Source organism: Glycomyces terrestris, assembly GCF_003933745.1.
GTDB lineage: Bacteria > Actinomycetota > Actinomycetes > Mycobacteriales > Micromonosporaceae > Glycomyces > Glycomyces terrestris.
Genome location: NZ_RSEB01000004.1, coordinates 229,328 through 285,438 on the forward strand (window position 1 = coordinate 229,328; position 56,111 = coordinate 285,438).

General features: G+C 72.8%; 48 protein-coding genes (1 of these 48 cut by a window edge). 29 read left to right on the forward strand and 19 right to left on the reverse strand.

Annotation, left to right across the window (positions count from 1 at the left end; all coding sequences use genetic code 11):
• Nucleotides 1-467: the end of a glucose 1-dehydrogenase gene (locus tag EIW28_RS15140; RefSeq protein WP_125248555.1), read on the forward strand. 592 nt of this gene lie to the left of the window's left edge; 467 of the gene's 1,059 nt are visible here — the last part of the coding sequence; its start codon lies beyond the left edge, outside the window; its stop codon occupies nt 465-467.
• 52 nt (nt 468-519) lie between these two features.
• Nucleotides 520-2,379, forward strand: a complete 1,860-nt coding sequence (locus EIW28_RS15145) for an ABC transporter ATP-binding protein (RefSeq protein WP_125248556.1) — start codon at nt 520-522, stop codon at nt 2,377-2,379.
• Between the two features lie 52 nt (nt 2,380-2,431).
• On the opposite strand, the gene EIW28_RS15150 is transcribed toward EIW28_RS15145, so the two are convergent.
• Complete coding sequence (locus EIW28_RS15150; protein WP_125248557.1) at nt 2,432-4,099, reverse strand: sialidase family protein; 1,668 nt, start codon at nt 4,097-4,099, stop codon at nt 2,432-2,434.
• A gap of 144 nt (nt 4,100-4,243) precedes the next feature.
• Nucleotides 4,244-5,254 carry a LacI family DNA-binding transcriptional regulator gene (locus EIW28_RS15155; RefSeq protein ID WP_125248558.1) on the reverse strand — a complete coding sequence of 337 codons (1,011 nt, stop codon included), beginning with the start codon at nt 5,252-5,254 and terminating at the stop codon, nt 4,244-4,246.
• Between the two features lie 82 nt (nt 5,255-5,336).
• Between EIW28_RS15155 and EIW28_RS15160 the strand changes: the two genes are divergently transcribed.
• From EIW28_RS15160 to EIW28_RS15180, 5 genes are all read left to right on the forward strand, one after another.
• On the forward strand, nt 5,337-6,692 hold the full coding sequence (locus EIW28_RS15160; RefSeq protein ID WP_125248559.1) for an ABC transporter substrate-binding protein: 1,356 nt from the start codon (nt 5,337-5,339) through the stop codon (nt 6,690-6,692).
• Complete coding sequence (locus EIW28_RS15165) at nt 6,689-7,603, forward strand: carbohydrate ABC transporter permease (RefSeq protein WP_125248560.1); 915 nt, start codon at nt 6,689-6,691, stop codon at nt 7,601-7,603. Before EIW28_RS15160 ends, EIW28_RS15165 begins: the two co-directional genes overlap by 4 nt.
• Nucleotides 7,604-7,605: 2 nt before the next feature.
• Nucleotides 7,606-8,466, forward strand: a complete 861-nt coding sequence (locus tag EIW28_RS15170) for a carbohydrate ABC transporter permease (RefSeq protein WP_125248561.1) — start codon at nt 7,606-7,608, stop codon at nt 8,464-8,466.
• Between the two features lie 3 nt (nt 8,467-8,469).
• Complete coding sequence (locus EIW28_RS15175; protein WP_125248562.1) at nt 8,470-10,557, forward strand: glycoside hydrolase family 2 TIM barrel-domain containing protein; 2,088 nt, start codon at nt 8,470-8,472, stop codon at nt 10,555-10,557.
• Between the two features lie 128 nt (nt 10,558-10,685).
• Nucleotides 10,686-12,722: a beta-galactosidase gene (locus tag EIW28_RS15180; RefSeq protein WP_125248563.1), complete on the forward strand. Its 2,037-nt coding sequence runs from the start codon at nt 10,686-10,688 to the stop codon at nt 12,720-12,722.
• A 54-nt stretch (nt 12,723-12,776) separates the two neighbouring features.
• Here the strand turns inward: EIW28_RS15180 and EIW28_RS15185 are convergent, their stop codons facing one another.
• From EIW28_RS15185 to EIW28_RS15215, 7 genes are all read right to left on the reverse strand, one after another.
• Nucleotides 12,777-16,100, reverse strand: coding sequence for a discoidin domain-containing protein (locus EIW28_RS15185; protein WP_197717286.1), 3,324 nt, complete (start codon nt 16,098-16,100; stop codon nt 12,777-12,779).
• A 332-nt stretch (nt 16,101-16,432) separates the two neighbouring features.
• Entirely contained in the window at nt 16,433-18,493 is a 2,061-nt protein-coding gene (locus EIW28_RS15190) for a hypothetical protein (RefSeq protein WP_125248565.1), read from the reverse strand.
• Nucleotides 18,490-19,236, reverse strand: a complete 747-nt coding sequence (locus EIW28_RS15195) for a hypothetical protein (protein ID WP_125248566.1) — start codon at nt 19,234-19,236, stop codon at nt 18,490-18,492. The genes EIW28_RS15190 and EIW28_RS15195 overlap by 4 nt, the downstream gene beginning before the upstream one ends.
• 1 nt (nt 19,237) lies before the next feature.
• Entirely contained in the window at nt 19,238-19,561 is a 324-nt protein-coding gene (locus tag EIW28_RS15200; protein ID WP_125248567.1) for a hypothetical protein, read from the reverse strand.
• Between the two features lie 138 nt (nt 19,562-19,699).
• On the reverse strand, nt 19,700-20,725 hold the full coding sequence (locus EIW28_RS15205; RefSeq protein ID WP_125248568.1) for a hypothetical protein: 1,026 nt from the start codon (nt 20,723-20,725) through the stop codon (nt 19,700-19,702).
• 43 nt (nt 20,726-20,768) lie between these two features.
• Nucleotides 20,769-21,062, reverse strand: a complete 294-nt coding sequence (locus EIW28_RS15210) for a hypothetical protein (protein ID WP_125248569.1) — start codon at nt 21,060-21,062, stop codon at nt 20,769-20,771.
• Nucleotides 21,055-21,846 carry a hypothetical protein gene (locus EIW28_RS15215; protein ID WP_125248570.1) on the reverse strand — a complete coding sequence of 264 codons (792 nt, stop codon included), beginning with the start codon at nt 21,844-21,846 and terminating at the stop codon, nt 21,055-21,057. The genes EIW28_RS15210 and EIW28_RS15215 overlap by 8 nt, the downstream gene beginning before the upstream one ends.
• 372 nt (nt 21,847-22,218) lie before the next feature.
• Here EIW28_RS15215 and EIW28_RS15220 point away from each other — a divergent pair, with 372 nt between their 5' ends.
• The 6 genes from EIW28_RS15220 (at nt 22,219) to EIW28_RS15245 (ending at nt 28,731) form a co-directional block, all read left to right on the forward strand.
• Nucleotides 22,219-23,022 (forward strand): protein phosphatase 2C domain-containing protein, encoded by an 804-nt coding sequence (locus tag EIW28_RS15220; RefSeq protein ID WP_125248571.1) that lies wholly within the window; start codon nt 22,219-22,221, stop codon nt 23,020-23,022.
• A 40-nt stretch (nt 23,023-23,062) separates the two neighbouring features.
• On the forward strand, nt 23,063-24,076 hold the full coding sequence (locus tag EIW28_RS15225; RefSeq protein ID WP_125248572.1) for a LacI family DNA-binding transcriptional regulator: 1,014 nt from the start codon (nt 23,063-23,065) through the stop codon (nt 24,074-24,076).
• 271 nt (nt 24,077-24,347) lie between these two features.
• Nucleotides 24,348-25,601: an ABC transporter substrate-binding protein gene (locus EIW28_RS15230; protein WP_125248573.1), complete on the forward strand. Its 1,254-nt coding sequence runs from the start codon at nt 24,348-24,350 to the stop codon at nt 25,599-25,601.
• A 72-nt stretch (nt 25,602-25,673) separates the two neighbouring features.
• Nucleotides 25,674-26,627, forward strand: a complete 954-nt coding sequence (locus tag EIW28_RS15235; RefSeq protein WP_125248574.1) for a carbohydrate ABC transporter permease — start codon at nt 25,674-25,676, stop codon at nt 26,625-26,627.
• Nucleotides 26,624-27,475, forward strand: coding sequence for a carbohydrate ABC transporter permease (locus EIW28_RS15240; RefSeq protein ID WP_125248575.1), 852 nt, complete (start codon nt 26,624-26,626; stop codon nt 27,473-27,475). The genes EIW28_RS15235 and EIW28_RS15240 overlap by 4 nt, the downstream gene beginning before the upstream one ends.
• Complete coding sequence (locus tag EIW28_RS15245; protein WP_125248576.1) at nt 27,472-28,731, forward strand: family 1 glycosylhydrolase; 1,260 nt, start codon at nt 27,472-27,474, stop codon at nt 28,729-28,731. The genes EIW28_RS15240 and EIW28_RS15245 overlap by 4 nt, the downstream gene beginning before the upstream one ends.
• A gap of 157 nt (nt 28,732-28,888) precedes the next feature.
• Here the strand turns inward: EIW28_RS15245 and EIW28_RS15250 are convergent, their stop codons facing one another.
• From EIW28_RS15250 to EIW28_RS15260, 3 genes are read right to left on the reverse strand one after another with little or no spacing between them, the layout of a single operon-like run.
• A complete protein-coding gene (locus EIW28_RS15250) occupies nt 28,889-29,869 on the reverse strand; it encodes a glycosyltransferase family 9 protein (RefSeq protein WP_125248577.1) in 981 nt (326 codons plus the stop codon).
• Between the two features lie 13 nt (nt 29,870-29,882).
• Nucleotides 29,883-30,854, reverse strand: a complete 972-nt coding sequence (locus EIW28_RS15255) for a glycosyltransferase family protein (RefSeq protein ID WP_125248578.1) — start codon at nt 30,852-30,854, stop codon at nt 29,883-29,885.
• Nucleotides 30,855-30,902: 48 nt separating this feature from the next.
• Nucleotides 30,903-31,739 carry an EamA family transporter gene (locus EIW28_RS15260; RefSeq protein ID WP_125248579.1) on the reverse strand — a complete coding sequence of 279 codons (837 nt, stop codon included), beginning with the start codon at nt 31,737-31,739 and terminating at the stop codon, nt 30,903-30,905.
• Between the two features lie 126 nt (nt 31,740-31,865).
• Here EIW28_RS15260 and clpS point away from each other — a divergent pair, with 126 nt between their 5' ends.
• Together clpS and EIW28_RS15270 are read left to right on the forward strand one after the other, a co-directional pair.
• Nucleotides 31,866-32,162, forward strand: coding sequence for an ATP-dependent Clp protease adapter ClpS (clpS, locus tag EIW28_RS24700; protein ID WP_408612223.1), 297 nt, complete (start codon nt 31,866-31,868; stop codon nt 32,160-32,162).
• Entirely contained in the window at nt 32,162-32,737 is a 576-nt protein-coding gene (locus tag EIW28_RS15270; RefSeq protein WP_125248580.1) for a DUF2017 domain-containing protein, read from the forward strand. The genes clpS and EIW28_RS15270 overlap by 1 nt, the downstream gene beginning before the upstream one ends.
• Nucleotides 32,738-32,858: 121 nt before the next feature.
• Here the strand turns inward: EIW28_RS15270 and EIW28_RS15275 are convergent, their stop codons facing one another.
• Nucleotides 32,859-33,764, reverse strand: a complete 906-nt coding sequence (locus EIW28_RS15275) for a LysR family transcriptional regulator (RefSeq protein WP_125248581.1) — start codon at nt 33,762-33,764, stop codon at nt 32,859-32,861.
• Between the two features lie 71 nt (nt 33,765-33,835).
• On the opposite strand from EIW28_RS15275, the gene EIW28_RS15280 reads away from it, so the two are divergent.
• From EIW28_RS15280 to EIW28_RS15290, 3 genes are all read left to right on the forward strand, one after another.
• Nucleotides 33,836-34,750, forward strand: coding sequence for an EamA family transporter (locus EIW28_RS15280; RefSeq protein WP_125248582.1), 915 nt, complete (start codon nt 33,836-33,838; stop codon nt 34,748-34,750).
• A gap of 92 nt (nt 34,751-34,842) precedes the next feature.
• Nucleotides 34,843-35,361: a DUF4395 domain-containing protein gene (locus tag EIW28_RS15285; protein ID WP_125248583.1), complete on the forward strand. Its 519-nt coding sequence runs from the start codon at nt 34,843-34,845 to the stop codon at nt 35,359-35,361.
• A 76-nt stretch (nt 35,362-35,437) separates the two neighbouring features.
• Nucleotides 35,438-35,824: a hypothetical protein gene (locus EIW28_RS15290; protein ID WP_125248584.1), complete on the forward strand. Its 387-nt coding sequence runs from the start codon at nt 35,438-35,440 to the stop codon at nt 35,822-35,824.
• A 48-nt stretch (nt 35,825-35,872) separates the two neighbouring features.
• Here the strand turns inward: EIW28_RS15290 and EIW28_RS15295 are convergent, their stop codons facing one another.
• Nucleotides 35,873-37,513, reverse strand: a complete 1,641-nt coding sequence (locus tag EIW28_RS15295; protein WP_187350614.1) for an acyl-CoA dehydrogenase family protein — start codon at nt 37,511-37,513, stop codon at nt 35,873-35,875.
• 56 nt (nt 37,514-37,569) lie between these two features.
• Nucleotides 37,570-39,099, reverse strand: coding sequence for an alpha/beta hydrolase (locus tag EIW28_RS15300; protein WP_158630416.1), 1,530 nt, complete (start codon nt 39,097-39,099; stop codon nt 37,570-37,572).
• 664 nt (nt 39,100-39,763) lie between these two features.
• Here EIW28_RS15300 and EIW28_RS15305 point away from each other — a divergent pair.
• Both EIW28_RS15305 and EIW28_RS15310 read left to right on the forward strand, forming a co-directional pair.
• The gene (locus EIW28_RS15305) at nt 39,764-40,849 is read left to right on the forward strand and encodes a 3-deoxy-7-phosphoheptulonate synthase (protein ID WP_125248587.1); all 1,086 of its coding nucleotides are present in this window, start codon (nt 39,764-39,766) and stop codon (nt 40,847-40,849) included.
• Nucleotides 40,850-40,938: 89 nt separating this feature from the next.
• Nucleotides 40,939-42,087: a GyrI-like domain-containing protein gene (locus EIW28_RS15310; RefSeq protein ID WP_125248588.1), complete on the forward strand. Its 1,149-nt coding sequence runs from the start codon at nt 40,939-40,941 to the stop codon at nt 42,085-42,087.
• 10 nt (nt 42,088-42,097) lie between these two features.
• Here EIW28_RS15310 and EIW28_RS15315 read toward each other — a convergent pair whose 3' ends face one another.
• The gene (locus EIW28_RS15315; RefSeq protein ID WP_125248589.1) at nt 42,098-42,610 is read right to left on the reverse strand and encodes a GNAT family N-acetyltransferase; all 513 of its coding nucleotides are present in this window, start codon (nt 42,608-42,610) and stop codon (nt 42,098-42,100) included.
• Nucleotides 42,611-42,663: 53 nt separating this feature from the next.
• Here EIW28_RS15315 and EIW28_RS15320 point away from each other — a divergent pair, with 53 nt between their 5' ends.
• A complete protein-coding gene (locus EIW28_RS15320) occupies nt 42,664-43,425 on the forward strand; it encodes a sulfite exporter TauE/SafE family protein (RefSeq protein WP_125248590.1) in 762 nt (253 codons plus the stop codon).
• On the opposite strand, the gene EIW28_RS15325 is transcribed toward EIW28_RS15320, so the two are convergent.
• Entirely contained in the window at nt 43,422-43,739 is a 318-nt protein-coding gene (locus EIW28_RS15325) for a DUF2218 domain-containing protein (RefSeq protein ID WP_158630417.1), read from the reverse strand. The two genes, EIW28_RS15320 and EIW28_RS15325, sit on opposite strands and share 4 nt — an antisense overlap.
• Nucleotides 43,740-43,935: 196 nt before the next feature.
• Between EIW28_RS15325 and EIW28_RS15330 the strand changes: the two genes are divergently transcribed.
• From EIW28_RS15330 to EIW28_RS15355, 6 genes are all read left to right on the forward strand, one after another.
• Complete coding sequence (locus EIW28_RS15330; protein WP_125248592.1) at nt 43,936-46,665, forward strand: beta-L-arabinofuranosidase domain-containing protein; 2,730 nt, start codon at nt 43,936-43,938, stop codon at nt 46,663-46,665.
• Nucleotides 46,666-46,933: 268 nt separating this feature from the next.
• Entirely contained in the window at nt 46,934-48,115 is a 1,182-nt protein-coding gene (locus EIW28_RS15335) for an FG-GAP repeat domain-containing protein (protein WP_197717288.1), read from the forward strand.
• Nucleotides 48,116-48,151: 36 nt separating this feature from the next.
• The gene (locus tag EIW28_RS15340; protein ID WP_125248594.1) at nt 48,152-48,811 is read left to right on the forward strand and encodes a ThuA domain-containing protein; all 660 of its coding nucleotides are present in this window, start codon (nt 48,152-48,154) and stop codon (nt 48,809-48,811) included.
• A 144-nt stretch (nt 48,812-48,955) separates the two neighbouring features.
• Nucleotides 48,956-50,113, forward strand: coding sequence for a class II D-tagatose-bisphosphate aldolase non-catalytic subunit (locus EIW28_RS15345; RefSeq protein WP_197717289.1), 1,158 nt, complete (start codon nt 48,956-48,958; stop codon nt 50,111-50,113).
• A gap of 12 nt (nt 50,114-50,125) precedes the next feature.
• Nucleotides 50,126-51,370, forward strand: coding sequence for an aminoglycoside phosphotransferase family protein (locus EIW28_RS15350; protein ID WP_125248595.1), 1,245 nt, complete (start codon nt 50,126-50,128; stop codon nt 51,368-51,370).
• A gap of 95 nt (nt 51,371-51,465) precedes the next feature.
• Nucleotides 51,466-52,125, forward strand: a complete 660-nt coding sequence (locus EIW28_RS15355) for an HAD-IA family hydrolase (protein WP_125248596.1) — start codon at nt 51,466-51,468, stop codon at nt 52,123-52,125.
• Here the strand turns inward: EIW28_RS15355 and EIW28_RS15360 are convergent.
• A complete protein-coding gene (locus EIW28_RS15360; RefSeq protein ID WP_125248597.1) occupies nt 52,122-52,598 on the reverse strand; it encodes a MarR family winged helix-turn-helix transcriptional regulator in 477 nt (158 codons plus the stop codon). The two genes, EIW28_RS15355 and EIW28_RS15360, sit on opposite strands and share 4 nt — an antisense overlap.
• Nucleotides 52,599-52,808: 210 nt before the next feature.
• Here EIW28_RS15360 and EIW28_RS15365 point away from each other — a divergent pair, with 210 nt between their 5' ends.
• Nucleotides 52,809-53,999, forward strand: a complete 1,191-nt coding sequence (locus tag EIW28_RS15365) for an MFS transporter (RefSeq protein WP_125248598.1) — start codon at nt 52,809-52,811, stop codon at nt 53,997-53,999.
• Between the two features lie 153 nt (nt 54,000-54,152).
• The gene (locus tag EIW28_RS15370; RefSeq protein ID WP_125248599.1) at nt 54,153-55,133 is read left to right on the forward strand and encodes a tetratricopeptide repeat protein; all 981 of its coding nucleotides are present in this window, start codon (nt 54,153-54,155) and stop codon (nt 55,131-55,133) included.
• A 65-nt stretch (nt 55,134-55,198) separates the two neighbouring features.
• Here EIW28_RS15370 and EIW28_RS15375 read toward each other — a convergent pair whose 3' ends face one another.
• Nucleotides 55,199-55,957 carry an SIR2 family NAD-dependent protein deacylase gene (locus tag EIW28_RS15375; protein WP_125248600.1) on the reverse strand — a complete coding sequence of 253 codons (759 nt, stop codon included), beginning with the start codon at nt 55,955-55,957 and terminating at the stop codon, nt 55,199-55,201.
• Between the last annotated feature and the right edge of the window lie 154 nt (nt 55,958-56,111).

Here is a 56,111-nt window from a genome sequence, read left to right on the forward strand (position 1 = left end):
TCGAGGTCCACGTCCTCGACCGCGCCGAGGACGGCCACAAGCCCGAGCTCGTGCACGCGCTCGGCGCGACCTACCACTACGAGGGCTTCGCGAAGGCGCTCGAGTCGGTCGTGCCCGACATCGTCGTGGAGGCCACCGGGGCCGAGGCGCTCGTGTTCGACGCGATGGCCGCGACCGGCGCGTTCGGCGTCACCTGCCTGACCGGGGTCTCGCCCGCGGGGCGGCGCGTCACGGTCGACGCCGGGAGCCTGAACCGCGACATCGTCCTGGAGAACGACGTCGTCGTCGGCTCGGTCAACGCCAACCTGGAGCACTGCACGCGGGCCGCGCAGGTCCTCGCCGAGTCCGATCAGGACTTCCTCAAGGGGCTCATCACCAAGCGCGTCCCGCTCGCGGAGTACCAGGAGGCGTTCCACGCCGGCTCCGGCGAGGTCAAGGTCGTGATCGACATCGAAGGCGCCGCGTGACTGTGGCCTGACCCGATTGCCGGCCGGCCGGCCGGTCCGTACGATCGGAGCCATGCACAAGAAAGCGCTTACTCAAAGCGCGAATAGCGCGACCAGCGCGACTGCTCCCAGCGCGGCATCGCCCGGCCCCACCCATCACGGCCACCACCAGCTCGGACACCACCACGCCCCCCTCGACGGCGACCGCCCGGCGCGCTCGGTCCTGCGCCTCCTCGCGCGCCGCCCGTGGCGGCTCACCGCGGCCTTCGCCGCCTTCGCCGCCAAGGAGGTCCCGCTGTGGTTCCTCCCGGTCGTCACCGCCGCGATCATCGACCTCGTCTCCGCGGACGGCTCGGTCAGCGCCGTCCTCGGCTGGCTCGCGCTCGCCGTCCTCCTGCTGGTCCAGAACTACCCGAACCACATCGTCTACACCCGCAACTTCATGACCGTCGTGCGCGACACCGGCGCCGAGCTGCGCAACGCGCTCGCCTCGCGCCTCCAGTCGCTCTCGATCGGCTACTACGCCCGCACCAGCGCCTCGATCGTCCAGAACAAGGTGGTGCGCGACGTCGAGAACGTCGAGCAGATGCTCCAGCAGATGACGCACCCGCTGCTGTCCTCGGTCATGGTCCTCACCGGCGCGATCACCATGTCCGCCATCGCCGTCCCGCAGTTCCTGCCGGTCTACGCCCTCACCGTCCCCATCGCCATCGGCCTGCGCGCGGCCCTGCGGCGGCGCTCGCGCGCCCGCAACGAGCGGTTCCGCCGCGAGATGGAGGGCTTCGCCGCCCGCGTCGGCGAGATGGCCTCCCTCATCCCCGTCACCCGCGCCCACGGCCTGGAGCAGACCGCGGTCTCGCGCGTCGCCAGCGGCGCCGACGGCGTGCGCCGCGCCGGCCTCCACCTCGACATGCTCAACGGCCACGTCGCCTCGATCTCCTGGGTCACCATGCAGGTCCTCGGCGTCGCCTGCCTCGGGCTCGCCGCCGTCTTCGCCATCACCGGGTTCCTGCCGATCAGCCCCGGCGAGGTCGTGCTCCTGTCGACCTACTTCGCGCTCCTGACGCAGGGCCTGACGAACCTGCTCATGCTCATCCCCATCGGCGCGCGCGGCATGGAGTCGGTGCGGTCCATCGCCGAGGTCCTCCAGGACCCCGACATCGAGCAGAACGAGGGCAAGCGCGCCGTCGCGGCCGTCGAGGGCCGCCTCGTCCTCGAACGCGTCTCGCACCGCTACCCCGGCGCCGAGGCCCAAGCGGTGCAGGACGTCTCGCTCGACATCGCGGCCGGCACCACCACCGCGTTCGTCGGCTCCTCCGGCTCGGGCAAGTCCACCCTGCTCAACCTGGTGCTCGGCTTCGTGCGGCCCACCTCGGGCCGCATCCTCCTCGACGGCGTCGACATGCAGGAGCTCGACCTGCGCACCGCCCGCCGCTTCGCCTCCGTCGTGCCGCAGGAGTCCGTCCTGTTCGAGGGGACGATCCGCGAGAACGTCGGCTACGGCATGCCCGAGGCCGGCGAGGACCGCATCGTCGCGGCGCTGAAGGACGCCAACGCCTGGGAGTTCGTCACCCATCTCCCCGACGGCCTCGACACCGTCGTCGGCGAGCGCGGCGCGCGCCTCTCGGGCGGCCAGCGCCAGCGCCTCGCCATCGCCCGCGCCCTCGTGCGCGACCCGCGCATCCTCCTCCTCGACGAGGCCACCTCCGCGCTCGACCCCGAGGCCGAGGAGCTCGTCAAGGAGGCCCTCGGCCGCCTCATGCGCGGGCGCACCACCCTCGTGGTCGCCCACCGCCTCTCCACCATCCGCCAGGCCGACCGCATCGTCGTCCTCGAACGGGGCCGCATCGTCGAGCAGGGCTCCCACCCCGACCTCCTCGCCGCCGGGGGCCGCTACGCCCGCATGCACCTGACCCAGACCGGCGCCCGCTGAACAGCAGCGAGGGCGGGCCGCGACCGCGGCCCGCCCTCGCTCGTTCTCCTTGCTACGCGGGCAGGTTCCAGACCTGGGTCCAGAGGCCGTTGCAGTCGTAGATCTGGAGCCTCGTGCCGTCGGCGGTGCCGCCGGCCGAGATGTCGAGGCAGCGGCCCGACTGCGGGTTGAGCAGGGAGCCGTTCGCCTGCGGAGTCCAGACCTGGGCCCCCGACCCGTTGCACTCCCACAGCTGCACGGGGGTGCCGTTGGCGGTGCCCTGGGCGTCGACGTCGAGGCACTTGCCGAAGGCGCGCAGCGACCCGTCGGCGTAGCGCGACCAGTCCTGGCCCGAGGCGATGCCGCAGGCGTAGATCTGGGCGCGGTTGCCGTTCGCGGCGGTGTTCGTGTCCACGTCGAGGCACTTGCCGGTCTGCGGGTTCACGATCGCGCCGGTGGCGCCGGGGACGGCGCCGATGCCGAAGCGGACCTCGCACTGGTTGTTCTGGCCCAGCCAGGTCGCGGCCAGGTAGAGGTAGCTCGTGCCGTTCTCGCGCGGGATCGCCGGCGTCGAGTAGCCCGGGCAGGAGGGGACCCCAGTGGCGTAGCCGCCAGTCGGGTTCACCGTGACCGGGGTGGTGGCCTCGAACCAGTCGCCGGCGCCGAGGTTCCGGTTCGCGAACAGGACGGTGCCGGACTCGGCCAGGACGGTCTTGTTCCCGGTCGGCCCGGCGACGACGCGCTGGCCCGAGAGCAGGAGCGTCCCGTTCGGACCGCCCGCGGGCGTCCAGGAGATGTACGGGGTGTGCAGGAGCTCGCGGTCGTCCGAGGTCTGCACGAGGGTGCCGCGGTCGCCCGCCGCGCCCCAGTTCAGGCCGTCGTGGCTGTACTTGATGTAGACCTCGCAGGCGTGGTCGGCGTTCGTGGCGTCGCGGCACAGCTCGTAGGCCATGACGAAGCGCCCGTCGGGGAGCTCGGCGAAGGTCTGCATGCCCGGGCGCAGCAGGTTGTCGGCCGGGAAGACCACGTCGTCCTGGATGCCCGAGCTCCAGCTCTGGCCGCCGTTGGTCGAGGTGTAGTGCGCGATCTTCTGGTTGTTGGTGGCGCTGTTGGAGGGCCGCTCGTCGGAGATGAAGCAGGCGAGGGTGCCGTTGTCGGCCACCAGGAACGTCGGCTCCCAGATGCCGTGGCCCCACGAGTTCGGCTGGCCCGAGGTCTGGGTGCAGTTCGACAGGAACGTCCAGGTGACGCCGCCGTCGGTGCTCTTGAAGACCTCGACCTTCTGCGCGGTGTAGTTCCCGACGTCCCAGGCGGTGCCGGCGGCGAGGAGGTCCCCGGCGTTGAGCCCGGTGATGGTGCGCGGCACCTCGAACAGCGTCGGCGCCTCCAGGTCCCAGCCGGGCGTGTTCGAGGTGATGGTGCTGATCTGGGTCCAGCTGGCGCCGCCGTTGGTGGAGCGGTAGATCGGGAGGTTCGTGGGGGCGTCGTGCCCGCCCTTGGCGAACGTGGCGAGCATCGTCTCGGCGGCGGTGCCGTCGTGCTTCAGGCCGATGGCCCGCGGGTAGCCCGCGGTGCCGCTCGGGAACGCGGCGAGGTTCGGGGAGTAGAGCACCGTGCCCGGGTAGGCGGCCTGGGCCGGGGTCGCGACGAGCGCCTGCGCGCCGGCGGCCGCGAGGACCGCGGCCGCCAGCAGCACGGCGCAGCGCCGCGCGGCGGCGGCCAACCGTCTTGTCACCGTCATGGGGGTTGCCTCCTGTGGAGTGAAGCGCCTGCGGCTTTGCAGACGTTGCAAACACCATGCCAGGAATTTGCCTACGTTGCAAGAGGCGGTTTCCATGACAAAACGCCCCCGGCCCAGGCGGCCGGGGGCGCAGCTCGGCCGGGTTCAGCCCGCAGTGCTCTCGCGGACCACGAGCCGGTGCGGGGCCACGACCTCCTCGGCCGGGGTGTCCGGGGCCTCAATGCGCGCGGCGATCCGGCGCACCGCCTCGCGCGCGATGAACGGCGTGTCCAGGGAGACCGTCGAGAGCGAGGGCCGCGCGAACCGGCCCTCCTCGATGTCGTCGATCCCGATCACCGCCACGTCCTCGGGCACGCTGAGCCCGGCGTCGAAGACCGCGCGCATCGCGCCGACCGCGAGCAGGTCCGAGAAGCAGAAGATCGCGTCGGGCCGCGGCGAGAGCGCCATGAGCGCCGTCGCCGCCTCGTACCCGTCGGTGCGGCTGTAGTGCGGCGCCGGCGTCGCGTACTCCGGCCGCGCCTCCAGGCCCGCTTCCTCAAGGGCCGCTTCGTATCCCGCGGTGCGCAGCAGCGGCGTGGCGTACTCCTCCAGCGGCTGCGCCCCGATCGCGGCGATCCGGGTCCGCCCGCTTGCCACCAGGTGCGCCACCGCGTCCCGCGCCGCCTGCACGTTGTCGATCGCCACGTGGTCGAAGCGGCCGTCGAACTCGTGCTCGCCCAGCAGCACCAGCGGCATGTGCTCGGAGCGGTGCATGTCGAGCAGCTCGGCCTTGGTGACGAGCGGGCTGAACAGGATGCCGTCGAACAGCATCGTGCGGTCGTCGCCCATGAGCAGGCGCCGCTCGCGCTCGTGGTCGTGCCCGGTCTGGTCGATCATCACGCGGTAGCCGAACTCGGCGGCCGCGTCGATCACGTCCCGGGCCAGCTCGCTGAAGTACGGTACGTCGATCTCGGGCACCACGAGCGCGAGCATCCCCGTGCGGCCGGTGCGGAGGGTGCGCGCGACGGGGTTGGCGCGGTAGTCGAGCTCTTCGATGGCGGCCAGCACGCGCTGGCGCATCCGCTCGCTGACGTGGGCGTACCCGCTCACGACATTGGACACGGTGCGGACGGAGACCTGCGCCAGTTCGGCGACGTCGCGAAGTGTTGCCGGCATACGGCCCATCCTACCGTTTGCAACGTCGGCAAAGGGGTGCTAGGTTTTGCACACGTTGGAAAATCACACAAGGGAGTGTTCCATGCACCGCCATCTCCTCCGGAGACGCGCCCTCATCGCGTCCGCCGGGCTCGCCGCCGCGGCGCCCGCCCTCGCCGCGTGCGGCCCCGACATCGCCTCGGAAGACGACGCCGGCCCGTCGAGCCGCCTCCAGGCCCCCGACCGCACCGAAGGCGAGATCACGATCTGGGACCGCTCCGGCGACCTCTTCGAGATCTTCGAAGGCGCCATCGCCGAGTTCAACGCCGCCTATCCGGGCATCAAGGTGAACCACGTCGCCGTCGACATCGACGCGAAGCTCCAGAACACGCTCATCACCGGCGCCGACGTGCCCGACGGCGTCTTCCTCGACGACGCCAAGGTCGGCGGCTTCACCGACTACCTGTGGGACCTCGGCGACGTGCTCGCCCCCTACACCGCCGACATCGCCCAGCAGAAGCTCGACGTCAACACCGTGAACGGCGGCGTCTACGGCGTCCCCTTCGACCTCGACCCCGGCCTGCTGTTCTACAACGCGACCGCGCTCGAGGCCGCCGGGATCGACATCGCCGCCGTCGCGACCTACGACGACCTCCTCCAGGCCGCCCGCGACTACCGGGCCGCCGTACCCGGCTCCGCGCCCATCCACCTGGAGCAGTCCGCGTTCCTCGGCCAGCTCCAGCTGGAGATGTACGCGAGCCAGCTCGGCACCTCCATCGCCGACGCCGACGGGAACCTCCGCCTCGACACCCCCGAGTTCGAGCGCGTCCTCACGTTCCTCGACACCGTCCGCCAGGAGGGCCTCGGCACCCGCGCCGAGTACCTCACGCCCACCGACATCGCCGAACTCGACAACGGCAACCAGGTCTTCTACCCCTGGGCCATCTGGTTCTCCTTCGCGCCCCAGCAGGTCCTCACCGCCACCAGCGGCGACTGGCGCGCCACCCAGCTGCCCGCCTGGGACGCCGGCGGCGCCCGCTCCGGCGCCATGGGCGGCTCCTCGTTCGTGCTCCCCAAGGACGGCCCCAACGCCGACCTCGCCTGGCTGTTCTACGAGTTCCTCATGTTCACCGAGGCCGGCTACACCGCCGTGTGGGGCCCCGGCGAGGTCTACCCCGAGGGCCTGGCCACCTCGATCCCCAGCTACACGCCCGCGGCCGACCCCGCCAAGCCCCTCTACAGCGGGATCACCGCGCTCGGCGGCCAGGACCTGTGGACCGTCGCCACCGAGGCCGGGGCCCAGATCCCCGGCGGCACCCCCACCCCCGCGTGGTGGGCCGGCGCCGTCGACTACCTCGGCAACAACCTCCAGCGGATGCTCGACGGCGACATGACCCCGCAGGAGGTCCTCGCCCAGTCCACCGAGGACATCCAGGTGAACCTGGTGGACCGCCAGTGACGGCCCTCCCCGTCCCCGCGGCCCGGCGCGCCCCTCGCGCCGGGCGCGGCCCCCGCCTGCGCCGCCGCCTCGCGCCGTACGTGTTCGTCCTGCCCTTCGCCGCGGTCTTCGCCGCCTTCAGCGTCTACCCGCTGTTCTTCACCGCCCGCCTGTCCTTCACCGACTGGCGCGGCACCGGCGCCGCCACCTGGGTCGGCTGGGACAACTACGCGTACCTGCTCACCAACCCCGCGTTCTGGTCCTCCCTGGGCAACTCCGCGGTCCTGTGGCTGCTCATCGTCCCCGTCCAGATGGCCGTCGGCGTCCTCGTGGCCGTCCTGCTCAACGACGCGAAGCTGCGGCTCCGCGGCCTCTACCGGGTCGCCTTCATCGTCCCGTTCGTGACCCCGCTCGTGGCCGTCGCCCAGATCTGGGTGGTCCTGTTCGACCAGCGGTACGGCGCCGTCAACGCCTTCCTCGGCCTCTTCGGACTCCCCGAGACCGGCTGGCTCACCACCAGCGCCTGGGCCAAGCCCACGCTCGCGCTGTTGTTCCTGTGGAAGACCACCGGGTTCATCGTGATCATCCTGCTCTCGGGCCTCCAGTCGATCAACGCCTCGATCTACGAGGCCGCCGACCTCGACGGGGCCTCCAAGGCCCGGCGGCTGTGGAGCATCACCGTCCCGCTCCTGCGCCGCACCCTCGGATTCGCCGTGGTCCTCCAGACCCTCGCGGTCTTCCAGATGTTCGCCGAGCCGTTCGTGGTCACCCAGGGCGGCCCGTACAACTCGACCACCACCGCGGGCTACTACCTCTACAACCACATCACCCGGGCGGACCTGGGCACCGGCGCGGCCAACTCCTTCCTCCTGGTCGTCCTCGTCATGGCGCTCTCGCTCCTGTTCGTCCGCCTGCTGCGAGCGAAGGACTAGCCATGGCCGCCACCACCGAACGCACCCGGCCCCGCATCGGCTCGCACCTGTTCCTGACGCTCCTGCTCGTCGCGTTCCTGTTCCCCGTCGCCTGGGCGCTGCTCTCGGCGTTCAAACCCGCCGACGCGATCATCCGGTCCCCGCTCACCTTCGACCCGACGACCTTCACCCTCGACAACTACACCGCGATGTTCCAGGACGTTCCCATCGGACAGGGATTCCTCAACACCGCCGTCGTGCTCCTCTGCAAGGGCGCCGCCACGATGTTCTTCGCCCCGCTCGCGGCCTTCGCCTTCGCGAAGTACCAGTGGGCCGGCAAGAACCTCGTCTTCGGGGCCGTCCTCATCACCCTCATGCTGCCGACGATCGTGCTCATCATCCCGCTGCTGCTGGAGATGAAGGCCCTCGGCTGGGTCAACACCTACCAGGCGCTCATCCTCCCCGGCGCGGTCGACGCGTTCGCGATCTTCTGGATGCGCCAGGTCATCACCGCCGTCCCCGACGAGCTCCTCGACGCCGCCCGCGTCGACGGCTGCGGCGAGTTCGCCCTCTTCTGGCGCGTCGTCGTCCCCGTCATCCGCCCCGGCCTCGCCGGCCTCGGCGTCCTCACCGTCATGAACATCTACAACGACTTCGTCTGGCCCGTGGTGGCCGCGAGCTCCGAGCGCATGGCGACCCTCCAGGTCGTGCTCTCCACCCTCGCGCAGAACATCACCGGCAACCGGATCGGCGCCGACTACGCCACCGTCACAGGCGAACTGCTCGCGGCGAGCTCCGTCGCACTCGTCCCGCTGCTGGTGCTGTTCATCCTGCTCCAGCGGCACTTCATCAACGGCATCCTCGCCGGCAGCGTGAAAGGCTGACGCATGACCCTCCCGCCCAAGCCCTCGACCCCGCGACCGGAATACCCCCGGCCCGACCGCGACCGGTCGGCGCGCTGGCTGAACCTCAACGGCGCCTGGGACTTCGCCGCCGACGGCTACGAGGGGCCCATCACCGTCCCGTTCGCGTGGGAGAGCCGCGCCTCGGGGGTGCGGCGGACCTGGCTCGAGCGCGGCACGTACCGCCGCACCGTCACCGCCCCCGCCGCCTGGGCCGGCGCCCGCGTCGTCCTCAGCTTCGGGGCCGTCCACCACCGCGCGGTCGTCCGCGTCGACGGCGTCACGGTCGGCGAGCACACCGGCGGCTACGAGTCCTTCGACTTCGACGTCACCGGCCTCCTCGCCCCCGGCGTCCCCGCCCTCCTGGAGGTCGAGGTCCACGCCCCCGCCGACAAGCGCGCCATCGCCCACGGCAAGCAGCGCTCGATCCCGCGCGACGACTACGACGGCGTCTCCTTCACGCCCACCTCCGGGATCTGGCAGACGGTGTGGCTGGAGGCGCGCGGCCGCACCTACGCCGAGTCGGTGGTCCTGCGCGGCGACTCGCTCACCGGCATCGACGTCACCGTCGTCCTCGCCGGCGACGCCCCCGCCGGCGCGGCCGTCACCGCCGCCGCCGACACCGGCGAGTCCATCGCGCTCACCGCCGACGACCGCGGCGTCGCCAAGGGCCGCATCGAGATCCGCGACCCGCGCCGGTGGAGCCCGGCCGACCCGCACCTGTACCGCGTCGAGGTCCGCACCGGCGAGGGGGACGCCGCCGACGCCGTCACCGCCACGACCGGCCTGCGCCGCTTCGAGGCCCGCGGCGAAGCGCTCTACCTCAACGGCGAGCGGATCTACCTGCGCGGCGTCCTCGACCAGGGCTACTGGCCCGACACCGGCCTGACCGCCCCCGACGCCGCCGCGCTCCTGCGCGACCTCGAACTCGCCCGCGGCCTCGGCTACAACCTCGTCCGCAAGCACCTGAAGTTCGAGGAGCCCCTGTGGCTCCACGAGGCCGACCGCACCGGCATGCTCGTATGGGCCGAGCCGGCCTGCCCGAGCCGCTACTCGCCCGAAGCCGCCGCCGCCTTCGAAGCCCAGCTCCCCGCGATGGTCGAACGCGACGGCAACCACCCGAGCATCGTCATCTGGGGCCTGTACAACGAGGAGTGGGGCCTCGACTGGGACATCCCCGGCAGCGCCGCCCGCGCCGAGGCCGCCGCGCACGCCTACGAGCGCCTGCGCGAACTCGACGCCACCCGCCCCATCGTGGAGAACTCCGGCTGGTCCCACGTGCGCACCGACCTCCTCGACTGGCACTACTACGAACCCGACCTGGGGGAGTGGGCGGCCGCGGTCGCCCGCCTCGCCTCGGGCGAGCAGGAGGCGTTCCCGGTGCGCCTCGGACCGGACTTCACCGTCGACAAGTCCCTCTACGGCGACCCCGCCTTCCCGCGCTCCGGCGTGCCGATCGTCAACAGCGAGTACGGCGAGGGCTTCACCAGCCTCGAACGCGCCTGGCACCTGCGCTGGGAGACCCAGGAGCTGCGCCGCCACGACCGCTTCGCCGGGTACGTCTACACCGAGTTCGCCGACGTCGAGCACGAGGCCGCCGGGCTCCTCGACGCCGACCGCCGCCCCAAGGACTGGGGCGGCGCGGTGCCCGCCGACGTCAACGCCGACACCGTGCTCGTCCTCGACCTCGTCCCGCTCGCCGCGGGCGCCGACATCGCGCCGCCCGCGGCGCCGTTCGGCCTCGACGTGCACGTCTCCCACCACGGGCCCGAGTCCGCCGCCGGCACCGTCCAGGCCGCCTGGGTCCCCGCCGGGACCCCGGTCGGCACCGCCGTCCCGCCGGCCCAGGCCGCCACCGAGCCGGTCAAGGCCGAGCCGTTCCGGCTCTCGCCCGCCGCCCGGCTCACCGTCCCCGCCCACGCCGGGCCCGGCCGCCTCCTCGTCTGGCTCGCCGACGACGAGGGCCGCGTCCTCGCCCGCGCCTTCCTCGACGCCGCCGAGGTCGAGCCGCCGAACCGCCGCGGCGCGCGCCCCGGCGAGTTCGCGGACGCGCCCCGGCCCGGCCTCGACTAGCAGGGCCGCGGCTCCGCGGTCGGCGCCTCGATTCGAATCGAGGCGCCGACCGCATCCGCATTGACACGCCGTCCACCGACCCCTAGGTTTGTACCGGTAAAGCAAACCAGGTCAAGGAGCACCCAACCGTGAATCGACCGATCGTCCGCCACGCGCCCGTCGTCGGACGCGTCCCCCACCTGCTGCACGGCGGCGACTACAACCCCGACCAGTGGCGCTCCACCAAGGAGACGACCTGGAGGGAGGACATGCGCCTCGCCCGCCTCGCCGGGATCAACACCCTCTCGGTCGGCATCTTCGCCTGGGCCGCACTCGAACCCGAAGAGGGCCGCTACGACTTCGGCTGGCTCGACGAGATCCTCGACCTCATGGCCGAGCACGACATCACCGCCGTCCTCGCCACCCCCACCGGCGCCCGCCCCGGCTGGATGAGCCGCGCGTACCCCGAGGTCCTGCGCGTCAACCGGGACCGCACCAGGAACCGCCACGGCGGCCGCCACAACCACTGCCTCACCTCGCCGGTCTACCGCGAGAAGACCACCGCGATCAACACCGCGCTCGCCGAGCGCTACAAGGACCACCCGGCCCTCGGGGTGTGGCACCTGTCGAACGAGTACGGCGGCGAATGCCACTGCGACCTGTGCCAGGAGCGCTTCCGCGCCTACCTCCAGGACCGCTTCGACTCCCTCGACGACCTCAACGAGGCCTGGTGGTCCGCGTTCTGGGCCAAGACCTACGCGGACTGGTCGCACATCGAGTCGCCCTCCGAGCACGGCCGCGGCGAGCAGGACATCCACGGCCTCGAACTCGAGTGGCGGCGCTTCACCACCGAGCAGTTCGTGGACTTCTACCTCCACGAGACCGCCCCGCTCAAGGCGATCACGCCCGACGTCCCGTGCACGACGAACCTCATGGGCACCTACCCGGGCATCGACTACTTCCGCCTCGCGCAGGTCCTCGACGTCGTCTCCTGGGACTCCTACCCCGAGTGGACCGGCACCGCGAAGGACGCCGACCGCGGCGCCCGCGCCTCCTTCCTCCACGACCTGACCCGCAGCCTCAAGGGCAAGCCGTTCATGCTCATGGAGTCCTCGCCCTCGGCCACGAACTGGCGGCCCGTCGCCAAGCTCCACCGCCCCGGCGTCCACCTGCTCCAGTCCCTCCAGGCCGTCGCGCACGGCTCGGACACCGTGCAGTACTTCCAGTTCCGCAAGGGCCGCGGCGGCTCCGAGAAGTTCCACGGCGCCGTCGTCGACCACCAGGGCACCGAGCACACCCGCGTCTTCAAGGACGTCGCCGAGGTCGGCGCCCGCCTGGCGCAGCTCGACGGCGTCGTCGGCACCGACACCCCCGCCGACGTCGCCGTGGTCTACGACTGGCACCTGCGCTGGGCCCTGGACGAGCAGAAGGGCCTGCTCCAGCAGCGCACGGACTACGAGGGCGCCGTCATCGCGCACTACCGCGCGTTCTGGGAGCAGGGCGTCCCCACCGACGTCATCGACTCCTCGCTCATCGCCCGGCCCGGGCACCTCGACCGCTACAAGGTCCTGGTCGCCCCCATGCTCTACATGCTCCGCCCCGGCGTGGCCGAGGCGATCGACGCGTTCGTCCAGCGCGGCGGCACCTTCGTCGCCACCTACGCCACCGGCTACGTCGACGAGCACGACCGCACCTTCCTCGGCGGCTTCCCCGGCCCGCTCCGCGAGACCCTCGGCATCTGGGCCGAGGAGATCGACGCGCTCTACCCCGAGGACCGCAACGCGATCGAGTGGAACGGGACCTCCTACGAGGCCGTCGAGCTGTGCGAGCTCATCCACGCCGAGACCGCCGAGGCCGTCGGCGCGTACGGCGCGGACTTCTACGCCGGCCGCCCGGCCCTGACGGTCAACCGCCGCGGCGAGGGGAAGGCGTACTTCATCGCCGCCCGCACCGGCGCCGACTTCCTCGCCGACTTCTACGGCGCGCTCGTCGCCGAGGCCGGTGTGGAGCGCGCCGTCGACGCCGACCTCCCGGCCGGCGTGACCGCCCAGGTCCGCACCGACGGGACCACCGACCACGTGTTCCTGCTCAACTTCACCCCGGCCCCCGCCGCGGTCGAGGTCGGCGGAGCGCCGGTCGAGCTCGGCCCCTTCGGCACCGCCGTCGTGGAGCGCCCGCGCGCCTAGCGAACGCCGAAGGCCCCGCCGATCCCTCTCGGCGGGGCCTTCGGTGTCCTTCCGCTAGTTGATGATCAGCTCGAACGTCGTGGTGTCGTTCCGGATGTCCTCGTGGTTGCCGCTGAGTTCGAGGCCGTTGAAGACCGCCTCGCCGACCGCCGGGCCCTGGCCGGCCTCGGGCATCTCGTTCACCCAGACGCCGATGCCGGACTTGGCCTGGAACTCGTCGCCGCTCAGCCGCGCTCCCGTGACCGACACGTCGGTGAAGACCGTGTCCGCGACCGGGAACTCCGCCTGGCCGCCGGTGTACTTGGTCTGGAACATGATCCCCGAGTACGTCGGGTCCACGATGTCCACATCAGAGATTCGGATGCCCTGGAACACCTTGTCCGCCGAGAAGATCCAGATCCCCGGGAACGTCTGCGGGCCCCAGAAGTGCCCGCCGGCCCTGACCACCGAGATGTTCTCGAAGTCGGTCGTCGGGCTGGACCCGAACCCGTCCATCGGGTAGCCGAAGTCCAGCGAGCTGACCGTGATCCCCGAGTACACGAGCGTGTCGGCGATGTGGATGTCGCGGAACGTGTTCCCGGTGCCGCCGTAGACCGCCAGCCCGGCGGCCCGCCAGGTGAGGATCGACGTCAGGTTCTCGTACACGTTCCCCGACTGGAGCCCGCCGCCCGCGTCGGTGGCGGCGAACAGCGCGAAGCTGTCGTCGCCCGAGGCGCGCGACTCCACGTTCCGCACCAGGTTGTCCGTGCTCCCGTTCGTCATGTTGACCGCGTCGGCGAACAGGTTCCGCGCCCGCGAGTCCGTGATCCGCACGCCGTCCATGTTGGAGCCCCAGAACATGCACACCTGGTGCTCGGTCCACGTGTTGTCGATCGTCATGTCCGAGACGTTCTGCCAGTCGAAGACCTTCCCGGGGCCGTCGATGCGGGTGGTGTAGTTCCCGAAGTAGGCGAACCCGGAGAACACCGAGCCGTTCGCGCTCGCCTCCGCCCGGAAGCCCACGTCGGTGTTCTCCTGGTTCTGCGGCGCGTAGAACCGCGTGTACCAGGGCCCGGCGCCGATGATCTCGACGGCCTTGCCGTACACCTGGAACTTCTGCGCCGTCGCGTAGTCGCCCGCGGGCAGGTACACGCCCTTGAGGTTCCCGGTGGCGTCCATGCGCACCCGGTCGAGCGCGTTCTGGACGTCCTGGTGCGTGAACCCGGCCGGCTGCACGTACCGCGACGGGTCGGGGTTCGCGATCGGCGCGACCTCCTCGAGGCTGATGAAGTCGATCGCGTAGTAGGCCGCGGTGTTCGCCGCGTCCTTCTGCAACCGGATCGTGCTCCCGGCCGGGATCACCTGGTCCAGCAGCACGTTCGCCTCGTCGTAGACGTGGCGCGCCGGCCCCGAGCTCGGCGAGTTGTTCGGGCTCGCCTCGGCCCCGTACAGCCACGCGTACTTCGAGGTGAGCGTGATCTGGCGCAGGTATCGGCCGTCCACGTACAGGTTCAGCGTCGCGGTGGTGCCCCCGCCGCCCGCGGCGTCGGGGATCGCGAACCGGGTCACCAGCGTGTTCGTGTCGGTCCCGGTGGTGAACTCGACGTACTCGCCGGTGCCGTCGAGGACCACGGCCTGGCGGCCGCTCGCCTCGCCGGCGAGGTCGCCGATCTCGCGGTTCGGGGCCAGGATCTGCGCCCCGCCGCCGGTTGCGGCGTGTTCGGCCTCGTCGAGCGTGAACGGCAGGTCCGCGCCGCGGCCCACCGAGAGCGTCCGCGTCGCGGTGTTGTTGCCCTGCTTGACGGCGTGTTCGTTGCCGTCCACGGCGACCGCGACCTGGAGCTCGTACTGGCCGTCGGCCGCGGTCCACGATCCGAGGCCGATCGGACCGGAGTCGCCGCCCGCGGAAATGACGCCGCTGTAGGAGCCGGTGAAGGTCCGCACCACCGCGCCGGTCTCGCTGTTCACCAGCGTCGCCGTGACGCCGTGCGCGCCGCTCGCCGAGGCCAGGCTGCCCTGGTTCCCGATCGTCACCGCGAACGCGACCTCGTCGCCCGCCGAGGGGCTGCTCGGCGTCCACGTGACCGCGGCGGCCACCAGGTCCGAGGTGGTGATCGCCCCGACCGCCAGCGGCTCGGCGTGCGTGTACTCGTTGTTCGACTCGTCGCTTTCGACGACGGCCGCGTTCGGGTCGACGGCGGCCGCCACCTCGTGGTCGCCCGCGGTGAGGGATCCGATCGGGACGTTCACCGTCGCCGCCGCGCCGGCGGCCAGGCCGCCCACGGCCGCGCTGCCGGCGAGTTCGCCGTCGAGGTATAGGTCCACGGCGCTGGCGGGGGAGGCGACCTCGCCGGTGTTCTCGACGCGCGCCGAGAGGGTCACCGCGTCGGTCTCGACCGGCGCGGCCGGGCTCCACGACAGGTCGGTCACCTGGAGGTCGGGCGCGGGCGCGGCCTCGCCGAACACCTGGAACTCCGCGACCTGCCCGTTGGGGGCGCCGGTGTTCCCGGTGAACTGCAACCGGATCTCGCCGTAGGTGCCCGAGACGGGGATCGTGACGGTGTTGCCGGAGGCCGGATCGAAGGCGTACGCCGCCGACGCCTTGATCTCGGTGAAGGCCCCGCCGCCCGCGTCGCGCGCCAGCACCGCGAACGTCTGCGTCCGCGGCGACCACACCGGGTCGGGGTTGAGCTTGACGACGACGCGGTCGAGTTCGGCGTTCGCGCCGAGGGCGACGGTGAGCGTGCTCGGGTAGGCGCCGTTCGCGCCCTCCCAGTACGTCGTCACGTCGCCGTCGTTGGCGTTCGCGGCCGCGTAGGTGTGCACGGTGGACGAGGCGGTGATCGGCTTGCCCACGGCCAGCTCGCCCGTCTGGGACGGCGCGCCGGCCTCGCCGTAGACCTCGAACTCGGCGACCTGCGCGGCGGGCCAGCCGGTGTTGGCGGTGACGACCAGCCGCACGTACCGCACGTCCGTCTCGGGGACCGCGATCGTGACCGTGTTGCCGCTGTCGGGGTTGAAGGTGTAGCCCTGGGAGGCTTTGAGGACGGTGAAGTCCGACCCGTCGGCGCTGCCGCGCACCTCGAGGGTCTGGGTCCGGGTCTGCCAGGCCGGGAGGGCCGGCAGTTCGAGGACGATCTCGCTCACCTCGGCGGTGGCGCCGAGGTCGACCTGGAGCCACTGGGGGAAGGCGCCGTTGGCGCTCTCCCAGTAGGTGCCCTGGTTCCCGTCGGCCGCGCTGCCCGCGGTGTAGCCCTGGACGTGGCTGCTGGCGGTCATCGTCTTGCCCGCCGCCAGGTTGGTGCCGTCCGCCGCGTGCACCGCGGCGGCCGGCACGAGCGCTGCCGCCACGGCGGCGACCGCAGTCGCCGCCGCGAGGGCGAGGCGCGTGAGTCTCATGATGGCTCCTTGCTCGGGGAGACGCATTCCCGATCCATTGGGGGCGGTTTCGCGCACGACCCAGTAGATCGACAAGCGTCGATCTGTAAGGGATTTTGGGGACGTGAAGAGGCTGGATGACATAGGTTTAGCGCTATACCTATGGTGATTCTAATCCTGCCAAATCACACCTGTCAATACATCACTGCCAAAGGCCCCGGTCCGGTCCCCATGGGAGCGATCGGCATGACCGGGTCGCGAATCGCGGGCGCACGGGCGCGCGGCGCAGACGAAGACCGGGGCCCCGGTCCGCCTGCACGGTGGCGGTCCGCGACCCCGGTCTGCTCCAGGGGCTACGCGTACGGGTCGTCGTCCTCGTCCTCGGGGCCGCCGCCCCAGGTGTCCTCTTCCTCCGCGAGCCAGTACTTCATCTCGTGGTCCTGCTCGTCGCCGGGACCGCGGCCGCCGGGGGCGCCGCCCATCATGCCGCCGTGGACGCCGGCCGCGCCGACGCCGCGACCGCCAGCGGCGCCCGCCGCGCCGAGCCCGCCCGCGGCGCCCATGCCGCGGCCCATGCCCGAGCCGCCGCCGGTCCCGCCTCCGCCGGCGCCCATGCCGCCGCCGCGCAGGCCCGAGCCGCCGCCCGCGCCGCCCGGGGCGCCGCCGCCTCCGCCGGCGCGCAGGCCGGAGCCCCCGCCGAGCCCGCCGGGCTTGCCGCCGCCGGCGCCGGTGCCCGAGAGCCCGCGTCCGCCGCCGAGCCCGCCCGGCTTGCTGCCGCCGGGGCCCGCGTTGCGGATCGAGGTGTAGCCGGGCGTCTTGCCGGTCGAGCCGGGCTTGGTCAGGCTGCTGCCGCCGCCGAGGTTGGTGGGCGGGCGGAGGTTGGCCGGCACGAGGTTGTTGACCCCGCCCCCGCTGAGGCCGCCGCCGCCGAGGCCGCCGCCCGAGAGTCCGCCCCCGCCGCCGAGGCCGCCGGGGGGCGCGCCGGTCAGGCCGCCGCCACCGCCCCCGGCGAGGCCGCCGCTGACGTCCTCGAGGTCGGGGGAGCCGTAGGAGCCGAGGCCGGAGCCGCCGCCGAGGCCGCCGGGCGGGGTGCCGCCGCTGCCGGGGTAGGAGGCGCTGCCGAGGTCGTCGGGGTCCTGGCCGGTGTCGAACGGGTTCTCGTCGTCGAGGCCGTTCAGGCCGCTGCCGCCGGAGTAGTCGCCGGGCGGGTTGGCGCCGTTCAGGCCGCCGGCCGTGTCGAGGCCGCTGTCGTCGGTCCTGTTCAGGCCGCCCGTGTCGCCGAGCGGCTTCACGTCCGTGGGGCCGGAGTAGCCGCTCAGGTCCTGGTCGCCGAGGTCGGGCATGCCGCCCCCGCCGCCGGTGTCGAGCCCGTCGGGGCCGGGGAAGTCGGTGTCGGGGCCCTCGTTGAACACCGTCTGCTCGCCGGGCTTGGACTCGGGCGCGATGTCGGTCACCTGCGCCTCCACATTGGAGTGGCGCTCGGTGACCTCCTCGTTCACCCGCGCGGCCTCCTCCTCGAGCTGGCTCGAGCCCTGCGTGCCGAGCGTGTCGAGCCGCCGGCTCGCGTACTCCTCGGCCTTCGACTCGGCCAGCGCCTGCCCCTTGAGGCCGTTCTCCTCGTAGTCGGGGTTGGCGGTGACGTACTCGTTCCACATGTCGTACGTCTGCTGGCGGCCCTCGCTCACCTCGTCGACGATCTGCGGGTCGAACCCGGCCAGCTCCAGGGCGGCCTTGGTCTCGTCGTTGGCGCGGATCTCGCAGTTGCGGAAGAACGGCGGGCGGATGTGGATGCGGTGCGAGCCGCAGCTGGTGCCCTCCATGAAGAACTTCGGCGCGGGGTAGACGCACGCGGTGCCGCCCTGCTGCTCGAAGATCTCGGCCTGCTTGGTGTCGAGCACCTTGATGACGCCGTCGGCGCCGTCCTCGCCGCCGATGTCGTTCTGGATCGTCTTGCAGTTCTTCAGTACAGTCTCGACCTGCTCCTCGAAGGCGTCGAAGTCGTCGCCCTTCCAGGCGGAGGACAGCGTGGTGAGGCCCTGTTCGAGCTTGGGGCCGACGACGCGGAAGTCCTCGTAGAAGTCCTTCCAGGCGTCGCGGATGGTGTCGAGGGCGTAGTCGGCCTCCGGCTGGGGCCGGATCGACTTGACCATGCTCTGGATGGTCTGCCCCTCGGGGAGCATCATGGTGCCCTCGCGGGCGGCGCGGAGGCTGTTGATCTGGGACGCCTGCGGGACGGCCGACATGAGCTTGATCCAGGCCGCCTCGGCGGGCTCCTCGACCTTGCAGGTGCAGTCGCCGGTCTCGCACGAGGGCTTGACCAGGAGGTCGTTCTGCGCGACGGTGAACTGCGAGGAGGACTGGCCCTCCTCGATCTTCCCGTACTCTTCCTTCTCGATCTCGGCTGCTTCGGTCACTGGCCCGCCTCGCTCTCGGCTCGCTGGAGGATCTCGGTCTGGATCTGGGGGAGGTGCTCGCCGGTGATCCAGGCGACGAGCGACTCGGTGGTGAAGGGGTACACGGCCATCGACTCGGCGCTGGCGTCCGGGTAGAACTCGGGCGCCGACTCGTAGGCGCTGACGCCGGGGTCGTGCAGGAAGTCGAGGGACAGGTAGACGACCCAGTCGCCCTTGCGCCCGTACGCGTCGAGGTAGTACCGCTGCTCGGTGTCGGCGGCGATGTAGAGGCTCTTGTCCCACTCGCCGCCGAGCTCGCCCTCGGTCTCCCCGGTGTAGGCGATGCCCGCGGCGTTCTCGCGGCGCTGGGCGACCCGGTCGGCGAAGTTCGCCTCGGCCTCGGCCTCGTCGTTCCAGGGGGCCAGGCCGCCGCGGACGGCCGCGTCGCCGGCGGCCGAGTACGCGAAGGTGCCCTGGACGTCCTCGAACACGGCGAGGTCGAGCAGGGCGGCGCATCCGGCGGACTCGGCGTCGATGCCCTCCCCGATCGGGGTGCTCTGGAGATCCCCGTCGATCCCGGTGGCGCCCAACCGGGTCTGGAGCTCGGCGAAGTCCCCGAAGACCTCGCAGCCGAGCCAGTCGCCCATGACGGCGTACGATCCGGCCGGCGCCTCGGGCCCGGCGCCGGGGTCGGCGGCCGAGCAGCCCGCGAGGGCCAGGGCCGCGGCGGCGAGGGCGGCGGCGCCGCGCGTCCTGCGCCGCACGCTAGAGCTCGCCCTCGTAGCTGTTCAACTCGGTGACCGCGGCGTCGTCGGACTCCTCGGAGAGGTCGGCCGAGTCCTGGAGCGTCGCCATCATGCCGCTCAGGGCGACGCGGAGGTTCTGGAGGTTGTCCCATGTGGTCGAGTGGAAGGTCTCGTAGTTCGTCCGCGCGGTGGCGGACGCGTCGAGCTGGCCGAAGGCGGGGAGCCGGCCGAGCACCTGCCCCTTCTTGAGCCGGGGGATGATCTCGTCGAGATGGTCCAGCTGCTCCTGGATGAGCGCCTTGTACTCCTGGATCGCCTCGGTGTCGATCTCTCTTGCTGCCATGGGGTCGTCGCCGATCTGTGCCAGTCGCGGCCGAGTAGGTGGGTACGGCGCCGCGATCGTCCGAAAGGGTATGAATACGTGGTATTTAGTTGGGCGCGTTCACGATACTGACGCGGGTGGTGTCCGGGCCGACCGGGTTCACGCGGCCGCCTCCGCCTCGGGCTCGGGCTTCGAGCCGTCCGGGCGCCAGCTCCCGATCTCGTCCCCGGCCCGCGCCTGGTCCTCGAAGGAGTCGGGGATGAAGTCGTAGGTGCCGACGTCGACGCCGGCGTCCTTCATCTTGTTCTCCGCGTCCTCCCCGGCGGCGTTGTTGCCGATCGTGTACACGCCCTGGGCCCCGACGCCGCCGAGCAGGCCCGGTCCGGCCTTGGCGAACGCGTCGGTGAGGCCGCCGAGCGGCCCGCCCTTGCCGGGGGTCTTGCCCGGTGCCATGATCCGCACGACCGCGAGCTGCGCCAGGCCCTGGAGGAGGCTGAACCCGGTGGACCCGATCGTGGCCGCGGGGCTGATGATGTTCCCGTTGGCGGCCATGTTGGCCCACGAGACGGTCATGTTCGCGGCGATGAACGCGGCCAGGGCCTTGCCCGCCGCACCGGCCGCCGAGTCCATCGCCTTGAGCACCACCAGCGCCTGGGTCGCGAACGACATCGCGGTGGCCCGCCACGCGGTCGCCAGCGCCTGCCCGGAGATCGGTACGAACTGGACGGCGAGCACGAACACCGCCATCGCCATGAGCGCGGTGGAGATCGCGAGCATGATCGGCACCATGACCGCCAGGATCAGGCCGATCGAGAACAGCGAGATCCCCAGGTGCATCGCGAAGGCGTGCATGTTCTCCAGCTGGTTGACGATCTGCCGCGCCCGCTTGTCGTAGGCGTCGCGGTCCTCGCCCCGCCACACCTCGGCGGGGAGGCCGTCGATCCGGGACTGCATCGCCTCGCGGGCCTCGTCGAACTTCTGGGCCAGCACCAGCCAGGTGGCCGCGCCCTTGAGGATCTCCCCGGGGTTGCACTGGTTGAGGTAGATGATCCGGGAGAGCTTGACGCAGGGGCCGCCGAAGGTGAAGGACGGCAGCGTGATGTTGACCGCGGAGAGCGGCGCCATGTACCCGTACGCCTCTTCCATCCCGGAGAACTGCTCGGGGTCGGGTGCCTGGTATGCCATGGGGGCCTTCCTTATCGGCTCGCGGATGCGCTGCGGGGGCGGGTCATTTGAAGCTCGTCTCGGCGCTGCCGTCGGCGTCCTCCCAGGACGCGGCGGTCTCGGTGAGCGCGGTGGTGAGCGCGTTGAAGCACTCGGCGGCTCCCTGGATCATCTCGATCATGTAGCCGACCGCGAGCGCGTGGGACGCGGCCAGGAACGGGTCCACGGAGACCATGAGCATCTGGTCGAGCTCGCGCAGCTCCGGCGGGATCGCGCTGGCCTCTTCGAGCTTGGGCGCGACGTCGGCGACGATGCCCTCGGCGAGCTCGGTCAGCCGGGCGGGTTCGATCTCAGGCAAAGTGGCCTCCGTCCTTGAACATGCGGGTGATGCGGTCCTGGCTCTCGCTGATCCGCTGGACGATCGCGAGGCCCTCGGCGTTCAGGGCGTTGCCGCGGTCGAGGACCTCCTTGGCCTCGCCGGGCGCGTAGGGGAGGCCGAGCGCGTCGAAGTAGGGGCCCTGCTTGGCGTCGCGGTCGGCGACCGCCGCGGCGGCGGTCTCGGTGAGCTCCAGCGACAGACCCTTGGCGCCGATCTCCAAGGCGCGCTTGGAGAGGATCACCTGCGACACCGGGTAGGCGAGTGTGGACTCGACGGTGACCAGTTTGGACTCGCTCCTGGCGCGCCCGACGGGGGCGTGCTCGTCGCCGTCCTTGGTGCCCGGCGCGAGGCGCTCGGAGCGCTTCCACAGCTCCAGGACGTCGTCGAGCATCGCCACGGCCGCCGGGTCGAGCGCGAGCTTCGCGCGGCCGGGGTCGGCGGGCCGGGGCCGCTCCTCGGGGTCGTCGTCCTCGAACGCCTTGCGGCGCTCCAGGAGTGCGCCGACGCCGCGCTCGCGCAGGTCGCCGGCGAACGCGGCGAGCATCTCGGCGGCCTCCTCGACGCGCGGGCCCTCGGGCTCGTCGTCCAGGGCCTCGGCGGCCTTGCGCGCGGTGTCGGTGACGAGCTCGGCGAGGTCGCGGGTGAACATGCGCTCGGCGGCGGCGGTGAGTTCGATGCGGGGCGCCGCGCCGGGCGCGACGGTCACCGTCACGCTGCCGCAGTCGCTGGTCAGAGAGCGTTCTCTACTGGGGACGTCGGTCAACGGGGCTCCTGACGGCTCGTCGGCTGCGATGTTTGGCAGGCCAATAGTATGCAGTCTTTTCGGAAGTATGGGACCGCCGGGCCCGGATGCCGACGAGGGCGATCAAAGGCGCGGTTCGGACCCCGTCCGCCCCGGACCTGGGCGTTGGAACGCGCGTACTAACTCACTTGTGGACTTGCGATCGATTCCGTTGTGCGGGGCGGTGACCAATGCTTGAACTCTCAACCATTCGGCAACGCGATCGTTATCGAGATTTAACGGGAGAGCGCGTTCTGTTCACGGCCCCACCCGGTCGCGGCGGCCGCCCGGCACGCGGGCGCGGCCGCGCGGCGGCCGTGAACGAAGCGAGCCGGCCTCCCGTAGGCTGGCACGATGATCGAGGCGAGGGCGGCCGGGTGGGAGGCGCGGGCGCAGTCGCGCCCCGGCTCCGCGGCGCCCAATGAGGACGCCTACCGCACCGGCGGCGACTGGGCCCTGGTCCTGGACGGCATCACCCGCTACCCCGACGACGGCTGCGTCCACGACGTCCCCTGGTACACCGCGGCCCTGGCCGAGTCCATAGCGGACGGCATCACCGGGCCTGACGCCCTCGCCGACGTCCTTGCCGCCGCCATCGCGGCCGTCAACGCCCGCCACGAGTCCACCTGCGACCTCGGCAACCCCGTCTCGCCCGGCGCGACCGCCGCGCTCGTGCGCCGCCGCGGCGACCGCCTCGAATGGCTCGTCCTCGGCGACTGCGCGGTCGCCTGGCGCGGCCCGGACGGCGCGTGCCGGGTCGAGACCGACGGGCGCCTCGCCGCCCTTCCCGGCGTCCCCGCCGTGGAGCTGGCCGGCATCCGGCGCTGGCCGGTGCCGTACGTCGCGAGCGTGCGCAATCGCGAGGGCGGCTTCTGGGTCGCCTCGACCGACCCCGAGGCCGCCGCCCGGGCCCGGACCGGCGCCGTGCCCCTCGCCGGCGTCGCGGACCTGCTGCTGTGCACCGACGGCCTGACGCGGCTGGTGGACCGCTACGGGCACACCTGGCCGCAGCTGCTCGCGGCCGTCTTCGACCGCGGCGTGGGCGCCGCCCTCGACCTCGTGCGCGCGCACGGCGACCGCGACCCGCGCCCCGGGTCGAAGCGCCACGACGACGCCACCGCCGTCCACCTGCGGCTCCCCGAGTTTGCATCGTTGTAGAATCGTGGCCGACGAGCCGGCCGACTGAGGAGGAGGCGCCATGGCGGTGACCCTGCGCGACGTCGCGGAACTGGCGGGCGTGTCGTTCAAGACCGTCTCGAACGTCATCAACGGCTACCCCCACATCCGCCCCGCGACCCGCGAGAAGGTCGAGCGGGCCATCGCCGAACTCGGCTACAAGCCCAACCTCAGCGCCCGCAGCCTGCGGTCGGGCCGCACCGACACGATCGCGCTCGCCGTCCCCGAACTCAACCTGAGCTACTTCGCCGAGCTCGCGAGCTTCGTCATCGCCGCGGCCGAGGAAGCCGGGCTGGTGACGCTGGTGGAGCAGACCGGCGGCGACCGCGCCCGCGAGCTCGCCCTGCTCCAGAGTCCGCGCCTCAACCGCACCGACGGCCTCATCCTCAGCCCCCTGGGCCTCGGCCAGGAGGACGCCGCGGCGCTCGCCGGGCCGCTCCCGGTCGTCATGCTCGGCGAGCGGACCTTCGACTGGCCCTGCGACCACGTCACCATGCGGAACGTCGAGGCGGCGCGGGCGGCCACGGAGTACCTCATCGCCTCCGGGCGGCGCCGCATCGCCGTCATCGGCGAGAACGAGGCCGAGGTCATGGGCTCGGCCCGGCTGCGCCTGCGCGGCTACCGCGAGGCCCTGGCGGCCCACGGCATCGAGTACGACGAGCGGCTGGTCGCGCGCGCGACCCTGTGGCACCGCGCCGACGGCGCCCGCGCCATGCACGACCTGCTCGACCGCGGCGCCGAGTTCGACGCCGTCTTCGGCTTCAACGACACCCTCGCCCTCGGCGCGATGCGCGTCCTCCAGGAGGCCGGCCTGCGCGTGCCCGCGGACGTGGCCGTCCTCGGCTTCGACGACCTCGACGAGGCCGCCTACGCCATCCCCTCGCTCACCACCGTGGACCCCGGCCGGGAGTGGATCGCCCGCACCGCCGTCGAGACCCTGCTCTCGCGCATCGCGCCCGGCGGCGCCGACGCCGAGCCGCGCACCCGCGCCGCCGCGTTCGCCGTCGTCGAGCGCGAGTCCGCCCCGCCCGCGTGAGGAACCCGCCCCGATGCGGCGACCCACCCGACTTCGGTCGTTTACAACGTTGTATAAGTTCCCGAGCGGTTTAGTCTGTTCTGACGTATCCGCTGGTCCACCGCTTGATCACGAAACGGGAAAGAACTGCGCCGCGCGGCCCGGGGGCGTTGACAGCGGGCCGCCCGCGTCCTTACGATCCAGAAGTTACAACGTTGTAGAACGAAGGTCTCGGACTCGGCGTTGGACGACGCGCAGACAGCGCAGTCTCGCTTTGAGAGGGAACTCCGAAATGACACGCAAGCGAATCCTCGCGGGAGCCGTCGGCGCGGCGCTCGCCGTCACCGCGACCGGCTGCTCCGCGGGCGACGACGGCGGCCCCGTCGAGCTCACCTTCTGGCACGGCTACACCGAGGCCGACGGCGACGTCCTCCAGGGCATCGTCGACGACTTCAACGCCGCCCACGACGACGTCGAGATCACCACCGAGCTCAAGACCTGGGCCAGCATCGACGACACCCTCCTGACGGCCCTGTCGGCCGGCGAGGGGCCCGACATCGTCGCGATGCCCGCCGAGCGCCTCCCGGTCTACGCCTCCCGCGGCGCCTTCGCCGAACTCGACGACTTCTACGCCGACGAGGCGAGCAACACCGCGAACCTCAACCCCGGCGCCGTCGAGATGGTCGAGGTCGAGGGCGCCAAGTACGGCGTGCCCACCGGCTTCGTGCCGCTGGCCGTCTACTACAACCAGGCCCTGTTCGACGCCGCCGGCGTCACCGCGTTCCCGCAGACCTGGGACGAGTGGGTCGCCGTCTCCCGGCAGCTGACGGTCGACGAGGACGGCGACGGCACGCCCGAGCAGTACGGCGTGGTCCTGCCCGACCACGCCACCGTCGCCAACGGCCTGTGGCCGTCCCTGTTCGCCGCGGGCGGCGGCGCCGTCGTCGACGGCGGCACCGCCGTCATCGACTCGCCCGAGAACGCCGCGACCCTCGAATACTGGACCCAGGCCATCGCCGCCGACCGGATCTCGCCCACCGGCGTCGACGGCATCGGCGCCGACGAGCTCTTCAGCGGCGGCAAGGCCGCGATGACCGTCGGCGGGCCCTGGATGGCCTCCATCGCCACCGAGAACGGCATCGACTACGGCATCGCCGCGCTCCCGGCCGGCCCGGCCGCGCAGGCCGCCTCCGCGATCGGCGTCTCCATGGCCGTCACCGTCGACACCTCGCGCGACGAGCAGGCCGCCGCCGAGGAGTTCTTCTCCTTCTTCCTGAACGAGGACAACTCCGTCGCCTGGTCGCTCGGCTCGGGCTGGCCGCCGCTGCGCACCGACATCCCGGCCGACGCCGTCGCCGAGAACCCGGTCGTCGCCTCGCTCACCGAGATCGCCGGCACCGGCCAGCCGCTCCTGCCCGGCGTCGTCAACAGCACCGACGTGCTCGGCGCGGTCGACGAACTCACCCAGCAGGCCGTCGCCGGCGGCGACATCGACGCCCTCCTGGCCGAGGCCCAGACCAAGGTCCAGGAAGCGCTCGACGAATGACGGGCCGGCGGGGGCGCCGCCCCTCGGCGCCCCCGCCCCGCCCCGCCGCCCGACCGCCTGGAAGAGGAAGCCATGACCACCACGAATCCGACCTCCCGCCGGTACCGGCCGCCGGCGCCGCTCGGCGGGCGCCGCCGCGCCACCGGCAGCCCCGCGGGCCGCAACGCGAGGGCCTGGGCCTTCCTCGCGCCCGCGCTCCTCGTCATCGGCCTGTTCACCGCCTGGCCCATGGTCGCCGCCCTGCGCCTGTCCTTCATGGACGCGAGCGGGTTCGGCCGCGAGGAGTTCATCGGCCTCGACAACTACGTCACGGTCTTCACCGACCCCGACATCCGCGACGCCGTCCTGAACACCCTCTGGTACACCGTCCTGTTCACGCCCACCGCCGTCATCGCGGCCCTGGCCCTGGCCCTGCTGCTCAACAGCCCGCACATGCCCTTCCGGTCCTTCTTCCGGACCGCGCTGTTCGTGCCGTTCGTCGTCTCCTTCGCCGTGGCCGCCTTCGCCTGGAGCTACCTCATCGACCCCCAGGTCGGCCTCCTCAACCACTGGCTCCGCGGCCTCGGCCTCCAGCTCGGCAACGTCCTCGAGGACCCCGAGCTCGCCATGCCGGCCGTCGCCCTCGTCGCCGTCTGGAAGCTCTTCGGCTTCTACTTCGTGATCTTCCTGGCCGGCCTCCAGGACATCCCCTCCTCGCTCTACGAGGCCGCCCGCATGGACGGCGCCGGACCGTGGTCCCGCTTCCGCAACGTCACGCTCCCCATGCTGTCCAACACCATGGCGTTCGTGCTCATCTTCGCGATGATCGCCGCCCTCCAGGCCTTCGACCAGATCTACGTCATGACCGGCGGCGGCCCCTACGGCCACACCCAGACCCTCGTCATGGAGATCTACGAGTCCGGCTTCCGCAAGCTCGACATCGGGTTCGCCTCGGCGCTGTCGTACGTACTGCTCATCGCGACCCTGCTGCTCAGCCTCGTGCAATTCCTGTTCTTCGGCCGCAAGGAAAAGGACCTGACCTCATGAGCGCCCCCGCCCGCCGCTCTCGCCCGCGCGGCCTCCGCCCCGGCACCGTCCTCGCGGTGATCGCGCTCGTCCTCGTCAGCGCCGTCGTCCTGCTGCCCATCGCGATCATCGTCCTCACCGCGTTCAAACCCGTCGCCGAGGTCAACGCCTACCCGCCGAGCCTCCTGCCCGACGCCTGGACCCTCGACAACGTCAAGGAGGTCACCGCCGAGCTCCCGTTCGCGCGCCTGGTCGCCAACAGCTTCCTGTTCGCCGGCGGCGTCACCGCGTTCGCGCTCGTCTTCGACTCGCTCGCCGCCTACGCCCTGGCCCGCATCGACTTCGCCGGGCGCAAGGTCCTCCTCGTCGCGATCATCGCCACCCTCATGATCCCGTTCCAGGCCACCCTCATCCCGTTGTACCAGCTCGTCGCCGACCTCGGCTGGGTCAACACCTACGCCGGGCTCATCGCGCCCCGCGCCGCCGACGCCTTCGGGATCTTCTTCCTGCGCCAGTTCTTCCTCTCGCTCCCGCGCGACGTCGACGCGGCCGCCCGCATCGACGGCGCCTCCGAGTTCCGGGTCTTCCGGTCGGTCGTCCTCCCCAACGCCGTCCCGGCCCTGCTCACCCTCGGGCTCTTCACCTTCGTCAACAACTGGAACGACCTGCTGTGGCCGCTGGTGTTCACCACCGACGCGGACATGGGCACCATCACCTCCGGCCTGACCCTCCTCACCGGGCCCGGCGGCATCGTCCCCCACGGCGTGATGATGGCCGGCTCGCTCATCGCGATCCTGCCGCTCGTCATCGCGTTCCTCCTCATCCAGCGCCGCTTCATCGAGAACATCGCAACGACAGGACTCAAATGACCTCCCACCCATGGCACCGCGACGGCAGGCTCCACTTCGCGGTCGGCGTCGAGGACACCTTCGTGCCGCAGTCGAGGCCCGGCGAGCGCGCGATCGACGAGTACGCGCTCACCGAGCACTACGACCGGTGGCACGCCGACCTCGCGCTGGCCGCCGACGCCGGAGCCGAGCTGGTGCGCTGGGGCGTGCCCTGGCACCGGATCGAGCCCGCGCGCGGACGCTGGGACTGGACCTGGCTCGACCGCGTCATGGACCGCTTCGCCGAACTCGGGCTGCGCCCCGTCGTCGACCTCATGCACTACGGCACGCCGCTGTGGATGGAGGGGGAGTTCGCGCACCCCGACTACCCCAAGCACGTCGCCGAGTACTCCGCGGCCGTTGCCGAGCGCTACGCGCACCTGGGGGTCGCCGACTACACGCCGGTGAACGAGCCGATGATCCACGCCCTGTTCTCGGGGGAGTACGCCTACTGGCCCCCGTACCTATCCGGCCCCGAGGGCCTGGCCGCCATGGTCGGCCAGCTCGGGCGCGGCTTCGTCCTCGCCCAGCGCGCCATCGGCGACGTCCTCGACGGCGCCGTGTTCGTCCACGTGGACGCCGGGATGCGCTTCACCGGCGACACCGACGCGCCCGAGCACCGCGAGCACGCGGCCCGCCTGAAGGAGCAGGTCTTCCTCGTGGAGGACCTGGTCACCGGGAAGGTCGGCGAGGACCACGCGCTGGCGCCGTTCCTGCGCCGCCACGGCTGGACCGACGCGGACTTCGCGTGGTTCGCCGAGGCGCCGGTGCGCCCGGACGTGGTGGGCGTCAACTACTACCCGCTGCACTCGACCGAGGTGTTCGAGGCGGGCGTGTTCCACTCCGGCGGGTTCCCCGACCCGCGCCCGGTCCAGGACGACGGCACCGCCGGCATGGTCGAGCTGCTGCGCGAGGCCGCCGCCCGGTACGGCGCGCCGGTGATGCTCACCGAGACGTGCGTGACCGGCCCGGTCGAGGCCCGCCTGGCCTGGCTCGACGAGTCGGTCGCGGCCCTGCACGCGCTGCGCGAGGCCGGCACCGACGTCGTCGGGTACACCTGGTGGCCGCTGTTCGACATGTACGAGTGGACCTACCGGCATTCGGTGGAGCCGCGGGAGGCGCACCGCCTCACGATGGGCCTGTGGGAGCTCCAGGAGCGCCCGGACGGGCTCGCCCGGGTGCGCACGCCGATCGCCGACCGGTTCCGATTCCACGCCGAACAGGCTGCGGCGCAATAGCGCACAGAAAATCCCCGCCGATCGTGCATAGTCCGCCGGGGCCCGGGTAGCCGAACTTCAGCAAGGCTGCACGGGGCTTTTTCCTGAGGCTTTCACGAGGGGACAGAGGCCGCCGGTCCGGCGCCAGGGGGGATCCGGACCGGCGGCCTCTCCTCGTCTACCGCAGCTTCCGCTCGGCGACCGCGAGCGTCTCGCGCGACCGGGCCAGCACCTCTTCCCAGTCGAGTTCGAGCAGGCCCGGGTCGGGCTTGTCCGCGTGCGGGTCGCCGCGCCGCCCGGCCCACAGGGCCCGGTGGCGCCGCCGCCACGGCGGCGGGCCCCACAGCGTCGGCGGCATCGGTCCGAACAGGACGACTGAGGGCGTGCCGAACGCGGTCGCCAGGTGCGCCACTCCGGTGTCGCCGCACAGGACGAGCCGCGCGGAGGCGACGATCGCGGCGAGCTCCTCGAGGTTCGTGCGCCCGGCCATGACCCGCCACGGCGCGATGCCGGCGGCCGCCGCGACCGACCGCGCGAGCGCGATCTCGCTGTGGTCCCCGGTGATGGTGATCTCCTGGCCGTCGTCCTGGAGGGCGCGGGCGACGCGCGCGAAGCGGTCGGCCGGCCACCGGTTCGCCGGCTCCCGCGCGCCCGGGTGGACGACGACGGTGCCCGCGTGCGGGGTCGGGCGCGGCGGCGGGGCCAGCAGCAGGTCGGTGGGGTCGGCGCTGAGGCCGCGCTGCTCCAGGAGCCGGCACCAGCGGTCGATCTCGTGGAGCTCGGGCCTCCAGGCGGGGCCGGTGACGCCGGGGAGGTCGGGGTGGCGGTGCGTGATGAGCTCGTCGGGGCCGGTGCCGAGCAGGTCGTAGGCGCTGCCGGGGCCCTTCCCGTGGAGGTTGACGGCGAGGTCGGGGGCGTCGCCGTGCCAGTCGAGCCCGCCGACGCCGGGGGTGGGGTGGAGGAGGTCGACCGCCTCGACCAGGTCGGCCAGCGGCCGCAGCCGCTCGGGTGCGGCCAGGACGATCCGCTTGTGCGGGAACGCCTTCCGCAAGGCCCGCAGCGCCGGGACGGCGGTGAGCAGGTCGCCTATGCCGAGCGCCCGCAGCGCCAGCACCGTCCCGTCGGTCGTCTCGTAGGTGTCGGATCCTGCCGAATCCATATCGCGTCTCCTCCTAGGTCACGGCGCGCTCCAGCAGCACGTCCCAGCGGTTCAGGAAGTCATCGAGTCCGTGGTGGGCGAGCGCGTGCGCGCGGGCGGCGGCCCCGGCCTCGGCCGCGAGGTCGCGGTCGGCGGTGAGGGCGGCCAGGCGCGCGGCGAGCGCGCCGAGATCGCAGGAGACGGCGCCGACCGCCGGCGGGAGGGTCGCGGCGGGGCCGGTCGCGACCGCCACGACCGGCAGGCCCAGGAGCATCGCCTCGACGAGCGCCGGCCCGGGGGAGGTCCAGCGGGAGGGGTGGACGTAGGCGCGGCGGCGGGCCATCGCGGTGTGCAGCTCCTCCAAGGGGATCGGGGGGTTCCCGGTGAGCGCGTGGCCGCGCCCGTCGGGCCAGGAGCGGATCTCCTCGGCGCCGGAGCCGAACAGGTCGATGGGCGCGGCGGCCCGGAGCGCGTCGAGGAGGTCGGTGCCGGCGTCGCGCCCGAACGGCTCGTCGACGACGGCCACGGCGTGCGGCAGCTCCCCGGTGAACCGCCGGCCCGGGTCCGCGGCCCCGTGTTCGACCACTGTGGTGGGTGCGAGTCCGCAGTCCCACATGAGCCGGTTGAAGTCGCTGGTGTGGACGACGGGGATGTCGTCGCGGTCGGCGAGGGGGTGGCGGCTGGTGGCGGGCCTGCCGGGCGGGGCGCCGTGCTCGACGTAGACGGCGGGGACGTCGCGGCCCGGCTTCCGCCCGAGCCACCGCTCGGCGAGCGCGAGCTCCTCCGGGCGCTGGAGGACCACCACGTCGACCTCGGTGTCCCGCAAGGCTTCCGCGGGTACGTCGACGACGTGCCGGGGCCAGGGCCGCCCGGCCCGGCCCAGCCCGTACGGTCCGCCCTCGGGCTCCTTGGGCAGCAGGTAGACATGGCGCCCTTGGATGAAGGACTCCATCCACGCGCCGTCCGCGTGCCAGCACAGGATCCGGAGCGCATTCGAACCTCGCATGTGTACGCGGTACCCGATGCGGACCGGCTCAACCGCACTGCGGCGGATTCACGCCACCGCGAGCAGGCACACCGCGACCGCGGCGACGCCGAGCCCGGCGAGTTGGCTGCGCTGCAACCGCTCCGCGAGGACCCGCCGGGCCAGCAGCACCGTCGCGGCCGGGTACAGCGCCACGATGACGGCGACGACGGCGAGGTCGCCCCCGCGGGCGGCCAGGAGGAACAGCAGGTTCGCGAGCGAGTCGAGGGCCCCGGCCGCCGCCGAGAGCGCGTACGCGGGCCGCTCCGGGCCCAGCCGCCGGTGCAGTGCGAGCGCGGCTGCGAGCGTCAGGGCCGAGGCGACCGCGCGGCCGACGATGAGCGGCGCGACGCCGCTGTGGGCGGGCGCCTCGTGGAGGAACACCAGTTGCAGCGCGATCGCGGCCCCCGCGCCGAACGCGAGCAGCAGCGCCGTCGCCGAGGGCCGCGAGGACCGCGCCCCCGGCCCGGCGCTCACCAGCACCACCGCCGCGAGCGCGAGCGGCAGCCCGGCGAGCCCGGCCGCCCCGAGCCGTTCGCCCTGCACCAGGCCGACCGCGACCGGCAGGACCGCCGAGACGAGCGCCGTCACCGGCGACAGGACGTTCATCGGACCGATCGCCAGCGTCCGGTACAGCAGCAGGAACGCCGCCGCCGAGGCCGCGCCCGAGGCCGCGCCCCACGCCACGCTCCCGGCGGTGAACGAGGCCCCCAGGAACGGCCACACCGCCAGCTCCACGACCAGGCTCGCCGGGGCCGCGATCACCACGGTCCGCAGCACGTGCGCCCGGCGCGCGCCGAGACCGCCCAGGAAGTCGGCGCAGCCGTAGGCCAGCGAGCTGCCCAGGGCGAGCACGAGTGCGATCACGGCGTCCTCCACTCCGCGGGGCCGGCGTGCGCGGCCCCGCCGAAACCCTAGGTCACCCCCGGCCCCACCCGCCCGGCGCGGGCCGCGTCCCGATGGCAGCATTGGGGAGTGATCATCCTGCCGCGACTGGGGGGCGCCGGGGCCCCGGCCGAGACGGCCGACACCGCGACCGGCGAGGCCGCCTCGCCCGACGTGCCGTGGACGACGATCGTGCACAACGACCCGGTCAACCTCATGAGCTACGTGTCGTACGTCTTCCGCACCTACTTCGGGTACACCGAGGCCATGGCCGAGAAGCTCATGCTCGACGTCCACCACAAGGGCCGCGCCGTCGTCTCCAGCGGCAGCCGCGAGGAGATGGAGCGCGACGTCCACGCCATGCACGGCTACGGCCTGTGGGCCACCCTGAGGCAGGACCGCTGATGGAGGGCTTCGAACCGTTCCCCGGCGGCGCCGCCGTCCGCCTCGGCCAGGCCGAGGCGAGCATCCTCCGCGGCCTCGCCGACCAGCTTCTCGACCTCCTCGCCACCCGCGGCGAGCCCGTCGAGGACCCCGTCGCCGCGATCTTCGCGCCCGGCCCGACCGAGCCGCCCGCCGACCCCGTCCTCGCCCGGCTGCTCCCCGACGCCTACGACGACGCCGACGACGCCCGCGAGCGCTCCGCTGAGTTCCGCCGCTTCACCGAGGACGACCTGCGCGCCCGCAAGCGCGACGACGCCCGCGCCCTCATCGCCGACGTCGACGCCCTCGGCCCCGGCGGCGGCGTCCTCAGCCTCGACGCCGAGGACTGCCGGCGCTGGCTCGGCGCCCTGAACGACCTGCGCCTCGCGCTGGCCGTGCGGCTGGAGATCGCCACCGAGGAGGACGCCGACAAGCTCTACGACCTGCCGCCCGACGACGAGCGCGTCCCCACGGTCATCGTCTACTCCTGGCTCAACATGCTCCAGGACAGCCTCGTCGCGGCGGTCATGCCACCGGGACCCGGCGACGGCTCCTAGTCGCTGCGCCAGCAGCCCGGCCTTCCCGGTTGTAGGACCGACGAAGCGGCGAGCGGGCGGCATGGCCGGACGGCGGCCGTCTTCCGCCGTGCGAGCCACCGGATGACCCGGACCGCACCCCTTAGCCGAAGCGCGCCTCCACGAGCGCGCCCGCCCGGCGGAACGCCTCCAGGACCCGCGCGACCGCCAGCCGCTCCGCGCGGTCGGTCCGCAGGATCGCCGTCACGTGGCGGCGGGTCGGGATGTCCTCGATCTCGCGCAGCACCAGGCCCGCGCCCGTCGGCGTGGTGAACCGCGGCAGCACCGCCACCCGCCGGCTCCCGGCCACCAGCGACTCCACCAGCCGGTTGTCCCTGATCCGCTGCGACACCCGCAGTGAGACCCCGGTGGCCTGCTCGATCGAGATGAGCACCGAGTCGAACGGGTAGCCCTTCGGCACCCCGATCCACTCGCAGTCGACGAGGTCGGCGGTGCGCACGGCCGACCGCGCCGCCAGCGGATGGTCCGGGGCCAACGCCACGTCGAGCGGCTCGCGCGCCAGCGGCACCGCCCGCAGTGCCGCCGTCCCCTCCGGGCGCACCCCCGTGAAGCTGTGCGCCACGACGATGTCGTTGTCGGCCGCGAGCGCCGCGAACTCCGCCTCGGCGATGTCGATGTCGCTGCACGCCAGCTCGATCGCGGTGCCCTCCAGCTCCCGCAGCACCTCCGGCAGCAGGAACGCCCCCGCGCTCGGCAGCATCGCGACCGTCACCGTCCCCGACGGCTCGCCGCGGAAGGCGTCCCACCGGGCCCGCACCCGCTCGACCGCGGCCGCGACTTCCGCGCCGCCCCCGGCCAGCAGCCGCCCCGCCTCGGTCAGCCGCAGCCCGCGACCCGACGGCTCGGCCAGCACCATGCCGAACTCGCGCTGGGCGGCCTTCAGCTGCTGCGAGACCGCCGACGGCGTCCGGTGCGTGGCGCGCGCCACCTCGGTGACGGAGCCCCGCAGGGCCAGTTCGCGCAGCAACTCCAGGTGACGCACGTCCATGAAGCGATGCTACACAGTGCCTTAAGCAGTTTTCATTTGTGCTTCACAGCCGCGGCGCCGATCATGGACGCATGCCCGTTCGCCACGTACTGCTCGCCATGGCCGTCGCCGTCATGTGGGGCCTGAACTTCATCGCCATCGACGCCTCCCTCCAGCACTTCCCGCCCATGTTCCTCGTCGCCCTCCGCTTCGCGCTCCTGGCGATCCCCACCCTGCTCCTCGTCAAGCGCCCCGACGTGCCGCTGCGCTGGCTCATCGGCTACGGACTCGGCTTCGGCACCCTCCAGTTCCTGTTCCTGTACTGGGGCATGGCCGCCGGCATGCCCGCCGGGCTCGCCTCGCTCGTCCTCCAGGCCTCCGGGCCGTTCACGATGCTCCTGGGCGCGACGCTCCTGCGCGAGCGCGTGACCGGCCCCCAGCTCATCGGCGTCCTCGTCGCCCTCGGCGGCCTCGCCGTCGTCGGCTGGCAGCGCGCCGAGCACGCCAGCGTCATCCCGTTCCTGCTCACCCTCGCCGGCGCCCTCGGCTGGGCGATCGGGAACATCTGCAACCGCCAGGCCCGCGCCGCCGACCCGCTCCGCCTGACGCTGTGGATGTCGACCGTCCCGCCCCTGCCGATGCTCGCGCTCGCCCTCGGCGTCGAGGGCCCCGACCGCATCCTCGACTCGCTCGCCTCCTGGACCGACCCCGGCGCCCTCGGCGCCGTGATCGGCCTGGCCTACACCGTCGTCATCGGCACGATCCTCGGCTCGGGCCTGTGGACCTGGCTCATGTCCCGCCACCCCGCCGGCGTCGTGGCCCCGTTCTCGATGCTCGTGCCCGTCACCGGCATGACCGCCGCCTGGCTCATCCTCGGCGAGACCGCCACGGTCCCCGAGATCCTCGGCGGCCTCCTCGTCGTCGGCGGCGTGCTCCTGGGCGGCCTGCGCCGGCGCCCCCGCCTGCCCGGCCTCGCCGACGCGCCCAGCCCCGCGGCGGTCCGGTGACCCCGTCCCGGATCGCGGACGGCCTTTGGGAGATTTCCTAGCGAAGATGTAGGATTCGCAGGCTGCCCGTGCTGACACCGACGGAGTGATCCATGCCCGAACTCTTCCGCTTCCCGAACCCGGTCAACGAGGTCGCCGCCCGCCTCGTCGCCGCCGGCGTCGTCCTCATGAGCGCCGCCGCCCTCGCCCTCCAGGCCGAGTGGCTCGTGGTCGTCATCGCCCTCGGCTTCATCGCCCGCGTCGCCACCGGCCCGACCCTGAGCGTCCTGGGCCAGTTCGTGACCCGCGTGCTCACGCCCCGCCTGCCGTTCGCGGCGAAGCCGGTCCCCGGCCCGCCCAAGCGCTTCGCGCAGGGCATCGGCGTCGTCTTCTCGGTCGCCTCGGCGCTGCTGCTCCTCGTCTTCGACGCCGACCTCGCCGGGTGGATCGTCCTGGCCGCGCTGGCCGTGGCCGCCACCCTGGAGTCGGCGTTCGGGTTCTGCCTGGGCTGCAAGATGTTCGCGCTCCTCATCCGCGCCGGGCTCATCCCCGACTCGGTCTGCGAGGCGTGCGGCGACATCTCCGCCCGCACCGAGGCCGCCCTGCGCCGCAAGGCCGCCGCGTCCGCCTAGCGGCCCGCGGGGCGGTCCCGTCGGTGCTCCTGAGTAGATTCGGGGGAGTCCCACCCCTGCTCGAAAGGCGCCGCTCATGGCGAGAATCATCACCGTCCTCCACTTCTTCGCGGCCGTGTTCCTCGGCTTCGGACTCGCGTTCCTCGGCGTCCCGGTCATGTACTCGTGGCCGGTCGCCCTCGTCGTCGTCGGCATCGCGGCGATGTGGTTCGGCCGCACGATCAACGAGCGGGAGGCCCCGGGCGCGCCGCCCAGCCTCCTGACGGCGATCGGCTACGGCTTCGTGCTCGTGTTCGCCCCGCTCGTCTTCGCCGGGGGCGCCTCCAGCGACGGCGTCCTGAACTTCCCGCTGGCCCTGGGTATCGGCCTGGCCGCCGGGATCGCGCTGGTCGCCGCCTACCGGTTCGCGTACAAGGCGCTGCGCGGCAAGGCGAACGAGCCCCAGGGCCCCGCTCCCGCGTGACTCCGCGAACGGCGGCGGCCCCGGTCGAGACCGGGGCCGCCGCCGTGTTCACACCGGCAGGTGCCGTTCGACGATCGCCGCGGCGTCCGGCACCGGGGTCGCGCCGTACTGCCGCCCCCGGTCGGGCCCGAGCCGGGAGGCGCAGAACGCGTCGGCGACCGCGGCGGGGGAGTGGCGGACGAGCAGCGACGCCTGGAGGGCGAGCCCGAGGTCCTCGGTGAGGCGCCGGGCCCCGGCCGGCTCCACGCCGGCGGCCAGCGCCCGCTTGACGCCTGCGACGTGCGCGGCCAGGCGCGCGTCCGCGGCAGCGGCCGGCTCGACCTCGGCGAGGAACGCCTCGGCGGACTGCGGGGCGGTCGCCAGGGCGCGGAGCACGTCGAGGCAGATGACGTTGCCCGACCCCTCCCAGATCGACAGGAGCGGCTGCTCGCGGTAGCGGCGCGCGAGGGGCGCCTCCTCGACGTACCCGTTGCCGCCCAGGCATTCGAGGGCCTCGGCGGCGTGGGCGGGGCCGCGCTTGCACACCCAGTACTTGGCGACGGCGGTCGCGAGGCGCCGGAACGGGCCCTGGCCCGGGTCGTCGTACGCGGCGGCCAGGCGCATCATGACGGCGGTGGCGGCCTCGGACTCGACGGCGAGGTCGGCCAGGACCTGCGTCATGAGCGGCTGGTCGACCAGTCGCCGGCCGAAGGCGCTGCGGTGGGCGGCGTGCCAGGCGGCCTCGGCGACGGACTGGCGCATCCCGGCGGCGGTGGCGATGACGCAGTCGAGGCGGGTGTGGTTGACCATCCCGATGATGACGGCGACGCCGCGGCCCTCCTCGCCGACGCGGTGGGCGAGGGCGTCGTGGAGTTCGATCTCGGCGGAGGCGTTCGAGCGGTTCCCGAGCTTGTCCTTCAAGCGCTGCAACCGGATCGCGTTCCGCGTGCCGTCCGGCAGGACCCGCGGCAGCAGGAAGCAGGTGAGGCCGCCGGGGGCTTGCGCGAGGACGAGGAACGCGTCGTTCATCGGCGCCGAGCAGAACCACTTGTGGCCGCGCAGCGCGTAGGCGCCGTCGGCGGTCGGGGTCGCGGCGGTGGTGTTGGCGCGGACGTCGGAGCCGCCCTGCTTCTCGGTCATGGCCATGCCGACGAGGACGCCGGCCTTGTCGGCGGCCGGGCGCAGCCCGAAGTCGTAGGCGCGGGAGGTGATCCGCGGCTCCCACTCGGCCGCGAGCGCGGGCTCGGCCCGCAGCGCGGGGACGGCGGCGTACGTCATCGAGACGGGGCAGCAGTGGCCGGGTTCGGCCTGCGCGAGCAGCGACATGAGCACGGCGCGGGCGGCGTGCGCGCCGGGTCTCGGCTCGCCCCAGGGCATCGCGTGGGCGCCGTGCGCGACGGCCAGGCCCATGAACCGGTGCCAGGAGGGGTGGAAGTCGACCTCGTCGACGCGGTTGCCGTACCGGTCGTGGGTGCGCAGGACCGGCGGGTACCGGTGGGCCTCCTCGGCCCAGCGGGCGGCCTCGGCGGAGCCGAGGGTCTTCCCGAGTGCGCGGGCGTCGGCCTCGATCCAGCCGGCGCCGGCGCGCTCGGCGGCCTCGCGCAGCGGCGCGTCGTCGTCGTAGGGGTTGCGGTCCGTCAGGGGCGGCGGCTGGTTGGCGACGGTGTGGGTCTCGTTCACGGCTCTCCCCGGGCTCGGCAGGTCCCACATCGTAGTACGCGCGGGGGCGGCCGGACGACTGGTCCGGCCGCCCCCGCGCGTGCGTTCTAGAAGGCGCCGTTCGCGATCCGGTCGCGCACCGACGACGCGTCCAGCGCGCCCGGGAAGTCCAGGTTCGGGCAGCTCAGGCCCGCGTCCGGAGTCTCGCGGTCGACGAAGTACGCGTTGACGGCGTCGTCGACGCAGGTCGAGTAGCCGCCGTAGATGGTGTGGAAGTAGCCCTCGTAGGTGATGAGGTGCCCGTCGGCCTGGTCGGCCGCGGCGAGCGTCCACGGGTAGACCGTGGCCGGGTCGTGCTCGTTGCCGATGAACACGATCGGGGGCGCCGAGCGGGGGATGTCGAGCTCGTCGCGCTCGTTCGTGTGCTCGATGCCGGAGCCGACGCAGGTGAGCGCGTGCTGGTTGTACGGCGTCCACTCCACGTTCGGGGAGTCCTCGGCGAGCTTGCCCAGGAGCGTCGCGAACTCGTCGTAGTCCTCGATCTCCCAGCCCCAGTCCTGGCACCAGGCCGGGTAGTAGAGGTACTCGAACAGCTCGGGCTCCTCCTCCTGGAGCAGTCCGGCGCCGCCGGGCAGCAGGACGCCGTCGCGCATGGCGGCGTACTCCTCGGCGAGCGCGGGCCAGCCCTGCGGGTAGTTCGCGGTGAAGGTGAAGTTCTCGGCCAGGCCGATGAAGTCGAGCGGCAGGCCCTCGTACGGGTCGGTCAGCTCGCCGGCCCGGGCCTTCGCCTTCAGCCCGGCGTAGACGGTCTCGACGTCCTCGCCGTGCAGCGCGCACTCGGGGGCGGACTCGCACCAGTCGGCGAAGGCCACGAAGTTCTCCTCCACGGCCGCGGTCTCGGTCCGCATGAAGTCCCATGTGGATTCGAGGCTGTGGTCCATGTTGCCGTCCAGGACCATGGTGCGGATGTGGCGCGGGTACTTCTCGGCGTACTGCTGGCCCATGATGGTCCCGTACGAGTAGCCGAGGTAGTTCAGCCTGCCCTCGCCGAGGGCGCGGCGGATGCGCTCCATGTCCTCGACGGTCTCCAGGTTGGAGACGTGGTCGAAGAGGCGGCCGGTGTGCTCGCGGCAGTCCTCGGTGAGCGCGGCGTTGGCGGCCTCGCGGGCGTCCCACGTCTCCTGGTCGGTGGGGAAGGGCACCGAGAGCGCGTCCATGAGCGCGTCCTCGCTGCACTGCACCTGCGTGCTGGTGTTGATGCCGCGCGGGTCGAAGCCGACGATGTCGAAGTGCTCGGCGGTCTCGCCGGTAAGCGGGCTGCCGTCGATGATCGACCCGACGCCGGAGCCGCCGGGGCCGCCCGGGTCCATGAGGATCGTGCCGATCTTCTCGTCGGGGTTCGCGGCCTCGCGCTTGGCGAGGCCGATCTCGATGGTGCCGCGCCAGGGCCGGGAGTAGTCGAGCGGGACGTCGATGGTCGCGCACTCGACCGGTTCGGCCGGGTCGACCTCGGGGCAGGGGCCCCAGTCGATGCCGCGCGGGTGCGCCGCCGCCGCGAGCGGGTTGACGGCGAGGAACGTGAGCGTGAGCGCGGCGGCCGAGGCGGCCGCCGCGAGGGTGCGGGTGAGTGGTCTCAAGCCGGAGAGCCTTCCAGTCGAAGGGGGTCCGTTCCGATCCGCGCGGATGTGCGCGGTTCCTCTCAGGATTGTAAGGAACGCACCCATTTGCCGGGGGTCCCGAACGCAGTCCCTTTCGCCCGGCCGGTCGCGTTGCGCCCCAACCGCACCGGCGGCCCCGCCCCGGGGGCGGGTCCGCCTCCGCTCACCTGGCGAGCGGCGGCGGCCGCCCGCGAGGCCGCGCCGCGGCTGCCGCTGGGCGTCTCCCCGCGAAGGACGGCGACCCCCGGCCTGCACCCGTCGCGCGAACCCGGACGCCTCCGGTGAGGACCCGCTCGCTGCGGCCGCCGGCCGCCGCCGGCCGCCGCCGGTCGCCGCCGACCACCGGTGTGCCCTTCGACACCGGTCGCCCGCGCTGCCTGGGGGAACACGCCCGGTCGTGCTGCCGGATTCGTCGGATGCGGGAAGCGTGTGCTACGGTTCCCGCATGTCCGCCGTCCGCTGGTATCAGCGCTTTACGCAGGCTCCGGGTGGAGCCCGCGGTCACTTGCGCTGACCTGACGGACACCCGGAGCCACGCGGCAGAGACACCCGTCTCTGCCGTTCGTCGTTTGAGGCGGGCCGGCCCGGGTCGATGCCGAGTGGATTCCCACCCGCCTCTGCAACCAGAGGAGACTTCCGCTCGATGAGCACGCCGACCGACACCGCCGCCCCGCAGACCAGCGACCTCCGCGTCCGCGGCTTCCAGCCGCTCGTGGCCCCGGCCGTCCTGCGCGGCGAGCTGCCGCTGGGCCCCGACCGCGCCGCCCTCGTGGCGCACAGCCGCGCCGCCGTCAAGGACGTCCTCGCGGGCGACGACGACCGGCTCCTCCTGGTCGTCGGGCCCTGCTCGGTCCACGACCCGGCCGCGGCCAAGGACTACGCGCAGCGCCTCGCCGCGGCGGCCGCCCCGCTCGCCGACGACCTCCTGGTGGTCATGCGCGTCTACTTCGAGAAGCCCCGCACCACCGTCGGCTGGAAGGGCCTCATCAACGACCCGCACCTGAACGGCACCCACGACATCGGGCTCGGCCTGCGCCTGGCCCGCCAGGTGCTCCTCGACGTGCTCGACACCGGCCTGCCGGTCGGCTGCGAGTTCCTGGAGCCGCTCAGCCCGCAGCACATCGCCGACGCCGTCTCCTGGGGCGCCATCGGCGCCCGCACCACCGAGAGCCAGGTCCACCGCCAGCTCGCCTCGGGCCTGTCGATGCCGATCGGGTTCAAGAACTCCACCGACGGCGACCTCGCCGGCGCGATCGACGGCTGCCGCTCCGCCGCCGGGGAGCACACGTTCTTCGGCGTCGACGAGGACGGCCGCGCCTCCATCGTCTCCACCAGCGGCAACCCCGACTGCCACATCATCCTGCGCGGCGGCCGCGGCGGCCCCAACTACGGGCCCGCCGACGTGCGCGACGCGCTCGCGCTCCTGGCCAAGCACGGCATGCCCGAGCGTCTGGTCGTGGACGCCAGCCACGCCAACTCCGGCAAGGACCACGTCCGCCAGGCCGAGGTCGTCCGCGAGCTCGGCGACCGGATCGCGCTGGGGGAGCGGGGCATCGCGGGCCTGATGATCGAGTCCTTCATCGAACCGGGCCGCCAGGAGCCCGCCCCGCTCGAGACCCTCGTCTACGGCCAGAGCGTCACCGACGCCTGCGTCGGCTGGGACGAGACCGAGCGCCTCCTGAACGAGCTCGCCGCCGCCGTCCGCGCCGGCCGCGAACGCCGCGCCTAGACGCACCCGGAGACGGCGCGCCCGCGACCGCGGGCGCGCCGTTCGCATCACCCCGAACCGCCTGCTTATTCTAGCGCTAGAATAGAGGGATGGACGCCCTCACCGACGCCGAGCTGACCGTGCTCGGCCTGCTCGCAGAGACCCCCAGGCACGGGTACGAGCTCGAGCGCGTGATCGAGGAGCGCGGGGTGCGCTCGTGGACCGCGCTCGGGTTCTCCTCGATCTACTACGTCGTCGACCGGCTCGCCAAGCGCGGCCTGGTCGAACCGGCCGGGCCGCGCGGCCCGGGCAAGTCCCGCGTCGTCTACCGCCCCACGCCCGCCGGGCTCGACCAGTGCGCCGCCGCCACCCGCGAGGCGCTCGCCCGGCCCGCGCCGGTGCGCTCGCGCGTGCTCGTCGGCATGGCCAACAGCTCCGGCCTGCCCGACGCCGAGGTCGCCGCCGCCCTGACCGAGCGCCGCTCGCACCTGCGCGAACGCCTCGCCGAGGTCCGCGCGGCGCGCGCCGCCCAGGAGCCCCTGCCGACCGCCGCCCGCGCGGTCTTCGACTACAGCGAGGCCCTCCTCGCCGCCGAGATCGCCTGGACCGAGACCACGACCGCCGCCTACGAGCAGGAGCGCTCCATGGACAAGTACGACGTCAAGCAGGCCCGCAAGGACCTCTACGCCCCCTCCGCGAAGGACTTCGGCATCGTCGACGTCCCCGAACTGCGCTACCTCGCCGTCGACGGCCACGGCGATCCCAACACCGCGCCCGCCTACACGCAGGCCGTCGAAGCCCTCTACGCGACCGCGTACGCCCTCAAGTTCGCCTCCAAGACCCTCGGGCGCGACTTCACCGTCGGCCCCCTCGAAGGGCTCTGGCGCGCCGACGACCCCGCCGTCTTCCTCACCCGCGCCAAGGCGGACTGGGACTGGACCATGCTCGTCAGCCTCCCCGAGTGGATCACCGACATCCAGGTCGAGACCGCCGTCGCGCACGCCGCGAAGAAGCAGGGCAACCCGGCCCTCGCGGCGCTCCGCGTCCTCACCCTGCACGAGGGGACCAGCGTCCAGATCCTCCACATCGGCTCATACGACGACGAGGCGCCCGTCCTCGACCGCCTCCACAACGCCTACATGCCCGAGCACGGCCTCGCCTTCAACGGCGACCACCACGAGATCTACCTCAGCGACCCCCGCCGCACCGACCCGTCCCGGCTCAAGACGGTGCTGCGCCAACCGGTCAAGCCGGCCTGAACGGACGCGCCTAGGTCTCCTCGGTGCGGTACACGCGGAAGCCCCGGCGCTCGTAGTTGCCCAGGGCCACAGGGGAGTCGTCGGTGCACGTGTGGCCCCAGACCCGCCGGGGCTCATCGAGCCCGGGCCAGCGGTCCGCGAGCGTCCAAGCCCGCCGGACCGCCTCGGTCAGCAGGTGGCCGCCGAGGCCCCGGCCGATGAAGTCCGGCAGCAGCCCGAAGTAGGCGAGCTCGACCTCGCCGGGGACCGTGCCGTCGAGCTCGGCGAACCCCGCGGGCGTGCCGCGCACGTACCCCACCCACGTCTCGACGCCGGGCCGCTCCAGGTGCCCGCGCCACCGCTCCTCCGACCACGGGAGGCGGTCGGTCCAGTTCCACCGCCCGCCCACGGCCGCGTACAGGAAGCGGCTGAACTCGGGGCTCGGGAGCTCGGCGCGCACGACCGCGACCTCCTCGGCCGGGGCCTTCGCCGGGGCCAGCCCGCCCGGGTCGCGCATCTCGAAGTACCAGGTGGTCAATGTCATGCGGTCCCTTTCTCGCGGTGGCCGGATGATCGCACATGCGAGGATGCGGAACCATGACCGCCCTACCGACCGACGCCCTCGCCTGGGGCGCGCTGGCCCTCGGCGCCCTCTTCGTCGGCTTCGCGAAGGCCGGGATCAGCGGGACCTCCTCGATCGCGATCGTCCTGTTCGCCGCGGTGATGCCCGCGAAGGAGTCGACCGGGGCGATGCTGCTGTGCCTCATCCTCGGCGACCTGTTCGCGATCCGCTACTACTCGCGGCACGTGGAGTGGCGCCTCCTCGCGCGCCTGGCGCCGTGGACGGTCCTCGGCGTCGTCGCCGGCGCGCTCGTCCTCGACGCGGTCGACGACGCGGTGGTGCGACCGCTCATCGGCGTGATCCTGCTGGCGCTCCTGGCCCTGCAACTGGTCATGACCTACGCCCGCCGCGGCCGCGAGGGGACCCCCGACCTGCCGCCGCTGCTGCGGCACGGCGCCTCGGCCGCGACCGGCACGGCCGCCGGGGCGGCCACGATGCTCGCGAACGCCGCCGGGCCCGTCATGGTCCTCTACCTGTTCCTCGCCGGGTTCACCAAGCTCCAGTTCCTCGGCACCATGGCCTGGTTCTTCCTGGCGGTCAACCTGTTCAAGGTCCCCTTCAGCGTGGGCCTGGGCATCGTCGACTGGTCGACGCTGCTGCTGGCCGCCTGCCTGCTGCCCGCCGTGGCGCTCGGCGCGCTCGCCGGCAGGGCCGTCGTCAAGCGGGTCGCGCAGCGCCAGTTCGAGATCTGGACGCTGGCGATGACCGCGGTCGGCGCGGCCCTGTTGATCGTCTAGCGCCAGACCACGCGCAGCTTGTCGCGGTGCCCGAGCCGTTCGAGGTGGACGGCCAGGGCGTCGCGCAGGTTGCTCAACGACGCGCCGTCGTCGGCGGTCACCAGGAGCGACAAGGACTCCGGGCCGAAGTTCAGCAGGCCCTCCCCGATGCCGAAGTCGAGCCGGTAGCCGCCGGGCAGCGGCTCGACCGGGACCTTGCGGCCCAGGAGCTCCGCGAGCAGGTCGGCGTAGGCGGACGACCTGGTGGTCGCGACCTCGGCCGTGGAGACCAGGAGGACGCCCTGGTCGTCGCGGATGGTAGTCGTCTCGATCATGCGTTCCCCTCCGAGAACTGCCGCTTCACTGCCCCTCGCCGCGGGGTGCATCCGCAGGTTAATCACTGCGGGACCCATTTGTCAATGACGACAACAAATCCAGGTGCGGGCGGGTTGCGGCGGGTTGACAGGCATGTTATCGATAAATATATTGGTATCGATGTGATCGTTCACCTACTCCAGTTTGGAGCATCCTATGCCCTCCTCCCCGCTGAGCCGCCGCCGGCTCTTCCAGGCCGCCGGCGCGGCAGCGGCCGCGGCGGCCGTGACCGCTCCCGGCACCGGGCACGCCGCCGTCGCCCCCGTCCGCGCCGACATCGGCACCCTCGCCCACCCCTTCGCCCTCGGCCGCGTCCGGCTGAACGCGGGCCGCTGGCTCGACAACCAGAACCGCACCCTCGCCTACCTCCGCGACGTCGACGTCAACCGCCTCCTCTACAACTTCCGCGCCAACCACCGCCTCTCCACCGGCGGCGCCGCCGCCAACGGCGGCTGGGACGCCCCGACCTTCCCCTTCCGCACCCACGTCCAGGGCCACTTCCTCACCGCCTGGGCCCAGGCCTGGGCCGTCCTCGGCGACACCGCCGCCCGCGACAAGGCGAACACGATGGTCGCCGAACTCGCCAAGTGCCAGAACAACAACGCCGCCGCCGGCTTCAGCGCCGGCTACCTCTCCGGCTTCCCCGAATCCGACTTCACCGCCCTCGAGAACGGCACCCTCACCAACGGCAACGTCCCCTACTACTGCATCCACAAGACCCTCGCCGGCCTCCTCGACGTCTGGCGCCTCAACGAGAACACCCAGGCCCGCGACGTCCTCCTCGCCCTCGCCGGCTGGGTCGACACCCGCACCGCCCGCCTCAGCCCCGCCCAGATGCAGACCGTCCTCGGCCGCGAGTTCGGCGGCATGAACGCCGTCCTCACCGACCTCTACCAGCAGACCGGCACCGCGCGCTGGCTCACCGCCGCGCAGCGCTTCGACCACGCCGCCGTCTTCGACCCGCTCGCGAGCGGCCGGGACGCGCTCAACGGCCTCCACGCGAACACCCAGGTGCCCAAGGCGATCGGGGCCGCCCGCGAGTACAAGGCCACCGGCACGGCCCGCTACCGCACCATCGCCGACAACTTCTGGTCCATCGTCACCGCCGCCCACACCTACGCCATCGGCGGCAACTCCGAGGCCGAGCACTTCCGGCCCGCCAACGCCATCGCCGCCTACCTCGACACCGACACGTGCGAGGGCTGCAACACCTACAACATGCTCAAGCTCACCCGCGAGCTGTGGCAGCTCGACCCCGAGGACGCCGGCTACTTCGACTACTACGAGCGCGCCCTCCTCAACCACCTCATCGGCTGGCAGGACCCCGGCAGCGCCCACGGGCACATCACCTACTTCACGCCCCTGAACCCCGGCGGCCGCCGCGGCGTCGGCCCGGCCTGGGGCGGCGGCACCTGGTCGACCGACTACAACTCGTTCTGGTGCTGCCAGGGCACCGGCATCGAGACGTTCACCAAGCTCATGGACTCGGTGTACTTCCACAACGGCACCACGCTGTGGGTGAACCTCTACACGCCCTCGACCCTCACCTGGTCCGAGCGCGGCATCACCGTCACCCAGACCACGACCTACCCCGTCGGCGACACCACCACCCTCACCGTCACCGGCACCGCCGCCGGCTCCTGGACGATGCGCCTGCGGATCCCCGCCTGGACCACCGGCGCCACCGTGAGCGTCAACGGCGCCGCCCAGAACGTCACCGCCGCGCCCGGCACCTACGCGACCCTCACCCGCACCTGGGCCGCCGGCGACACCGTCACCCTCCGCCTGCCGATGAGCCTGGACCTGGAGCCCGCCAACGACAACGCGAACGTCGCCGCCGCCGTCTTCGGCCCCACCGTCCTCTCCGGGAACTACGGGTCCACGGCCTTGAGCGCCCTGCCGGTGCTCGACCCCGACTCGATCCGGCGCACCAGCACCTCCTCGCTCGCGTTCACCGCCACCGCGAACGGCGCCGCCGTGAACCTCGGCCCCTTCTGGGACGCCCACGGCCACAACTACACCGTCTACTGGAACACCGGCGGCGGCAGCACCGACGCCCCCGCCTTCAAGCTCTACAACGCCGCCTCGAACCTCGTCCTGGGCGTCCAGGACATGTCGACCGCCGACGGCGGCCTCGCCCTCCAGTGGAACGACACGGGCACCGCCGACCACTACTGGGAGCCCGTCGTCTCCGGCTCGGCCCTGAAGCTCCGCAACCGCAACAGCGGCAAGGTCCTCGGCGTCCAGGACATGTCCACGGCCGACAACGCCCCGGCCCTCCAGTGGGCCGACAACGGCACCGCCGACCACCTGTGGACCCCCGTCGACCAGGGCGACGGCACCCACAAGCTCCGCAACGCCCACAGCGGCAAGCTCCTCGGCATCCTCAACGGCTCGACCTCGGCCGGCGCCCAGGCCGTGCAGGCCCCCGACGACGGGACCGCCGACAACCGCTGGCGCTTCGTCCCCGTCGGCGCGCGGCGCATCCAGAACGTCAACAGCGGCCTCGTCCTGGGCGTCCAGAACATGTCGACCGCCAACGGGGGCCTGGTGATCCAGTGGACCGACAACGGCACCGCCGACCACCTGTGGACCGCCGTACTCGACACCGGCGGCTACTTCCGGCTGCGCAACGCCAACAGCGCCAAGGTCCTCGGCGTCGAGAACGCCTCCACCGCCAACGGCGCCCGCGCCGTGCAGTGGGACGACAACGGCACGGCCGACCACCGCTGGCGCCTGCGGTGGGGGAGCGGGAACGCCTTCCGCATCCAGTGCGCCAACGGCGGCCGCGTCCTCGGCGTCTCCGGCGCCTCGACCGCCACCGGCGCCCAGGTCGTCCTCTGGGACGACAACGGCACCGCCGACCACCTGTGGCGCTTCATCTGACCTCCACTTCGACCTTCGGGCCGGAATCCCTTGCACTGCAGGGGATTCCGGCCCGTTCCGCGTCCGTCGCCGGCAGCCGGATCGACGGCGGCCCTTGCCAACCATGCGGTTGCCCAAGTAGCATCCACTACTCCACAGGGGAACTTCGATGTGGCTTAGGTCACATCACGCTGCGGTTGTTCACGGTCACGCGATCCCCTATATTCCATGTGTAAGCATTTCATGTACAAGCATATTAGGTATATGCATGGAGGTGACGATGGTACGGGTGCCGCGATTCGACCGCGAGGTGATCGCCGACGGACTCACCGACGGGTACTGGATCCAAGCCGTCGACCTCGACGGCAGCGGACGCCCCGGACTCCTGACCTCCGGGCTGGCCGAAGGCGTCGTCCGCTGGTACGCCAACCCCGGCTGGACCGAGCACACCATCGCCGAACTCACCCAGCCCGTCGCGTTCGACGCCGCCGACCTCACCGGCGACGGCCTCCCCGACCTCGTGGTCTGCCACGACTACGGCGAGAGCATGTACGCGCACAAGCCCGACGACGGCCTCGTCTCCTGGCTCCGCAACCCCGGCTCCCCGAGCGGGCACTGGGAGCGGCGGCGCATCGGACAGCTCGTCTCGGCCCACCGGCTGCGGTTCGGCCACTACACCGGCACCGAAGGGCTGCAACTGCTCGCGCTCCCCGTCGTCGGCGGCGCCGGCGGCCGCGCCGGCATGGAGCAGCCCGCGAACATCACCGTCTACGAACCCCCCGCCGACCTCCTCACCGCCGAGGAGTGGCCCGTCGCCGCCGTCGACGACGGCTCGTTCGGCATCCTCCACGACTACACCCGCTTCGGCGCCGACCCCGACGGCCGCGAACGGCTCCTCGTCGCCAGCCGCGAAGGGCTCAGCGCCTACGGCTGGGACGCCCGCGCCGCGGACTGGACCGCCACCCGCATCGGCGCGGGCGAGCAGGGCCAGCGCGACCGCACCGGCTTCGCCGGCAGCAGCAGCGTCGCCGCGGGAGCGCTGCCCTCGCAAGGGCTCCGCTACGCCGCCGCGCTCGAACCCTTCCACGGCAACACCGTCGCGGTCTACACCGACACCGGCGCCGGGCCCTGGGAGCGGACCGTCCTCGACGTCTACGGCGACCCCAACGAGGCCGGCGAAGGCCCCGGCCACCACGTGGTCGCCGCCGACTTCGACGGCGACGGCGAGGACGAGTTCCTCGTCGCCCTGCGCGGACCCGAACCGTGGCAGGGCGTCTTCTACTACAAGGCGATCGACGCGGCCGCCGGCCTGTGGGTCAAGCGGCGCGTCTCGCGGGACTCCGCCGCCCGCATCGCGGTGGCCGACTTCAACGGCGACGGCCGCCTCGACTTCGCCACCATCGGCTACTGCACCCCCGGCTACTTCCTCGCCGACGACCCCACCGTTGCGGTCTTCCACAACCTCGGCTGATCTCCCCACCGCTCAGACCAACCGAAGGAACACCCGATGGCGCCACGCGCGTTCTACCTCTACGGCGGCTGGCCGGGCCACCGCCCCTACGACGTCGCCGACTGGGCCGTGGCCCAGATGGAGCTCCTCGGCATCACCGTCGACGCCGTCAACGACCCCTACCGCCTCGAACAGGACCTGACCGGCTACGACCTCGTCGTCATCGGCTGGACCCAGGCCCACCCCACCGAGAACCTCACCGTCCGCCAGGAGGACAGCCTCCTCCACGCCGTCGAGCACGGCACCGGCGTCGCCGGCTGGCACGGCATGGGCGCCTCCTTCCGCGCCAGCCTCCGCTACAACCACCTCGTGGGCGGCAACTGCGTCTCCCACCCCGGCGGCGAGGGCGTCGAGGTCCCCTACAAGGTCCACATCACCGACCCCGACCACCCCGTCACCGCCGGAGTGTCCGACTTCGACGTCGCCTCCGAGCAGTACTACATGCACGTCGACCCCACCAACCACGTCCTGGCCGAGACCGTGTTCAGCGGCGAGCACCTGCCCTGGATCGACGGCTACCGGATGCCGGTCGCCTGGACCCGCACCTGGGGGAGGGGCCGCGTCTTCTACTGCTCGGTCGGCCACTACCCCAAGGACCTCGACACGCCCGACGCGACCCGCCTGGTCCGCCAGGGCATCGCCTGGGCCTGCCGCTGACGCGGGCCCTCCCCGCCGCCCGCCGCGGCCGCGCACACCGCCGTGCCCGCCGCGCCCCCGACCGTGCCCTCGCCGGCGCGCGCCCGAACCGGGCCGCGCTCCCCGCCGAATCGAGCAACCCTCCGAAGCACAGAGGACGGTGCCATGCACAACCCTGCCGTGAACCGCGTCCCCGCCCGCCTGGGCGTGGGCCCCATGTCCAAGAACGCGGTCGACGCCGCGATCGACGTCGCCTACCGCAACCGCCGCCCCATCATGCTCATCCCCAGCCGCCGCCAGGTCGAGGCCCAGTCCCAGGGCGGCGGCTACGTCGAGGGCTGGAGCACCGAGACCTTCGCCCAGTACGTGCGCTCCCGCGACCCCGAGGGGCTCCTCCTGCTCTGCCGCGACCACGGCGGGCCCTACCAGAACCCGCGCGAGAAGCAGCAGCGCTACAGCCTGAGCGAGGCCCTCAAGTCCGCCGCGCTGTCCTATGAGGAGGACATCCGGCAGGGCTTCGACCTGCTCCACATCGACACCTCCGTCGGCCTCGACGGGACCGCGCCCGTCGAGGCGGCGATCGACCGCGCCGTCGAGCTGTACGCCGGGGCGGTCGAGTACGCCGCCTCCCAGGGCGCCCGGCCGATGTTCGAGATCGGGTTCGAGGACCAGGGACCCGACACCAACGACCCGGCCGAGTTCGAGGAGCAGGTCGGCGCCGCGCTCGCCCGGCTGCGGGCCGCGGGCCTGCCCGACCCCGTCTTCATCGTGGCGCAGACCGGCACCAAGGTCCTGGAGACGGTCAACGTCGGCGCGCTCACCCTGGCGCCGTTCGCCGTCGCCTCCACCGTGCGGGCGCTCGCCGCGGCCACCCGCCGCCACGGCGTCGCCCTCAAGGCCCACAACTGCGACTACCTGACCCGCGAGCAGCTGCGCCACCTCGACCGGGCCGGCGTCGACGCGCTCAACGTCGCCCCCGAGTTCGGGGTGGTCGAGAGCCGCGCGCTCGCCGCGCTGCTGCGCGAGCTCGGGCTCAACGTCCAGCTGGAGCGGTTCCTGGCCCTGTCCTACGAGTCCCGCTCCTGGGAGAAGTGGATGCGGCCGGGCACCCTCGCGAGCGACACCGACCGGGCCCCCATCTCGGGCCACTACGTGTTCGCGACCGACGCCTTCCGCGACATCAAGGAGGCCGCCCGCGACCGCGCCGAGCGCCGCGGCATCGACCTGGACGCGCGCCTGCGGGACGCGGTCGCCGCCGCCATCGAGCACTACAGCGCCGCGCTGCCGGTCACCGAGGCCGTCAAGCAGCCCGTCGCCGCCTAGAGAGGACGCCGCATGAACACCCGACAGACCGTCGCCCCCCTGGACGCCACCGACATCGAGGACGTCGAAGCGCGCGTCCTCGCCGACCTCGTCGACCGCATGGGCGCGGTCGCCAGCGAGGAGCTGACCGAGGGCGGCTCCCCGGCCCGCCTCGTCCGCGTCTCGCTGCCCGACGGCCCCGACCAGGTCGTCAAGCTCCTGGTCGACCTCCCCGGCGCGGTCGACGGCCACGACCTCGAGTCGTTCCGCGTCAAGATCCGCCAGATCGAGAAGGTCCGCCGGGACGCCCCCGAGCTCCGGGACGTCTACACCGAGCTGTCCTCGGAGTTCTACGGGGACGAATGGGCCGCGTACACGATGCCGTTCTACCCCAACCGCGACATCGCCGAGCCGCTGCGGCGCGGCGAGGCGCCCGGGGAGCGGTACGAGACCGAGCTCAAGGCGATCCTGAGCGACCTCATCGGCCACGGCTACCTGCGCGAGCGCACGCCCGCCGACCGCGGGCAGATCGCCGACATCCACGGCGACCGGCTCTCGCGCCGGTTCTGGCTGCTGCGCCAGTACCTCCCGGCCGAGCTGACCGAGGCCGACCGGATCACCGTCAACGGCGTCTCGTGCCGCAACCCGCTCGAACTCGCCATGCGGGTCATCGAGGACCCGGCCCTGACCGCGGGCATCGACCCGCCCCACCTGTTCCACCCCGTGCACGGGGACCTGAACACCCGCAACATCCTGGTCACCGACGGGGACCGGCTCGCGGCAGGCGGCGGCGGGTACCGCATCATCGACCCGCGCGGCACCCTCGACCCGTGGGACCCCGCGTACGACCTGGCGAAGATCCTCTTCAGCTTCACGGTCTGGGACCCGGGGCTGCGCAAGGGCTTCGACATGGCGTCCACCGCGGACGGCTGGACCGTGGCGATCCGGGGCGGGAACTACCCGTCCTACCTGGAGGCCGCGCACGGGCTGCTGCCGCTCATGCGCTCGCTGGAGCCGTTCCGCGAGATGACCGCGGGCGACCCCGGCTGGGAGAGCCGGTACCTGCTCGGGCACGCCTTCCACCTGCTCGGCGAGGCGGCCTGCCGCCTCTCGGACATCAAGAAGCGCACCAACGAGGACGACGACGCCGCGCTCAGCCCGATCGACCTCGCCCAGGGCCACTACCTGTACGGGGTGCTGTTCCTGGAGAACGCGGTCCGGCAGCTGGAGACCGGCGGCGCCGTCTCCCAGCACGAGGCGCTCCGGCTCCTCGGGTGACGACCCCCGGGGCGCGGCAGTCCCCCCGCCGCGCCCGCCGCTCCCGGCACGGACGCCCCGTGCCGGGAGCGGTCCCGCGACGCAAGGAGCCTCCCATGGAGACCAGATCAACTGTGGACGCCGCGGCTTCGGCGCGCGCCGTCCTGTTCGACCTCGACGGCGTCCTGGTCGACTCCTCGGCGGTCATCGACCGCGTGTGGCGCGACTGGGCCGCCCGCCACCGGCTGCGCTGGGACGACGTGGTCCCGCTGCTGCCGGGCCGGCGCGCCTTCGAGACCGTGCAGCTGCTGACCCCGCACCTCGACCCCGCCGCCGAGGGCGCCGAGCTCGAACGCGTCCAGGCCGCCGACCTCGCCGGCGTGCGCGCCTGCGCCGGGGCCGTCGAGCTCACCGAGGAGCTCACCTCCCGCGGCCTGCCGTGGGCGATCGTCACCTCGGGCAGCCGCCCGACCGCCTCGACCCGGCTGCGCGCCACCGGATTCCGCGTGCCCGACGTGCTGGTCACGGCCGACGACGTCGTCCGCGGCAAGCCCGATCCGGAGGGCTACCTCGCGGCCGCGCGCCGCCTCGGCGTGCCGCCCGGGGACTGCCTGGTGGTCGAGGACGCCGAAGTGGGCGTCCGGGCCGCCCGCGCGGCGGGCGCGCGGGTCTCGGGGATCGCCGGGCCGGGGCTCGGGGCGGCCGCGGGCGAGGTCGACCTGACGGTCGCCGCACCGCGGGACCTGCTGGGCCGCATCGCGACCGCGCGGGGCTAGGCCCCGCCGTCCTCCGCCAGGGTCCGGCCGAGCGGCTGCGCGACCGCGGTGGAGCCGGATTCCGCCGCCTCGCCCAGGTGCTCGCGCAGGACCCGCAGGTAGGTCGGGCGGGCCTCCTCCACTTTGGCCCGTCCGGCCGCGGTGATCTGGGTGTAGACGCCGCGGCGGTCGTTCGGGCACACGTACCGCTCCGTCAGGCCCAGCTTCTCGAGGCGCCCGACGAGGCGGCTGAGCGAGCTCTGGTTCAGCGGGATGGCGTCGGCGAGGATCTGCTGGCGCAGGTGCCCGTCGTCGTCGGAGTAGTGGAGCGCGGCGAGCGCGGTGTACTCGGAGAGCGAGAGGCCGTGCTCGGCGCTCAGGGCGCGGCCGGCCGCGTCGTCGATCCGGCCCTGGAGGAGGCGCATCGACTGCCAGTGCCGCTCGAGCGCGGAGGGGAGTTCGATGCGCGGGCTCACCGTGCTGACGAGTGGCATGTCGTCGACCTCCTCGATCCGGCCGTGTCGCGGCGCTGCAAGAGAACTTTACCATGCACTTCCATAACTTGCGCTTGCAATACATGCATCGGCGTCTTATGCTTATGCATAGAATGGCTTCGGGGCGCGAGGCGTCCCCGTCCTACCGGGAGGCTCCGGCCGCCGCCCGCCCAACGTCCATGCATTCCAAGAGAAGGAGTCCGGAGGGCCATGCCTCTTGCACTCTTCGCGCTGATGATCAGCGCATTCGGTATCGGCACCACCGAGTTCGTGGTCTCGGGCCTGCTGCCCGAGATCGCCGACGAGATGGGGGTGAGCCTGCCGACCGCGGGCCTCCTCATCTCCGGCTACGCGCTCGGCGTCGTGGTCGGCGGGCCCATCGCCACCGCCGCGGGGACCCGCCTGCCGCGCAAGCACATGCTCGTCATCCTCATGCTGCTGTTCATCGCCGGCAACATGATCGCCGCGGTCGTGGAGACCTACGGCCTGCTCATGGCCGGCCGCATCGTGGCCGCCGTCTGCCACGGCGCGTTCTTCGGCGTCGCCTCCGTGGTCGCCGCCGACCTCGTCGACGAGTCGAAGCGCTCGCGCGCGATCTCGATGGTCTTCACCGGCCTCACCGTCGCCAACGTGGTCGGCTCCCCGCTCGGGACCTGGGTCGGCCAGGGCTACGGCTGGCGCGCGACGTTCTGGATGATCACCGTGTTCGGCGTGGTCAGCCTCCTCGGCATCGTGTTCCTGGTGCCGAAGCAGCCGCGGCCCGAGGAGACGAGCCTGCGTCGCGAGCTCGCCGAGTTCAAGCGCCTCCAGGTCTGGCTCGCGGTCGCCATCGCGGGCTTGAGCATCGGCGCGCTGTTCGCGGGCTACAGCTACGTCGCGCCGCTCATGACCGAGGTCGCGGGGTACTCGTCCGGGTCGCTCACCGGCCTGCTCGTCCTGTTCGGCGTCGGCCTGGTCGTCGGCAACCTCCTGGGCGGCCGCTTCGCCGACCGGGCCCAGGTGCCGACGCTGCTGGTCACCACGGCCCTGCTCACGGTCGTGCTGGTCGCGTTCACGTTCACCGCGCACTTCCAGGTCGCCGCCGCGGTCACGCTGATGCTCCTGGGCGGCGCGGGCTTCTCCACGGTGCCGGGCTTCATGACCCGCGCGATCGACAAGGCGAAGGGCGCGCCGACGCTCGCCTCGGCCATCGCCTCCTCCGGCGCGAACCTCGGCATCTCCATCGGCGCGTACGTCGGCGGCGTGACCATCGGCGCGGGCCTGGGCTTCACCTCGCCGCTGTGGGTCGGCGCGGTCATGGCCGCGCTCGCCTTCGCCGTCACCGCCTGGTCCGGCGCCCTGGACCGCTCCAGCGGCCCCGCGCTCCGGCCGGTGCCGGCGCCCGCGTCCGCCCGCTCCTGACCGCCGGCCCGGCCGCGCCCCGCGCGGCCGGGCCTCGCAGCCGGTGCCTCGGCTCGGTGCGGTCGATGAGGCGTGCCCCCGCGCGCGGCCGGGCCTCGCGGGACCGGTCCCGCCGACCGGGGATACCTTGGTCCCCTGAGGAGCGGAGGCCGGGTGTTCGGGAAGACGGAGCAGGAGCGGTACGAGGAGACCGCCGCGATGCTGCGGCGCTTCGTCGCCGAGGACGACGACCCGGGGCACCGCGTCCCGGCCCGCCGCCGCGTCAACGCCGCGAACCGCGCCGTCAACCTCGCCGAGCTCCAGCTGTCCCGGCTCGACCCCGTGCTCCACGAGGTCCGCCTCCGATACGCGGAGGCCCTCGACGCGGCCGGGGCGCACGCCCGCCACCTGCGCGACCACCTCGGGACCGCCGTCAGGGAGGCGAGCGTCCTGCTCGGCCCCGACGACCCCGTCCTCGTGGCCCGCCTGCGCGCGGTCCAGCGCGCCGAGCAGCCGATCGGCGGCGCCCGCGCCGCGCGCAGGATCGAACGCGCGCAGCAGGAGGCGGCGTCACTGCACGACGGCGGCGGCGCCCCGTACGTGCTCGCCGTGCTCGACCTCGCCGACCGCCACCGCGCGGCGGGCGGCCACGCCCGGTTCACCGCGCTGCTCGAGGGCCTCATCGGCGAGCGGCGCCGCCTCGGCCTCGACGCCGACCAGCGGCACTGGTTCGCGCAGCTCCTCGGCGGCATGCTCCATGACGCCGGTGAAGTGGCGCTCGCCCTGCCGCTGCTGGAGGAGGCCCGCAAGCGGCCCCGCGCCGACGACGCCTGGGAGCGCGAGTACCTCAACCTCACCGCCGCCCAGTGCCTGCTGGCGAACGGCAGGGACGCGGCCGCCGAAGCCCTGCTGCGCCGGTCGCTGTCCGCCCTCGCCGACCCCGGGCGCGACCGCTCCCTCGCCAGGCTCCGGTACCGGGCCGTCCACGAACTGGGGACCGCGCTGTTCTGCCAGGACCGGTTCCCCGAGGCGCTTGAGCGCTTCCGGGAGGCGTGCGACCTCCTCGCCGCCGACCCGCGGCCGCACGAGCGCACCTTCAGGGCCTACCGCAACGCCCGGGTCCACGCCGCGATCGCGGTCCGCGACGGCGCCTGAACCGCACCGGGGGAGCGGCGTCGGACCGAACTCCGCGAGGATGAATCCACCCGCCGCCGCCTCGCTTACGCGCCCGCCACGAGCCGCGGCAGCACCTCGCCGATCGGCTCGCGCAGCACGGCGTCGGCGTCCTCGTCGTACGGGGTCGGCTCGGCGTTGACGATGACGAGTCGGATGCCGCGGGCGACCGCGTAGTCGCACAGGCCCGCGGCGGGGTAGACGCCGAGGGAGGTGCCGACGGCGGCGAACAGGTCCGCGCCGCGCGTCGCGGCCACCGCCGCCTCGATCACGTCGGGTTCGAGCGACTGCCCGAAGGAGATCGTGGCGGACTTCAGGATGCCGCCGCACTCCAGGCAGGCCGGGTCGTCCTCGCCCGCCTCGATCCGCGGCAGCACCTCGGGCATGGGGTTGCGGTCGCCGCAGGAGAGGCACACGACCTCCCGGGCCGTGCCGTGCAGCTCGACGACCCGGTTCGCCGCCGAGCCGGCGGCCTGGTGGAGGCCGTCGATGTTCTGGGTCAGGACCGCCCGGAGCCGCCCGGTCCGCTCGTAGTCGACCAGGGCCCGGTGCCCCGCGTTCGGCTCGGCAGTCCACACCGGACTCGCCAGGCGCGCCGCCCACGCCTTGCGGCGGATCTCGGGTTCGGCCACGTAGTTGTCGTAGGTGAACATGAACTGGGCCGCCGGGTTCTTCGTCCAGACCCCCTGCGGCCCGCGGAAGTCCGGGATGCCCGACTCGGTGGAGATGCCGGCCCCGGTCAGCACCACGGCCGCCTCGGCCTCCGCGAACCAGCGGGCCACCTCGGATACGGAAGTCTCGCTCACCCCACGGAACGTACCGCAGGCCGGCCGCGCGCGCCCGGGCCGGGCACTTCCCCCGCCCGCGGCCTCCGCGCCGCGGACCGACGCGGGCGGCGGGCTGGCCCCGCCGGGCCGGCCCGCCTGGTTTCCCTTGCGGATCAAGTGGTGCGGTCGGGCG

Bases quoted from the DNA above. Each gene is read 5' to 3' on its own strand.
- EIW28_RS15275 (WP_125248581.1), bottom strand. From the start codon at position 33,764: ATGGACGTGCGTCACCTGGAGTTGCTGCGCGAACTGGCCCTGCGGGGC.
- EIW28_RS15145 (WP_125248556.1), top strand. From the start codon at position 520: ATGCACAAGAAAGCGCTTACTCAAAGCGCGAATAGCGCGACCAGCGCG.
- EIW28_RS15220 (WP_125248571.1), top strand. From the start codon at position 22,219: ATGATCGAGGCGAGGGCGGCCGGGTGGGAGGCGCGGGCGCAGTCGCGC.
- EIW28_RS15160 (WP_125248559.1), top strand. From the start codon at position 5,337: ATGCACCGCCATCTCCTCCGGAGACGCGCCCTCATCGCGTCCGCCGGG.
- EIW28_RS15330 (WP_125248592.1), top strand. From the start codon at position 43,936: ATGCCCTCCTCCCCGCTGAGCCGCCGCCGGCTCTTCCAGGCCGCCGGC.
- EIW28_RS15250 (WP_125248577.1), bottom strand. From the start codon at position 29,869: ATGGATTCGGCAGGATCCGACACCTACGAGACGACCGACGGGACGGTG.
- EIW28_RS15270 (WP_125248580.1), top strand. From the start codon at position 32,162: ATGGAGGGCTTCGAACCGTTCCCCGGCGGCGCCGCCGTCCGCCTCGGC.
- EIW28_RS15235 (WP_125248574.1), top strand. From the start codon at position 25,674: ATGACCACCACGAATCCGACCTCCCGCCGGTACCGGCCGCCGGCGCCG.
- EIW28_RS15355 (WP_125248596.1), top strand. From the start codon at position 51,466: ATGGAGACCAGATCAACTGTGGACGCCGCGGCTTCGGCGCGCGCCGTC.
- EIW28_RS15305 (WP_125248587.1), top strand. From the start codon at position 39,764: ATGAGCACGCCGACCGACACCGCCGCCCCGCAGACCAGCGACCTCCGC.
- EIW28_RS15185 (WP_197717286.1), bottom strand. From the start codon at position 16,100: ATGAGACTCACGCGCCTCGCCCTCGCGGCGGCGACTGCGGTCGCCGCC.
- EIW28_RS15290 (WP_125248584.1), top strand. From the start codon at position 35,438: ATGGCGAGAATCATCACCGTCCTCCACTTCTTCGCGGCCGTGTTCCTC.
- EIW28_RS15285 (WP_125248583.1), top strand. From the start codon at position 34,843: ATGCCCGAACTCTTCCGCTTCCCGAACCCGGTCAACGAGGTCGCCGCC.
- EIW28_RS15225 (WP_125248572.1), top strand. From the start codon at position 23,063: ATGGCGGTGACCCTGCGCGACGTCGCGGAACTGGCGGGCGTGTCGTTC.
- EIW28_RS15175 (WP_125248562.1), top strand. From the start codon at position 8,470: ATGACCCTCCCGCCCAAGCCCTCGACCCCGCGACCGGAATACCCCCGG.
- EIW28_RS15200 (WP_125248567.1), bottom strand. From the start codon at position 19,561: ATGGCAGCAAGAGAGATCGACACCGAGGCGATCCAGGAGTACAAGGCG.
- EIW28_RS15345 (WP_197717289.1), top strand. From the start codon at position 48,956: ATGCACAACCCTGCCGTGAACCGCGTCCCCGCCCGCCTGGGCGTGGGC.
- EIW28_RS15350 (WP_125248595.1), top strand. From the start codon at position 50,126: ATGAACACCCGACAGACCGTCGCCCCCCTGGACGCCACCGACATCGAG.
- EIW28_RS15255 (WP_125248578.1), bottom strand. From the start codon at position 30,854: ATGCGAGGTTCGAATGCGCTCCGGATCCTGTGCTGGCACGCGGACGGC.
- EIW28_RS15155 (WP_125248558.1), bottom strand. From the start codon at position 5,254: ATGCCGGCAACACTTCGCGACGTCGCCGAACTGGCGCAGGTCTCCGTC.
- EIW28_RS15360 (WP_125248597.1), bottom strand. From the start codon at position 52,598: ATGCCACTCGTCAGCACGGTGAGCCCGCGCATCGAACTCCCCTCCGCG.
- EIW28_RS15365 (WP_125248598.1), top strand. From the start codon at position 52,809: ATGCCTCTTGCACTCTTCGCGCTGATGATCAGCGCATTCGGTATCGGC.
- EIW28_RS15325 (WP_158630417.1), bottom strand. From the start codon at position 43,739: ATGATCGAGACGACTACCATCCGCGACGACCAGGGCGTCCTCCTGGTC.
- EIW28_RS15280 (WP_125248582.1), top strand. From the start codon at position 33,836: ATGCCCGTTCGCCACGTACTGCTCGCCATGGCCGTCGCCGTCATGTGG.
- EIW28_RS15230 (WP_125248573.1), top strand. From the start codon at position 24,348: ATGACACGCAAGCGAATCCTCGCGGGAGCCGTCGGCGCGGCGCTCGCC.
- EIW28_RS15150 (WP_125248557.1), bottom strand. From the start codon at position 4,099: ATGACGGTGACAAGACGGTTGGCCGCCGCCGCGCGGCGCTGCGCCGTG.
- EIW28_RS15295 (WP_187350614.1), bottom strand. From the start codon at position 37,513: ATGTGGGACCTGCCGAGCCCGGGGAGAGCCGTGAACGAGACCCACACC.
- EIW28_RS15320 (WP_125248590.1), top strand. From the start codon at position 42,664: ATGACCGCCCTACCGACCGACGCCCTCGCCTGGGGCGCGCTGGCCCTC.
- EIW28_RS15310 (WP_125248588.1), top strand. From the start codon at position 40,939: ATGGACGCCCTCACCGACGCCGAGCTGACCGTGCTCGGCCTGCTCGCA.
- EIW28_RS15205 (WP_125248568.1), bottom strand. From the start codon at position 20,725: ATGGCATACCAGGCACCCGACCCCGAGCAGTTCTCCGGGATGGAAGAG.
- EIW28_RS15340 (WP_125248594.1), top strand. From the start codon at position 48,152: ATGGCGCCACGCGCGTTCTACCTCTACGGCGGCTGGCCGGGCCACCGC.
- EIW28_RS15240 (WP_125248575.1), top strand. From the start codon at position 26,624: ATGAGCGCCCCCGCCCGCCGCTCTCGCCCGCGCGGCCTCCGCCCCGGC.
- EIW28_RS15245 (WP_125248576.1), top strand. From the start codon at position 27,472: ATGACCTCCCACCCATGGCACCGCGACGGCAGGCTCCACTTCGCGGTC.
- EIW28_RS15315 (WP_125248589.1), bottom strand. From the start codon at position 42,610: ATGACATTGACCACCTGGTACTTCGAGATGCGCGACCCGGGCGGGCTG.
- EIW28_RS15170 (WP_125248561.1), top strand. From the start codon at position 7,606: ATGGCCGCCACCACCGAACGCACCCGGCCCCGCATCGGCTCGCACCTG.